General features: G+C 40.2%; 48 protein-coding genes and 1 riboswitch (1 of these 49 running past the window's edge). Of the genes, 25 read left to right on the top strand and 23 right to left on the bottom strand.

Features of this window, described 5'->3' with window-relative positions:
- Positions 1-255 precede the first annotated feature (255 nt).
- Positions 256-2262 (top strand): cation:proton antiporter, encoded by a 2007-nt coding sequence (locus AB4128_RS19330; protein WP_372038664.1) that lies wholly within the window; start codon positions 256-258, stop codon positions 2260-2262.
- 89 nt (positions 2263-2351) lie between these two features.
- Here AB4128_RS19330 and bcp read toward each other — a convergent pair whose 3' ends face one another.
- Both bcp and AB4128_RS19340 read right to left on the bottom strand, forming a co-directional pair.
- Complete coding sequence (gene bcp, locus AB4128_RS19335; RefSeq protein WP_055025875.1) at positions 2352-2822, bottom strand: thioredoxin-dependent thiol peroxidase; 471 nt, start codon at positions 2820-2822, stop codon at positions 2352-2354.
- Positions 2823-2844: 22 nt separating this feature from the next.
- Positions 2845-3372 (bottom strand): glycine cleavage system protein R, encoded by a 528-nt coding sequence (locus tag AB4128_RS19340; RefSeq protein WP_055025876.1) that lies wholly within the window; start codon positions 3370-3372, stop codon positions 2845-2847.
- Between the two features lie 355 nt (positions 3373-3727).
- Here AB4128_RS19340 and dapA point away from each other — a divergent pair, with 355 nt between their 5' ends.
- From dapA to AB4128_RS19365, 5 genes are all read left to right on the top strand, one after another.
- On the top strand, positions 3728-4615 hold the full coding sequence (dapA, locus tag AB4128_RS19345; RefSeq protein ID WP_119968259.1) for a 4-hydroxy-tetrahydrodipicolinate synthase: 888 nt from the start codon (positions 3728-3730) through the stop codon (positions 4613-4615).
- On the top strand, positions 4616-5716 hold the full coding sequence (gene bamC / locus AB4128_RS19350) for an outer membrane protein assembly factor BamC (protein ID WP_055025878.1): 1101 nt from the start codon (positions 4616-4618) through the stop codon (positions 5714-5716).
- A 322-nt stretch (positions 5717-6038) separates the two neighbouring features.
- A complete protein-coding gene (locus AB4128_RS19355) occupies positions 6039-7121 on the top strand; it encodes an efflux RND transporter periplasmic adaptor subunit (RefSeq protein ID WP_119968258.1) in 1083 nt (360 codons plus the stop codon).
- Positions 7118-10210 carry an efflux RND transporter permease subunit gene (locus AB4128_RS19360; RefSeq protein ID WP_055025880.1) on the top strand — a complete coding sequence of 1031 codons (3093 nt, stop codon included), beginning with the start codon at positions 7118-7120 and terminating at the stop codon, positions 10208-10210. The genes AB4128_RS19355 and AB4128_RS19360 overlap by 4 nt, the downstream gene beginning before the upstream one ends.
- A gap of 133 nt (positions 10211-10343) precedes the next feature.
- On the top strand, positions 10344-10679 hold the full coding sequence (locus tag AB4128_RS19365) for a Fis family transcriptional regulator (RefSeq protein WP_372038666.1): 336 nt from the start codon (positions 10344-10346) through the stop codon (positions 10677-10679).
- A 56-nt stretch (positions 10680-10735) separates the two neighbouring features.
- Here AB4128_RS19365 and AB4128_RS19370 read toward each other — a convergent pair whose 3' ends face one another.
- On the bottom strand, positions 10736-11716 hold the full coding sequence (locus AB4128_RS19370; RefSeq protein ID WP_080915573.1) for a DUF1254 domain-containing protein: 981 nt from the start codon (positions 11714-11716) through the stop codon (positions 10736-10738).
- A 353-nt stretch (positions 11717-12069) separates the two neighbouring features.
- A complete protein-coding gene (gene fadE / locus AB4128_RS19375) occupies positions 12070-14517 on the bottom strand; it encodes an acyl-CoA dehydrogenase FadE (RefSeq protein WP_372038667.1) in 2448 nt (815 codons plus the stop codon).
- A gap of 241 nt (positions 14518-14758) precedes the next feature.
- Between fadE and AB4128_RS19380 the strand changes: the two genes are divergently transcribed.
- Positions 14759-15535, top strand: coding sequence for a class II glutamine amidotransferase (locus AB4128_RS19380; RefSeq protein WP_055025884.1), 777 nt, complete (start codon positions 14759-14761; stop codon positions 15533-15535).
- A 193-nt stretch (positions 15536-15728) separates the two neighbouring features.
- On the opposite strand, the gene AB4128_RS19385 is transcribed toward AB4128_RS19380, so the two are convergent.
- The 3 genes from AB4128_RS19385 to AB4128_RS19395 all read right to left on the bottom strand — a co-directional run bounded on the left by AB4128_RS19385 (position 15729) and on the right by AB4128_RS19395 (position 17655).
- Complete coding sequence (locus AB4128_RS19385; RefSeq protein WP_372038668.1) at positions 15729-16511, bottom strand: DUF3108 domain-containing protein; 783 nt, start codon at positions 16509-16511, stop codon at positions 15729-15731.
- 20 nt (positions 16512-16531) lie between these two features.
- On the bottom strand, positions 16532-16876 hold the full coding sequence (locus AB4128_RS19390) for an MGMT family protein (RefSeq protein ID WP_055025886.1): 345 nt from the start codon (positions 16874-16876) through the stop codon (positions 16532-16534).
- 98 nt (positions 16877-16974) lie between these two features.
- On the bottom strand, positions 16975-17655 hold the full coding sequence (locus AB4128_RS19395) for a hemolysin III family protein (RefSeq protein ID WP_372038669.1): 681 nt from the start codon (positions 17653-17655) through the stop codon (positions 16975-16977).
- A gap of 336 nt (positions 17656-17991) precedes the next feature.
- Here AB4128_RS19395 and AB4128_RS19400 point away from each other — a divergent pair, with 336 nt between their 5' ends.
- From AB4128_RS19400 to AB4128_RS19440, 9 genes are all read left to right on the top strand, one after another.
- Positions 17992-19299 carry a hypothetical protein gene (locus AB4128_RS19400; RefSeq protein WP_372038670.1) on the top strand — a complete coding sequence of 436 codons (1308 nt, stop codon included), beginning with the start codon at positions 17992-17994 and terminating at the stop codon, positions 19297-19299.
- A gap of 196 nt (positions 19300-19495) precedes the next feature.
- Positions 19496-19594: riboswitch (TPP riboswitch) on the top strand.
- Between the two features lie 219 nt (positions 19595-19813).
- The gene (gene thiC, locus AB4128_RS19405; protein WP_372038671.1) at positions 19814-21832 is read left to right on the top strand and encodes a phosphomethylpyrimidine synthase ThiC; all 2019 of its coding nucleotides are present in this window, start codon (positions 19814-19816) and stop codon (positions 21830-21832) included.
- A gap of 3 nt (positions 21833-21835) precedes the next feature.
- Complete coding sequence (gene thiD / locus AB4128_RS19410; protein WP_372038672.1) at positions 21836-23518, top strand: bifunctional hydroxymethylpyrimidine kinase/phosphomethylpyrimidine kinase; 1683 nt, start codon at positions 21836-21838, stop codon at positions 23516-23518.
- On the top strand, positions 23511-24395 hold the full coding sequence (locus AB4128_RS19415; protein WP_372038674.1) for a ThiF family adenylyltransferase: 885 nt from the start codon (positions 23511-23513) through the stop codon (positions 24393-24395). The genes thiD and AB4128_RS19415 overlap by 8 nt, the downstream gene beginning before the upstream one ends.
- Positions 24396-24424: 29 nt before the next feature.
- The gene (thiS, locus tag AB4128_RS19420) at positions 24425-24628 is read left to right on the top strand and encodes a sulfur carrier protein ThiS (protein WP_080915581.1); all 204 of its coding nucleotides are present in this window, start codon (positions 24425-24427) and stop codon (positions 24626-24628) included.
- A gap of 1 nt (position 24629) precedes the next feature.
- Entirely contained in the window at positions 24630-25394 is a 765-nt protein-coding gene (locus tag AB4128_RS19425) for a thiazole synthase (RefSeq protein WP_080915582.1), read from the top strand.
- Between the two features lie 71 nt (positions 25395-25465).
- A complete protein-coding gene (thiH, locus tag AB4128_RS19430; protein ID WP_192022606.1) occupies positions 25466-26575 on the top strand; it encodes a 2-iminoacetate synthase ThiH in 1110 nt (369 codons plus the stop codon).
- A 129-nt stretch (positions 26576-26704) separates the two neighbouring features.
- On the top strand, positions 26705-26989 hold the full coding sequence (locus tag AB4128_RS19435; protein ID WP_282166865.1) for a chemotaxis protein: 285 nt from the start codon (positions 26705-26707) through the stop codon (positions 26987-26989).
- A gap of 38 nt (positions 26990-27027) precedes the next feature.
- Positions 27028-28275 carry a putative metalloprotease CJM1_0395 family protein gene (locus AB4128_RS19440; RefSeq protein ID WP_372038675.1) on the top strand — a complete coding sequence of 416 codons (1248 nt, stop codon included), beginning with the start codon at positions 27028-27030 and terminating at the stop codon, positions 28273-28275.
- A gap of 48 nt (positions 28276-28323) precedes the next feature.
- On the opposite strand, the gene AB4128_RS19445 is transcribed toward AB4128_RS19440, so the two are convergent.
- The 8 genes from AB4128_RS19445 to cmoA all read right to left on the bottom strand — a co-directional run bounded on the left by AB4128_RS19445 (position 28324) and on the right by cmoA (position 37217).
- The gene (locus AB4128_RS19445) at positions 28324-29220 is read right to left on the bottom strand and encodes a LysR family transcriptional regulator (RefSeq protein ID WP_372038676.1); all 897 of its coding nucleotides are present in this window, start codon (positions 29218-29220) and stop codon (positions 28324-28326) included.
- 75 nt (positions 29221-29295) lie between these two features.
- Positions 29296-30420 carry a DUF3541 domain-containing protein gene (locus AB4128_RS19450; RefSeq protein WP_372038677.1) on the bottom strand — a complete coding sequence of 375 codons (1125 nt, stop codon included), beginning with the start codon at positions 30418-30420 and terminating at the stop codon, positions 29296-29298.
- On the bottom strand, positions 30398-32188 hold the full coding sequence (locus tag AB4128_RS19455) for a hypothetical protein (protein WP_372038678.1): 1791 nt from the start codon (positions 32186-32188) through the stop codon (positions 30398-30400). Before AB4128_RS19455 ends, AB4128_RS19450 begins: the two co-directional genes overlap by 23 nt.
- Positions 32189-32192: 4 nt before the next feature.
- Positions 32193-33149, bottom strand: coding sequence for an alpha-L-glutamate ligase-like protein (locus tag AB4128_RS19460; protein WP_055025899.1), 957 nt, complete (start codon positions 33147-33149; stop codon positions 32193-32195).
- The gene (locus AB4128_RS19465) at positions 33149-34654 is read right to left on the bottom strand and encodes an inactive transglutaminase family protein (protein WP_372038679.1); all 1506 of its coding nucleotides are present in this window, start codon (positions 34652-34654) and stop codon (positions 33149-33151) included. Before AB4128_RS19465 ends, AB4128_RS19460 begins: the two co-directional genes overlap by 1 nt.
- 8 nt (positions 34655-34662) lie before the next feature.
- Entirely contained in the window at positions 34663-35427 is a 765-nt protein-coding gene (locus AB4128_RS19470; RefSeq protein ID WP_055025901.1) for an ATP-dependent zinc protease, read from the bottom strand.
- 69 nt (positions 35428-35496) lie between these two features.
- A complete protein-coding gene (cmoB, locus tag AB4128_RS19475) occupies positions 35497-36489 on the bottom strand; it encodes a tRNA 5-methoxyuridine(34)/uridine 5-oxyacetic acid(34) synthase CmoB (RefSeq protein WP_055025902.1) in 993 nt (330 codons plus the stop codon).
- Positions 36486-37217, bottom strand: coding sequence for a carboxy-S-adenosyl-L-methionine synthase CmoA (gene cmoA / locus AB4128_RS19480; RefSeq protein WP_055025903.1), 732 nt, complete (start codon positions 37215-37217; stop codon positions 36486-36488). Before cmoA ends, cmoB begins: the two co-directional genes overlap by 4 nt.
- 292 nt (positions 37218-37509) lie before the next feature.
- Here cmoA and AB4128_RS19485 point away from each other — a divergent pair, with 292 nt between their 5' ends.
- From AB4128_RS19485 to AB4128_RS19515, 7 genes are all read left to right on the top strand, one after another.
- Positions 37510-40335, top strand: coding sequence for a diguanylate cyclase domain-containing protein (locus AB4128_RS19485; protein WP_372038680.1), 2826 nt, complete (start codon positions 37510-37512; stop codon positions 40333-40335).
- A gap of 261 nt (positions 40336-40596) precedes the next feature.
- Complete coding sequence (gene aspS / locus AB4128_RS19490; protein WP_372038681.1) at positions 40597-42378, top strand: aspartate--tRNA ligase; 1782 nt, start codon at positions 40597-40599, stop codon at positions 42376-42378.
- A gap of 112 nt (positions 42379-42490) precedes the next feature.
- The gene (locus AB4128_RS19495; RefSeq protein ID WP_055025906.1) at positions 42491-43237 is read left to right on the top strand and encodes a YebC/PmpR family DNA-binding transcriptional regulator; all 747 of its coding nucleotides are present in this window, start codon (positions 42491-42493) and stop codon (positions 43235-43237) included.
- A gap of 23 nt (positions 43238-43260) precedes the next feature.
- The gene (gene ruvC / locus AB4128_RS19500; protein ID WP_080915591.1) at positions 43261-43782 is read left to right on the top strand and encodes a crossover junction endodeoxyribonuclease RuvC; all 522 of its coding nucleotides are present in this window, start codon (positions 43261-43263) and stop codon (positions 43780-43782) included.
- On the top strand, positions 43779-44396 hold the full coding sequence (ruvA, locus tag AB4128_RS19505; RefSeq protein ID WP_055025908.1) for a Holliday junction branch migration protein RuvA: 618 nt from the start codon (positions 43779-43781) through the stop codon (positions 44394-44396). Before ruvC ends, ruvA begins: the two co-directional genes overlap by 4 nt.
- Before the next feature lie 10 nt (positions 44397-44406).
- Entirely contained in the window at positions 44407-45414 is a 1008-nt protein-coding gene (gene ruvB, locus AB4128_RS19510; protein ID WP_055025909.1) for a Holliday junction branch migration DNA helicase RuvB, read from the top strand.
- Between the two features lie 735 nt (positions 45415-46149).
- Entirely contained in the window at positions 46150-48663 is a 2514-nt protein-coding gene (locus AB4128_RS19515) for a TonB-dependent receptor (RefSeq protein WP_282166875.1), read from the top strand.
- 64 nt (positions 48664-48727) lie between these two features.
- Here the strand turns inward: AB4128_RS19515 and gloA are convergent, their stop codons facing one another.
- Positions 48728-49138, bottom strand: a complete 411-nt coding sequence (gloA, locus tag AB4128_RS19520; RefSeq protein WP_372038682.1) for a lactoylglutathione lyase — start codon at positions 49136-49138, stop codon at positions 48728-48730.
- A 350-nt stretch (positions 49139-49488) separates the two neighbouring features.
- On the bottom strand, positions 49489-50439 hold the full coding sequence (locus AB4128_RS19525) for an SDR family oxidoreductase (RefSeq protein WP_372038683.1): 951 nt from the start codon (positions 50437-50439) through the stop codon (positions 49489-49491).
- Positions 50440-50726: 287 nt separating this feature from the next.
- Here AB4128_RS19525 and AB4128_RS19530 point away from each other — a divergent pair, with 287 nt between their 5' ends.
- Entirely contained in the window at positions 50727-51617 is an 891-nt protein-coding gene (locus tag AB4128_RS19530) for an AraC family transcriptional regulator N-terminal domain-containing protein (protein ID WP_372038684.1), read from the top strand.
- Positions 51618-51655: 38 nt separating this feature from the next.
- Entirely contained in the window at positions 51656-52021 is a 366-nt protein-coding gene (locus AB4128_RS19535) for a DUF4345 family protein (RefSeq protein WP_372038685.1), read from the top strand.
- A gap of 273 nt (positions 52022-52294) precedes the next feature.
- Here the strand turns inward: AB4128_RS19535 and AB4128_RS19540 are convergent, their stop codons facing one another.
- The 6 genes from AB4128_RS19540 to rsxC all read right to left on the bottom strand — a co-directional run.
- Positions 52295-53533 (bottom strand): cytochrome C, encoded by a 1239-nt coding sequence (locus AB4128_RS19540; protein ID WP_372038686.1) that lies wholly within the window; start codon positions 53531-53533, stop codon positions 52295-52297.
- 267 nt (positions 53534-53800) lie between these two features.
- Positions 53801-54433 carry an endonuclease III gene (nth, locus tag AB4128_RS19545; RefSeq protein ID WP_055025916.1) on the bottom strand — a complete coding sequence of 211 codons (633 nt, stop codon included), beginning with the start codon at positions 54431-54433 and terminating at the stop codon, positions 53801-53803.
- A 3-nt stretch (positions 54434-54436) separates the two neighbouring features.
- Positions 54437-55132 carry an electron transport complex subunit E gene (locus AB4128_RS19550; protein WP_372038688.1) on the bottom strand — a complete coding sequence of 232 codons (696 nt, stop codon included), beginning with the start codon at positions 55130-55132 and terminating at the stop codon, positions 54437-54439.
- A complete protein-coding gene (rsxG, locus tag AB4128_RS19555; protein WP_119969704.1) occupies positions 55125-55760 on the bottom strand; it encodes an electron transport complex subunit RsxG in 636 nt (211 codons plus the stop codon). Before rsxG ends, AB4128_RS19550 begins: the two co-directional genes overlap by 8 nt.
- Positions 55761-55783: 23 nt before the next feature.
- Positions 55784-56833: an electron transport complex subunit RsxD gene (rsxD, locus tag AB4128_RS19560; protein WP_372038689.1), complete on the bottom strand. Its 1050-nt coding sequence runs from the start codon at positions 56831-56833 to the stop codon at positions 55784-55786.
- 2 nt (positions 56834-56835) lie between these two features.
- Positions 56836-57671 carry the end of an electron transport complex subunit RsxC gene (gene rsxC, locus AB4128_RS19565; protein WP_372038691.1) on the bottom strand. It continues 1852 nt past the right edge of the window, so only the last 836 of its 2688 coding nucleotides appear in the window; the start codon falls outside the window, past its right edge; it ends in the stop codon at positions 56836-56838.

The following is a 57671-nucleotide window of genomic DNA, read 5'->3' on the forward strand; positions in this document are numbered from 1 at the left end:
AGTCCCGTCCGCTCCGCCAAACAGATTAGCCCTTGTCATATGACAAGGGCTTTTTTGTGCCTTCAATTTAACCTACTGAATATACAATATTTATTGCCACTCTTAATACTAGCTCTTCAATGTTAATCAAATTCGATAAAATGCTATCAAACTGTCAATTACTGCTTGCTCTATAATCACATTTAGTATTTTATTAAAGGTATTAGCGTCAACATTTGATGGCATAAGTATTTAGTGTCTTTATAAGGAAATAACATGGTAGAACACATCACAGGCATGCTTGCGTTAATTGGCGTCTTGTCTCTATTGTGTCAATGGTTAGGTTGGAAGTTTCGTTTACCCGCTATTTTACCGCTACTTCTTTGTGGGTTATTACTTGGCCCAGGTCTAGATATATTAAATCCAGATGCCATTTTTGGTGATTTACTTTTCCCTATCATTTCGTTAGGTGTGGCGGTCATTTTATTTGAAGGCGCACTGACGCTCAATTTTAAAGAAATAAAAGATCACGGCAGAATGGTGACCAATTTAGTGACTTTTGGCGCTTTTATTACATGGGCTTGTATTGCACCAGCAGCACATTGGTTATTAGGTTTTGAGTGGCCTATGGCTATGTTGTTTGGCGCATTAGTTGTTGTTACGGGCCCAACAGTGATTGTTCCCATGCTGCGCACCGTACGTCCCAAATCAAACCTTGCCAGCATATTACGTTGGGAAGGTATCGTTATTGATCCTATTGGGGCGATTCTCGCTGTTCTGGTTTATGAGTATATTGCAGTCGCCGCTGCAGCAGATCCTACGACGCATGTTTTGTCAGCTTTAGGAATGACACTTTTACTTGGTTTTGGCATGGGCGCCATTGCGGGCTACCTCATCGGTATTGCGCTAAGAACCAATGTATTTCCCCATTATCTAAAAAATACCGCCGTATTAACCATCATGCTGGGTATGTTTGTTGGATCGAATTTGCTTCAAGAAGAATCGGGGTTATTGACGGTGACGGTCATGGGGATATGGCTTGCCAATATGCGTGGCGTCGACATTGCCGATATTTTAGAGTTTAAAGAAACGCTTACTGTACTGTTGATTTCGGCACTATTTATTTTACTCGCCGCGCGATTAAATTCGACAGCGATGTTGGATCTAGGATGGGGAGGCGTCGGTGTATTATTGGTCGTTTTATTTATTGCTCGTCCGCTGAGTATTTGGATTTCAGGAATTGGGACAAGTTTATCTCGAGCTGATAAATGGTTCTTAAGTTGGGTAGCACCAAGAGGTATTGTGGCAGCTGCCATATCATCACTCTTTGCCATTAAATTGGAGGCCATTGGCGTTAACGGAGCAAGTTCAATCGTACCGTTAGTGTTCTTGATCATTATAGGCACTGTGGTTATTCAAAGTCTTACTGCGAGCCCTTGGGCTAAGTTTTTGGGGGTTAAGGCTGACTCATCTCAGGGATTGCTATTATTTGGCGCATCTAAGTTCTCTCGAGAACTAGCAAAAGTTCTGACTGATAAAAATGTTAAAGTGGTATTGGCTGATAATAACTGGGACAACATTCGCCAAGCAAGAATGGCAAATATTCCGGTGTACTTTGGTAACCCTGCATCAGAACATGCTGAAAACTTTATGGATTTAAGTGGTATCGGCAGAGTGCTAATTCTATCGCCTTATCGACAATTAAACCCATTGGTAAGCTTTCATTTTCAGGATTTATTTGGCGTTAAAAAAGTATACGGCCTAAATAACGCCGAAGGTGGTAGCGCAAGGCACCAATTGTCAGAATCGTATTTAAAACGATTATGTTTATTTGGGGAGTCAGTCTCATATGCTCGCATTGCGAGCTATATGTCAAAAGGCGCAGTAATTAAAGTGACCAACATTACTGAAAACTTCTCCTTGACTCATTTTAGGGAGCGTTACGGTGAAACCGCAATGCCACTGATATATTTAACCAAAGAGCAAAAAGTTAAAATTGTCACAGGTGAAGACACTGACTTACCCGTTGGAATTGAGTTAATTAGCCTGTTGCCACAAGAAGCGCAGGAGCAAGCGATTATTCAACGTAATATAGCCGAAGCAGAAGAACAAGCCAATAAAGCTGCTCAAAAGACCCTTGACTCACAAGAGCAAACAGCAGTGCTTAACAATGAAGAAGCACCAACTGAGCAAACGTTAACTGCAGTTGATTCAGAAGGTGATGCAGAAGCTGACACTACAGTGAATAATGCAATTAATGAAAAGGACGAAACAAAGCAATAGTTTTGTAGATTAAACGTCATTATTACCAACAAAAAAAGCTTCGTCGAAACGAAGCTTTTTTATTGAGGTTTTCACTCGATATCTTAGTGTTATTGCTCAGCTAATACCGAAAGGACCACTTCATGGTGGTTTTTAGTTTTGAACTTGTCGAATACATGGGCAACTTTGCCATCTTGGCCAATCAAGAAGCTTAAACGATGGATACCGTCGTAAATTTTACCCATAAATTTCTTTTCACCCCATACACCAAATGCATCGGCAACAGCGTGGTCTTCATCGCTAAGTAGTGAGAAGTTTAATTCTTGCTTATCATTAAATTTAAGCAGCTTGGCCACGGGGTCTGGACTTAAACCGAAAACCGTAACATTGTGATTAGCTAACTCAGCTTTACTGTCACGTAAGCCTTGTGCCTGTACTGTGCAACCTGGTGTTGATGCTTTTGGGTAAAAATAAACTAATACTGGCCCATTTTTTAATGCATCACTTAACGATACGGTTTCATCAAACTGATTTTGTAAGCTAAATTGCGGTGCTGAATCACCAACGGTTAGGGTATTCATTAATAGTCCTTATTTTGATTACTTATTTTTCACTTGCTTGCATGTGATTGATTGAACAATCTAACGAAAGTTCTGCTGCGAGTTCATGGATACTGTTTTCAAGCTTAACCAGATCAACTTTTTCAGGCACATTGATGGTGAATAAAATTGTCTGAGTGAGATTATCGTCATCAGCGTGAGAACGAACTGCGGCTAAATCCAGTGAGCGGTCGGCAAGAAACTCGGTAATACGCTTCATGGTACCGCGCTGATCTTGCCCATTTACACTAACTTCAATTCGTGAAATGAAATTCTTAGGGGTGTGCTTAGAGGTACGCTTCATTACCATCAATAATTCAAGCTCAACACTTAAACCAGGTAATAGAGTTTCTATCTTAGTGATGGCAGCCCACGAGCCAGAAATCATCATGATTAAGGTGAATTCGTTTCCGAATAAAGCCATGCGGCTATCAACGATGTCACATTCACATTCACTGGCTAAACGGGATAGACGACTGACTAAACCTGGGCGATCAGCACCCATAGCAGTAACGACCAGATAGTTGGTCATGGATTTTCCTCACTTTTTCGATATCATAGAGCGTAAACTAGCGAGCTAACGCAAAGTTTTTTTGCGGGTTGTAATGCTACCATAACTAAAAGAAAACCACATAAGTATGTGTGTATTTGCCTTTAATCTGTTTGAATTATGACTAGTTTAGTGAATATATTTTAATAACTGTTGATTTATAAGGAAATAAAGTTTATTTCTTCTGTAAACAACGTTGATATTTACGTAAATTATTAGCCTATTTTTGGCGAATAGTGAAACGTTTTAGATAAATGCATTTAAGAGCCCCGTTAATGCTTGTCATTAGTAGTAGGCATAAGTAACATAGCGAATCCTGAAACCTTGGGGAATTTAGATGATAAACGGAAGCATCGTTGCCTTAATCACACCAATGAATAGTGATGGCACAGTAGATTACGCGAGTCTTGAAAGGCTGGTAGAGTTTCATATTGACCAAGGCACAGATGCGATTGTCGCCGTTGGGACAACAGGTGAGTCAGCGACTTTACCGATGAAAGAACATGCACAAGTTGTAGCGCAAACGGTTAAGTTTGCTGCAGGACGCATTCCTGTTATTGGCGGAAATGGCGCCAATGCCACTGCCGAAGCTATTGAGCTGACTCAATCTATGGCCGATTCAGGCATCGTAGGCATGTTAGGCGTGACCCCATATTACAATAAGCCAACGCCAAAAGGGCTTATTGCACATTATAAAGCCGTTGCAGCTTGCACAGATATTCCTCAGATTTTATATAATGTACCTGGCAGAACTTCTGTTGATATGTTACCTGAAACCGTCGCTGAATTAGTCTCAGTACCTAATATTATCGGTGTTAAAGAAGCCACTGGCGATTTAACCCGTGTCGCTAAATTGCGTGAATTATGTGGTAATGATTTTAAGCTTTACAGTGGCGATGATGCTACGGCTAGAGATTTCTTATTACTTGGTGGTGATGGGGTCATTTCCGTTGCCAACAATATCGTTCCAAAATCCTTTAAGGCTATGTGCGAAGCTGCACTGGCTGGCGATTTAGCGTTATCAGAAAGTATAAACCAGCCAATGAAAGGTTTATATGAACACTTGTTCTGTGAAGCAAACCCAATTCCTGTGAAATGGGCCGCTCATCAAATGGGTTTAATTAGCCATGGACATATTCGTTTACCTTTAACTGAACTTTCTGAGCAGTTTCATGGTCTGTTGTTAGAAGCGATGAAGCAAGCCCAGATAGAGGTAAACCAATAAATGTTGAAGCAAGTCACCCCAATTCTCGTTATAGCAGCACTATCTGCATGTAGCACTCCGACAGATCGACGTATTGCAAATGGCAATGATGACTTTGTTAATGCCAAAGCTGCGCCGTTATTAATCATACCTGAAGGGCTTAAAACACCAACTTATGGTAAAGAGTATGATATTCCTGAGCCAGGTAGTGAAGTTAATAAAGAACTGGTTGGTAAGCGTTTAGATATTCGTCCTCCATTACTTGTATTGCCGATGTCTGAAGGCACACGTGTGGAAGAGGGCAGCGATAATATTAAAGTTATCGTTGAATCTATCGCAACAACTAAAGACTTAAAACAAGAAGTGTTTGAAAACTTAAAAGGCTTCTTAAATAAGTACGAAGTGCCAATTGAAAAAGAAGATTACGAAGAAGGCGTTATAGAAACAGGCTGGATTGAAAACCGTGAGGTGATTGATTCAAGTTGGTTTGGTGAAGATAAAGTTTACTTATTACGCCAACGCTACCGTTACGATGTAGATGTTAGTCCTCATGGCCGTTCAGGTAGTATGAGCATAGATCTTATCGAACATGAAGAATCTTACGACGGTGAAGATCAAGAAGTATTCTTAAGTGGTGAAGATAAACGTCGCTACACAATAGATATGCTGAATAACTCTATTGCTTACATGAGTATTACTCGTGATAAGCAAATTAAAGCTGACCGTATCGAGCAGAGTCTAGGTATTACTTTAGATTTAGTGGCAGAAACTGAAGATAAAGGTGCTTATTGGATTGCTGAAGCGGATTACAGTAAAACTTGGGACCGTCTACGTATAGTTTTACCAGAGCTTGGTTTTGATATAGTCGATATGAATAATGCTGAAGGCTTATTTTATATCGTGCTTGAAGAAAGCGGAGGATTCTGGAGCTCATTATGGGGTGATGAAAAGTTACCTTTAGAGCGCGGTAATTACCGTGTTGAGCTAGAGCCTACAGAAGATAAACAGCAAACGAAGATTTTTGCTAAAAATGCAGTAGGTGATCCATTATCAAATGAAGTCATCACTGAAGTATACCGAGTACTTAGCGATGCCATGGAAGCTGACCGTAAGGTGAGATAATCACCCATTATTGTTTGTTTTGCTTCACTGACATACATACTTACAAAGAGACACATTTATGTGTCTCTTTTTTTTTATGCTAGAAATGCCAATTGAGTTGGCGAAAACGCTAGGTTTACATGACAGGTTAGGATAATTCACCAAAAGTGAACTTAGATTCAGGTTATTTCGTACTGAAGTTGAATGTTAATTAAATGTGTAATTTGTAAGTAAAGGTAAAACGCCTTGATACCGAGTTACCGCTAGGTAAACTAACGTTTGCCACAAAACTGATACTCGCTAACATCAAACCTCTTTCGATAGAGGGATGAACGGAATAACGATGAAAAAAACAATTATATTACTCGTAGCATTAGCTCTGGCTTGGTTTGGTTATCAATCAACCTTGGCTCCTGAAAAATCTAATCAACGTGTCAAACCTATCCCAAATGTCGTTGTGGCTAAAGTTGCCATGCTTCCTGTCCGTGACGAAGTTGAAGCGATTGGAACAAACAAAGCGTTTGAGTCGATAACCATTACCCCGAAAGTCACTGAGCAGGTCGCGAGCATTAATTTTAATGATGGTGATATTGTTTCTAAAGGTGATTTGTTAGTACAACTAAGAAATCGTGAGCAAGTTGCAAAAGTAAGAGCTGCTGAAGTCAAAGTTACTGATAACCTTCGTGAACTTGACCGTATTAGAAGCCTAGTAACCAGTAAAACGGTTGCTGAGCTTGAAAGAGACAGACTTCAAACATTAATTGACACCACCAGAGCGGAACTTGAACAAGCTAAAGCGGCACTAGAAGACAGAGCCATTCATGCCCCATTTTCTGGGCGCCTTGGTTTAAAGCAAGTGAGCGTAGGTAGTTTAGTTTCTCCCGGCACACAAATAACCACGTTAGATGATGTCAGTAAAATTAAACTCGACTTTTCTGTACCAGAGCGATTTATTCAAGAATTACAGTTAGGCAAGAGTGTTGAAGCAAAAGCGATTGCGTTTCCTGATCGTATTTTCAAAGGCGAAGTCACATCGATAGATAGCCGAGTTAATCCATCAACCCGTGCTGTTATTGTTCGTGCGATTATAGATAACGCAGATTCTGCTTTGTTACCGGGTATGTTGATGAAGGTGAAACTAATCAAGCAAAACCGTGAAACCTTACTATTACCTGAGTCAGCCATTATTCCCATTCAATCAAAGCATTATGTATACATAGTGAATGATGAAAATATTGTTGAACGTAAACAAGTTTCTCTAGGTATTAGAAATCGTGGCTGGGTAGAAATCATTGATGGACTTGTGATTGATGAGCCGGTGATTATTCGCGGCCTATTAAAGGTGAGACCTGGCGATGAGGTAAAAACAGAAGCAGCTGAAGCATTTAACTTTGCTAAGGTCGCCGGAGCGGAGAACGCCGCATGATATTAACTGATATTTCAGTAAAAAGACCGGTATTAGCATCTGTAATTAGTATTTTGATTATCATTTTGGGTTTAGTGTCTTTTGAAAAGCTACCCTTACGAGAATATCCCAATATTGACCCGCCAGTTGTGTCTATTGATACCCGTTATCGTGGTGCGAGTGCCACGGTAGTTGAGAGTCGTATTACCCAACTTATTGAAGATAGGATTAGTGGGGTCGAAGGGATTAAGCATGTTAGCTCAACAAGCCGTGACGGTCGCTCTTCAGTGACGTTAGAGTTCGATGTTGGTCGAGATATTGAAGCTGCAGCTAACGATGTACGTGATCGAATCTCTGGATTGTTAGACAATTTACCTGAAGAAGCCGATCCGCCAGAGGTTGAGAAAGCTAACGGTGGTGATGAAGTGATCATGTGGCTAAACCTTGTCTCTGATCAAATGACAACGTTGCAGCTCACCGATTACGCACGTCGTTATTTAGTTGATCGCTTTTCAGTCGTAGACGGTGTCGCCAATATTCGTTTAGGTGGCGGTAAAGTGTATGCCATGCGAATTTGGATTGATCGCCAAGCATTGGCATCTCGAAACTTGACGGTAGCGGATGTTGAATCCGCGCTTCGCTCAGAAAACGTTGAATTGCCTGCTGGTTCTATTGAATCAAAAGAGCGTCACTTTACAGTGCGAGTTGATAGAAGTTTTAGAACCGAACAGGACTTTGCCAATTTAGTGATTACCCAAGGTGACGATGGTTACTTAGTTAAGTTGGGTGATGTCGCCAAGGTTGCAATCGGCTCTGAAGAAGAGCGTATTATGTTCCGTGGTAACACTGAATCAATGATTGGACTCGGTGTATCTAAGCAGTCAACATCTAACACGTTAGAAGTGGCGCGTGCGGCTAATGCACTAGTTGATGTGATTAATCCAACTCTACCTGCTGGAATGGAAATTAAACGCTCATACGATAGCTCAGTGTTTATCGAAGCTTCAATTAAAGAGGTTTATCAGACACTCTTTATTGCTATGATCTTAGTCATTATCGTGATCTATCTGTTCTTGGGTAGCGTGCGGGCGATGTTAATTCCAGCGCTAACCGTGCCTGTATCGCTCATGGGAACATTTATTGTTCTTTATAGCCTTGGCTACACAATTAATCTGTTAACGCTGTTAGCGATGATCCTTGCGATTGGTATGGTGGTTGATGATGCAATCGTGATGCTTGAAAACATTCACCGCCGTATTGAACTTGGCGACTCACCGTTGAAGGCGGCTTACCTTGGTGGTCGAGAAGTTGCGTTTGCCGTTGTTGCCACTACTCTTGTTTTGATTGCGGTATTTATGCCGATAAGCTTTTTGGACGGTGATTTAGGCAAACTATTTAAAGAGTTTGCTGTGACTATGAGCGCAGCGGTCATATTCTCGAGCTTAGTGGCATTAACCTTAAGCCCAATGATGTGCTCTAAATTATTAAAGCCTGCTGGTGAGAGCTCATGGTTAGTCAAAAAAGTTGATGCCTTAATGGATTATCTGTCATCAATTTATCAGTCAAACCTTAATTCCGCGATTAAGCAGCCGTATTTAATCGGTCTGATTGTGGTCGTTGCCTTTGCTGTCAGTGGTTATTTGCTTAATAAAATTCCACAAGAATTTGCACCAAGTGAAGATAGGGGCTCAATGTTCCTAGTCGTTAACGGCCCTCAAGGTGCAAGCTTTGAGTATATTGAAAAATACATGGATGAAATTGAAGGTAGGTTAATGCCTTTAGTTGAGTCTGGTGATATTAAGCGTCTGTTAATTCGTGCACCAAGGGGCTTTGGAACCGCGGCTGACTTTTCTAACGGCATGGCGATTATTGTTTTAGAAGATTGGTCTGTTAGACGACCTGCGAATGAAATTATTGTCGATATCCGTAGTCGAATTTCTGATTTAGCTGGGGTGAGAGCATTCCCGATCATGAGACAAGCGTTTGGGCGTGGTGTCGGTAAACCTGTGCAATTTGTATTAGGTGGCCCAAGTTACGAAGAGCTTGCACTTTGGCGAGATATGTTATTAGAAAAAGCCTCTGAAAATCAGATGCTCGTTGGACTTGACCATGATTATAAAGAAACCAAACCGCAGTTAAGAGTGGCGATAGATAAAGATCGTGCTGCAGATTTAGGCGTGTCTATTTCACATATTGGTCGTACTTTAGAGTCAATGCTAGGGTCACGTTTGGTGACAACCTTTATGCGTGACGGTGAAGAGTATGATGTCATTATTGAAGGTAATCGCGACAATCAAAATACAGCCTCTGATCTTGAAAATATCTATGTTCGCTCGGATAGAACCAGTGAGTTAGTGCCGTTATCTAACCTAGTTAAGGTCGAAGAATATGCTGATGCAAGTTCGTTAAATCGATATAACCGAATGCGAGCAATCACCATTGAAGCGAATTTAGCGGATGGTTACAGTTTAGGCGAAGCGTTAGATTACTTGAACGATATTGCCCATACTTATCTGCCAGCTGAAGCTGTCATAAGCTACAAAGGACAATCGTTAGATTATCAAAGTTCTGGTAATTCTATGTACTTTGTATTTGTTTTAGCACTCGGTATTGTGTTCCTTGTATTAGCGGCGCAATTTGAAAGCTATGTGCATCCAATGGTGATTATGTTAACTGTGCCATTAGCTACTTTAGGGGCGTTAATCGGTTTATGGTTTACAGGTCAAAGCATCAATATCTACAGTCAGATTGGTATTATTATGCTGGTGGGACTGGCAGCTAAAAATGGTATTTTGATTGTTGAGTTTGCTAACCAATTGCGAGATAAAGGGATTGCTTTTGATGAAGCGATTGTTCAAGCCTCGGCGCAGCGTCTAAGACCTATTTTAATGACGGGTATTACCACAGCTGCAGGCGCAATTCCTTTGGTGTTATCAAGTGGTGCAGGAGCTGAAACTCGTTTTGTGATTGGTGTTGTTGTGCTTTCAGGCATTCTATTAGCAACTTTTTTCACCTTATTGGTGATACCTGTTGCTTATAGTATTTTTGCTCGAAACAGTAGCTCACCTGAAGCAATCGCTAAACTGTTAGATGAAGAATTAAAAAATTAATTAGCCATTTAGCTTTCGGTTTGTTCGGTAAAAGCCAGTTATATAAAACTGGCTTTTTTATTGCTAATTCATAAAGCTAAAAGAAAAGTTACTCGATGATTGTCGGAAAGATTGGCAACGGAGAAGTGATGATATGAAAAAAACAGATAAGAAAATAGAAAAACAAATTATTCAAACACTGACAGAAGTTTGCGATAGGTTACTTGAGCAATATCCAGGTTTTGAATGGCTAACTCATACGGTTAATTTCAATGCATTTCCGACATCATTAAAAGTCGTCTGTATTTTTGAAAATGATGCTCAACTGACGGATTTAGTGTTAAACAAGGAAGATGTTTATATCCAGAATTTGATTATCCATCAATTACAGCAGCAGGGCATTAAGCTGCAAACCAAACAAATTGTGTTTGATAGCGAAACACGTTGTGAGGCGCAGCATAATGGCAATTGGGCAAAGCGATTGAAGTAATTTACTTTGCTTAAATTCAGTTCGCAATAATTAACCTTTTGATTAGGTAATTAACATTAATCTGCCTTTCTAATAAACTGAGTCATGTTGTAGCCATACTCACCATTGCTCACCATGTCACTTGGGCCATAATGGCGCATCAAGACATTGAATTTACCAGTGGTATTTCCTTCTAATACTGGAATATTATTTGGCTGGCCTTTACAACCAAAACGCAAGGTGTAAGTTCCATCTTTATTTTGCTTTGGGTTCATTTCACTTGATATATTGGCTACGTCATTAAACATATATCCGTCACCGTTATAAACAGTCGCTGACCAAAAGTATTTTGCTTCTGGATTGACGAATGTGGTTTCATAACATCCATTAGCGTCAAAATAGGGGCTGGTTTGATAAATGTTATCCATGACCATTGCGCCGCCCCAGCCACCTGCGACTCCAACATAGTTCATGTATGGAGTTTGACCGCTTTCAACATTACTAAAAGCACCAGCTTGGTAATAACCATCACTGAAATCAGCATTCCCTTCTTTTTCAGTTTTTTGGAAAGATGGTTTATCCCAGTTTTTTGTTTTGAATGGCTTTGGTTTCGGCGCCTCTACCACAATATTGTCACGTAATTCACTATCAAGAGTACGGACTATGACGAATGCATGATCTGTCTTAGCGGTTATTAAGTGTCTGCCAGGCCCATATATCATTCGTTGTGTTTCATGGTTTTCATCGACGATTTGTATGGTGACATATTTATCCGTTTTCGGGATGGTGATATAAACCTTCCTGCTAGATAAATCGAAAACAGAAGTTGAATAAGCTGTATCTCTGTTCATTCTGACAACGAATTGCTGTGTCGGATCACTACTTGGAACTGGCATCTTTAAGAACGTGTTTAAGCCACCCGCTTTTTCAATTATCGCAGCAAACCTAAGGTTGGTGTAAGCCTGAGGGAAGTTATCTTGATTGACGATGATAGGGTCAGCGCTCACGCTAGTTGAGGTTAATAGCGCAATAGCAGCAAGTTTGGATACAATTTTCATAGTTCTTCCTTGAGAGTAAGTGATCTGTTTATAATCTAAGCTAACTCATTGGCGCAGTTATAACAAATGACAATTAAGCTAGTGCTAATTGGCTGACGACAAGGGAAATTTGTTTATTTGTAATAGAGTTAATTTAACAGGTGCTGTGAAAGTGCTGCGTCTTTGGGCAGGAAGCTTAATGTTAAGACCATATTTTATCAGGACTAAAAATAATGAATACGACGATTGAATACACTGCATTCGGGTGCAGAATGAATGACTCTATGCACGTTAGAGGGGCATTTTTAGGTATAAAAAAGGGAAAGCAGATGCTTTCCCTTTGGCTTTAATAGACTAAAACAAATTAACTAGCATTACGCTGCTTGTATTTGATTAGCTACGGCAGCAGTTTTTGCTTCAAGTTCTTCTGGGTCGAAATCATCCACATTGATGGTTTTCAAACGCCCAACTTCAGCTCTTTCGAGTAAGGCTACTTCAGCATCGCTTAACACGCCTAGTGCTTTACCTTCTGCGGCAACCTTGTCTAACCACATAAATGGTAGACGTTTGCCAGCTGCTTTACATACCTTGTCATACACTGGCTCAGAAGCCAGAATATCAAGTAAGGTTTGTTCTTGAATGCCCACAACGTTGTGCTCTGAAGGAGTCCAGAATTGGCCTTGACCTAAACGGTCACGACTCGCACATGGCGTTTGCATGATCTTAGAAACTTTATGATCAAGCACATCGCTAGGACGTTTTAATGGGCGACCGAATGGGAAGATAACAGTACGAAGTGCAATGCCAAGACCCATAGGGAAATTATCTAATAAATCATCAAGTGAGCTTTGTAGTTTATACAGTGAATCTTCTACAGCCCATTGAACTAAAGGTAAGTCTTCAGTTAAACGTCCTTCGTCTTCATAACGTTTCAAAGTTGCAGATGCGAGATATAGTTCACTTAACAAATCACCTAATCGAGCAGAAATACGCTCTTTACGTTTCAGGTTACCGCCTAAGGTTGCCATCGCTAAATCAGATAGCAAAGCTAGGTTGGCACTAAAGCGGTTCATATGTTGATAATAACGTTTTGTTTTATCGCTATAAGGTGATTTAGATAGTCGACTTGACGTTAACCCCATCCAAAAGCTTCTAACAAAGTTAGACATAGCAAACCCAATATGACCGAAAATGGCATTATCAAAGTTACTTAATCCTTTTCCTGAAGTGGTATCAAAAGCAGATTCCATTTCAGCTAATACATATGGATGACAACGGATTGCACCTTGACCATAAATGATCATTGAGCGGGTTAAAATGTTTGCACCTTCAACGGTAATGGCAATTGGTGCAGCTTGGTAACCACGGCCTAAATAATTATTGGGGCCGAGACAAACACCTTTACCACCATGAATATCCATAGCGTCAATAACGCACTTTTGCATTCTGTCGGTTAAATGGTATTTAACAATGGCTGAAATAACCGAAGGTTTCTCACCTAAACCAATACCAACAGTCGTTAATGAACTCACAGCATCCATCAGATAAGCGTTACCACCAATGCGTGCCATTGGTTCTTCAATACCTTCAAGCTTACCAATCGGTAATTTAAACTGACGACGAATACGTGCATATGCACCAGTTGCTAACGCAGCAGTTTTAACACCACCTGCAGAATTAGATGGTAGGGTAATACCACGACCTACAGATAGACACTCAACTAGCATGCGCCAGCCTTGACCGGCCATTTCTGGACCACCAATAATAAAACTAAGTGGTACAAATACTTCATTACCGCGTGTTGGACCATTTTGGAACATACAGTTTAGTGGGAAGTGACGACGACCCGTTTCAACGCCTGGAATATCTGTCGGGATTAACGCACAGGTAATACCTAGATCTTCAGTATCACCTAATAGTCCATCTGGATCTCGAAGTTTAAATGCTAAACCCAGAACAGTGGCAACAGGGGCTAGGGTAATGTAGCGTTTGTTCCATGTAAGCTTCATGCCTAACACTTCTTCGCCTTCAAACTCACCTTTACATACAATACCAAAATCAGGAATTGCACCCGCATCACTACCAGCTTCAGGGCTTGTTAATGCAAAACAAGGTACTTCCAGTCCTTTAGCGAGACGAGGTAAGTAATGATCTTGTTGTTCAGGGGTGCCATAGTGCTGTAATAGCTCACCAGGACCTAATGAATTCGGCACGCCGACAGTTGACGCAAGTTCACTGCTCAGACCGGCTAATTTTTGTAATACACGTGATTGTGCGTACGCAGAAAACTCAAGACCACCGTATTTTTTCTTAATGATCATGGCAAAGAAGCCTTCATCTTTAAGGTATTGCCATACATCTTGTGGTAAATCAGCAAGTTCGTGTGAAACTTGATGTTGATTAACCATTTTACAAACGGTCTCAACTGGCCCATTGAGGAAGGCTTGCTCTTCTGCGGTTAACCGTCCTTTAGGGTAGTTATGAAGCTTGTTCCAGTTTGGGTTACCCGCAAACAGATCAGCTTCCCACCAAGTTGTTCCGGCTTCGATGGCTTCTTTTTCAGTAGAAGACATTTCAGGCATGATGCCTTGATAAACTTTAAGTAGTGGACGAGAGATAAAGTTTTGACGAAAAGATTTTATATTCAGTGGTAATGCGAGGGCTAAAAATACTATCCATGTTACACCACCAACAATATCTAATACGCTGCCAATGAACATGACAGCAGCTGCAGCGATTGTTGCCGTTAATAACGACACCCGCATATAAGTTGCGGCGCCAAGAACTGCGATCATGGCGATGATCCAGGTAAGGGTAGTCAAAGTCTTTCTCCTTAAAGCCCTCAAAAAATTGAGCACTTACAAATTAATGATCCTATTCACAGAACTGAACGTGGTCAGACCTGTATCACATAAAATTAAACCTTACTGACCACGATTACAAGTTTTTTCAAACAATTGTTTAAAATATTTTAAGCAATAAATATCCACAAAAAGTTTTTCACTAGGTACAATAGTCATTAGGTAATTTTTTGACTTTTAAAACATTTTTAAGGCGTGTTTCATGTGTGAATTACTAGCGATGAGCGCTAATGTTCCAACTGATATTGTGTTTAGTTTCACAGGTTTAGCTGAAAGAGGTGGGGTGACTGGCCCACATGTTGATGGCTGGGGAATTACTTTTTATGAAGGTAAGGGCAGTCGAACTTTTAAAGATGCTTGCCCAAGTAGCGAGTCGCATATTGCGAAGTTAATTAAATCATACCCTATTAAAAGTGAAATAGTTGTAAGCCATATTCGTCAAGCAAATCGTGGATGTGTTTCTTTAGAAAATACCCATCCTTTTACACGTGAATTATGGGGAAAGTATTGGACTTATGCTCATAATGGTCAGCTTTCAGACTATCAAGATAAGTTTGTTGTTGAACGTTTTCAACCTGTTGGGGATACCGACAGTGAATTAGCTTTTTGTTGGATTATGGAACAGGTGTTAGCTGAATTTGGCCATAAGCAACCAGAAGACATGAAAAAGGTCTTTAGTTTCATTTCTGGGCTTGCTGATGAGATCCGTGCCTTAGGTGTATTTAACATGATTTTAAGTGATGGGGTTGATTTGATGACCTATTGCAGCAACAACTTATGTTATATCACTCGTCGAGCACCATTTGGTAAAGCTACTTTGATTGATACAGACGTCGTAATCGATTTTGATAAAGAAACCACACCGAATGATGTTGTTACTGTTATTGCGACAAGACCACTGACCAATAACGAGCAATGGCATATATTATCGCCAGGCGAATGGAAGTTGTTTAGACAAGGTGAACTACAAGTCTGTTAACAATACTTATGGTTTTATACTGAACCCAAAATAGTCTGCTATATAGGGCGAATGATTTAACAGAGATTGTTTAACAAGAATTGTTTCTAAGAGGCTGTTTTAAGAAATAGCTTTTAAGAGAAAGATTTTAAGAGATAGTTGCTTCAGTGAATATTACTGACGAAAAGCAATTATCTCTTAAGTCAGCATATCCTTATTCCTTAGAATGTACCGTTGGGGCTTCCATTTTTTGTGATTCAAAAAAATGGTAATTGTCTAATTGGATATCCAGTTGTTTACTGCCTTTAGAAAAATGGCTTAATCGAACAGGTAAATAATTTAAATCAGGTGCCATCCAAAAAAACGTTTGTCGCTTTTTACTGTTACGAACCACTTCAATTTTAACCGTTTGATAAGTACCACTATCAATAATGACTTGCTCTTTACCCACAATTTTAAATTCGTAGTCATCAAACTCTTTTTCTTTGACCATATCGTAATGTAATGTTTTAGGGTTTGAGTACATATCCATTCTAAATTGCAGTTGTGCGGTTAATGGATCAAGCACATTTTCTGCGTATTCAAGTTTTTCTCTCTCTTCTTTATATATTGTATGAATGACACCTTGTGACGCTGCAAATGCAGTTTGCTCACTGTAGTCGCTGCCAGTACCCGAGCGTTCACTCATATAGCGAATTGGTTTTATTTTTCCCTCTACTAACTGAAATTCACTTTTAATATTGCGTACATCGGAGAGCATTAACAAACTGACATCACTATCAAAACGATATTCATAATAGCCGTCACTACTTGCTGGTAATTGATAGCGTGCTTTACCTAATTCAATACTGCCATAATAGACTTTGTATTCCGCATTGTGTGGAGTCAATGGCTTCAAAAAGTCTTGATGTAAACTTGTTTCAGCAGGCTCTGCAGCGATTACGGGGCTTGAAAAAGTCATCATACCTGTGAGTATTACTGAACATATCTTAATCAAAATTAGACCTATACATGATGTTAAAAAGGTAAGGACAAAACCAAGGTTGCCATGTCTGGTTTCCACTCAAATTTCGACAATGAAATCTTGCCTTTGTTCACTTCTATTCCTTCTGATCTTAGTCGTTCTTGTTGATTTTGGAAATGAAGGGTATTGAGTTTAAATGAAATTTTGCCTTGACTATTGATGACACGGTGCCAAGGAAGATTAAGATGCTCAGGTGCTTCTTTTAACGCTTTAGATACATATCGGGCACGACCTGGAAGTCCTGCGAGATCGGCCACTTTACCATAGGCTAACACATTACCAGATGGGATCATGTTAACGATAAACCAAATTCGTTGTTTCGGGGATAGTGTGGTCATAACTATGTTCTAGAGCAGTAAAAACAACAGCATAAATCATTCAATTCGTTATAGGAAACCCTGAGATGATTATATTTTTAATACGAAGTAAATGATAATTAAATGACAGTTAAGTAAATACACAAGAAATGCGATAGCGCACCAGCAAGGACAAAGAGATGCCAAATAGCGTGATTGTAAGGAATACGTTTATTTACGTAAAATACCACGCCAACGCTATAAAATGCACCACCTGCAAGGAGCAAATTGAAACCTAAATCTGACATACCTTTTATCAAATCACTCATTACGGTGACACACAACCAGCCCATGATGAGATATAGAATGACTGAAAACGCTTTAAATTTTCCTATAAACAGGGTTTTAAAAATGATGCCCCCTAGCGCTAATAGCCAAATGGATGCTAAAACAATATTGGCTTGTTCACCATCGAGACTAATGAGCATTAAAGGTGTGTATGTACCTGCAATCAAGGTATAAATTGCACAATGGTCCGCCATTTTGAATCGTTTTCGCCAAATTGGACTGGTACTAGAGTGATATAAGGTTGATGCAAGAAACAGCAATACAATACTTAAACCATATATCGCAACACCAAGTAATTCCAAAGTCGTTAACTGCCCATATCCCTTTATTAACATTGCGGAAAATGCTGCGATACCTGCAACAACACCAAGCCCATGAGTGAGACTATTAGCCATTTCTTCAGTAGCACAATAGTCAGCCTGATGACTGCTTGTTTGATTTAATTGTTGTTGCGCTCTTAACTCAATTGACATTGTTGCATACGACCTAGATAAGCGAATAGGAAATTAGAGTAACAGCTTAAATCTGAAAAAACCACCATTTTGGCTTACACGTGTAAGCTTATTTATGGTGTTTATTTTCAGTAGCTTAGATAATTATAAGTAGAAATAGTCGGAAATTCGGATAAGAATTGAACTAAATTTAATCTTTAGTATCTGAGGTTAACTGAGTATGTTAAATGATTTATATAGGTTATTTTATGATTGAATTCATAGGGCTAATATTTCATTAAGCCGTATTCATGCTGCCAGTATATAGAGTAAGTGACCTGCTAAATGTTAACCATCATAATGCGATAGGAAGCGCTAATGAAACAACCTCGAGACAACTCTGTTGAATCTAAAGCACATGTTGATAAAGCTTTTAAAGTAGAGTCTCGTAGTGAAGAGGTTGTGCCAATTGAGTTTAATCAATATGAATTGGCAGTTATCTCGAATAAAGCTGACCCTATTAAGTCGTCTTTGACTCTTGCTCAAGATGAGAACGCGATTGTCACCCCTGTATTACCCCCTGTTATTTCATCTCAACATGAACGTCATAATAAAGCTGTTAATCCAATAAATCATTGGAAAATGGCTCTGATGATCATTGGAATTTCAGCCGTTCACATAGTAGGTTTTTGGTTATTAATGCAAGTCGCAGACAAAACGGTTGATGCATTTGTCGAGGTTGTTGAGTCACAGGAAAATGTGGCAGAAACTCCAAGTAAAAAAGAAATTAACGCCTACTTTATGACGGCAGAGCAGCTAGCCGCAATACAGGCATCTTTGCAGCAAGAAGATGAAACGCCAAAACAAAATACTCAAGATGTTGCCACAGAACTACCAGCGATTGATGAGGCATCAGATAAGCAGCGAGAACATAAAGCTGAAGAAGCATCGATAAAAGAAAATGATTTGCAAAAATCAGCACCTGAGCTAGATGAGAATGCTGCAACTGCCAGTCAAGAAAGAACAATGGCGCCTGAACCAGAAAAAGCACCTGTTGTTGAAGTGACAATGCAACAGATTCAATCACAACAGGACTCTGAACTCAAAGCGGTGGTTAAATTAAGTGATACCGTTAAAGCGAAACCTTCACTGTTACAACAATTTGAGTCAGAACAAGCGTTTAATTGGAATAACGTTGAAAGTATGTACTTGCAAGATATTGAGCAAGTGAATAGCGATAATCATCTTTTTGACAGTGATTTGTTTTCGTCCGAATCAGGGGCAATAGGTATTGGTAGTAATGACAAGCTCGCCATTATTAATCAAGCGAGCCATGACATGTTAAAAAACTTGAATCAGCAATCGCTGGATTTATTAATCGGTAATCAAGCACGCAATGCAACATCAAAAAGTGGTGCAAGTGTGAGTGAAATGACACCGGAGATGGAAGATATTGAACTCATTATTATTGAAGATACTCGTCAAGCAACAACATTTGATCACCGTTTAGATCCGAATCGAATTATGCGTCAAGGTGATACCTGCTATCGTGTTGTTAAACTGCCTACGCAAATAAATCCTCATGCTGAAGGGTTAGGTTATGCAGAGCCCTGTGATAGTGCCAAAATGAAGAAAGCCATTTCAAAGTCAATTGAGAAAAGGTTAGCTAAAATTCGACTTCCCTAAATGATTTATTCGTTTGTTGGAGATTTATTTAAGTTATTTGCTGTCATTAATATTCATTCAACTTATATTTAAATAAGTTAATTTGAAATATATTCAATAGTTTCAGGGTTTTGTATTAACGTAATTTTCGAACATAAGGCAAATTAACTTTATATAAATTCACTTGTAATTTGTTATTTAAGCTGAGTATACTGCTGACATCTTGTCGGAGTGCCTTATGGCTGAGACCGTTTATTCGGGATCCGTTGAACCTGATCAGGTTAAAACCTGCGAAGGAAACAAGCAGTTAATTTGCTCGTTTTTTTGCTTAGCGTGTAAATGATTCGCTTCAAAATAAAGCCGTTTATGCTTTGTTTCTAGCAAATTATTTCTAATGTAAAAGCATAGAAAGTTTACGCTCAAGGAGCATTTTTGAGTAAACTTCATCAGCAAATTACAGAGTTTTTATAACTCGCTCGTCATCAACATCATTCTCCAGACAAGCAACTCTATTTAATTAATTTTGAGGTTGCTAATGTCAAATCGTCGTCAAACCCGTGAACAAGCCCAAGCGTTTATTGATACGCTAAAACCACTACAACATCCTAACTCTGAAAAAATTTATCTGACAGGCTCTCGAGATGATTTGCGAGTCGGCATGCGCCAAATTCATCAAACGGACACCATTATTGGTGGCAATGACGAGAATCCGGTTACAGAGTCAAACCCACCAATAAAAGTTTATGATTGCGCGGGGGCTTATTCAGATCCTGAAGCCAAAATTAATGTCCGTCTAGGTTTAAACAAATTTAGACAAGCATGGATTGAAGAGCGTGAAGATACTGAGCAGCTTAAAGGGGTTAGTTCTAATTTTACTCAGCAAAGATTAGCTGACGATGGGTTAGATCATTTACGTTTCGAGGCTTTAGTGTCTCCTAAACGCGCCAAAACGGGCAAGTGTGTTACACAGATGCATTATGCTCGACAGGGGATTATTACTCCTGAAATGGAATACATCGCGATTCGTGAAAACATGGCTCGGGAGCAGGTTACCTATAAGATCTTAACTCAAAAAGCTCAAGGAGAAGCCTTTGGGGCAAGTATAGGTCAGCCAATAACTGCTGAATTTGTTCGTTCAGAAGTGGCTCGTGGTAGAGCAATTATCCCGCTTAACATCAATCACCCTGAAGCTGAGCCAATGATCATTGGCCGAAATTTTTTGGTTAAAGTGAATGCTAATATTGGCAACTCAGCGGTGACCTCGTCTATTGAAGAAGAAGTAGAAAAACTTGTCTGGTCAACTCGATGGGGCGCCGATACGGTGATGGATTTATCCACTGGTCGTTATATTCATGAAACCCGTGAATGGATCATCCGTAATTCGCCTGTGCCGATTGGAACTGTACCCATTTATCAAGCGCTTGAAAAAGTTAATGGCGTTGCTGAAGATTTAACATGGGAAGTGTTTAGAGATACTTTGATTGAGCAAGCTGAGCAAGGGGTTGATTACTTTACGATTCATGCTGGGGTATTGCTTCGCTATGTGCCAATGACTGCAAAACGACTTACTGGCATTGTTTCTCGTGGTGGTTCGATCATGGCGAAGTGGTGTTTAAGCCATCATAAAGAAAGTTTTTTATACGAGCATTTTAGAGAAATTTGTGAGATTTGTGCCGCATATGACGTGTCACTGTCACTAGGTGATGGCATGCGCCCAGGCAGTATTGCTGATGCCAATGATGAAGCGCAATTTGCAGAATTAGAAACGTTAGGCGAATTGGTTAAAGTGGCATGGGAGTATGATGTTCAAACCATTATCGAAGGTCCTGGGCATGTACCAATGCAGCTCATCAAAGTGAATATGGAAAAACAATTGGCTCACTGTGACGAAGCGCCGTTTTATACTTTAGGCCCTCAAACTACAGATATAGCTCCCGGATATGATCACTTTACGTCAGGTATTGGTGCTGCGCAAATGGCCTGGTATGGCGTTGCAATGCTGTGTTATGTCACGCCTAAAGAGCATTTAGGTCTGCCAAATAAAGAAGACGTTAAACAAGGGTTAATCGCTTATAAAATTGCGGCTCATGCAGCGGATGTTGCCAAGGGGCACCCTGGCGCACAAATTCGTGATAATGCCTTATCTAAAGCCCGTTTTGAGTTTCGTTGGGAAGATCAATATAACCTAGGTTTAGACCCTGATACAGCAAGAGCGTATCACGATGAATCATTGCCACAAGAATCCGCTAAAGTCGCGCACTTTTGCTCAATGTGTGGCCCTAAATTCTGCTCGATGAAAATCACGCAAGAAGTACGAGATTACGCTGCTAAACAAGAACGTGAAGCAGGTAATAACGTGGTTTCTCAAACCATTTCTGTGGTAGATGCAACTGCATTTAGTGCTTCTCAGGTTAATGATCCTCAGCATATTGAAGCGGCAATGGCACAAAAGTCGGCTGAATTTAAAGCCACAGGCTCAGAAATCTATCAACCACTCAATAAGACGAGCGATAAGCTTGAAATGGAATTGGAATCTGAGTCTGTTGAGGGGTGATTCATGGACCAATTTCATCAACAGCGTCAACAACCACTAAGTGCCAAGCCTATCGTGTGGACGATTGCTGGCTCTGATAGTGGTGGAGGCGCTGGTATACAAACCGATTTAGCGACAATTAATGATTTGTCATGCTTTGGCTGCAGTGTTATCACAGCATTGACGGCGCAAAATTCCGTGACTGTTGCGCAGGTTGACGCTGTTTCTCAAGAAATGTTACTCGGCCAGTTAAATGCTTTGGCCGAGGATTTAGCGCCATCAGCAATAAAAATTGGCTTAATTGCCAATCAAAAACAGCTTGAATTAATAGCTCGTTGGATAAAATCATTTAAATGTCGTTCATTGGCCTTTAAGACTATCCCTATTATTTTAGATCCGGTTATGGTCGCAAGCTCTGGAGACAGCCTCAATAGTGAGTCTGAGTTAGATTTTACGCCATTCAAAGGGCTAGTGGATTTGATTACCCCCAATGCCCATGAACTTATAAAGCTAACCCAATCGAATATTGATATTGATGCGCAGCATGGCTTTTATCAAGCGTCATGTTGGTTAAGTGAATACCTAGATTGTCATGTGTTGGCTAAAGGTGGTGATACTCATGGTTGGCAAGGTGATAATGCCATTGATTTATTTGTCTGTGAGGCAGTTTTAGGTGTCAGTGAAGAACACCAATTTCAGCGATATTGGCTAACCGCACCACGAGTATTAACAGCAAATAATCATGGTACTGGTTGCACGCTTTCAAGTGCAATAGCTGCCTTTATGGCCAAAGGTTTTGTTTTGCATGATGCGATTGTCATGGCAAAAGCATATGTTTTAAAAGGCTTAACCTATAGTGTTAGTTATGGGAAAGGCGCAGGACCTGTAGTAAAAACAGGATGGCCAAGTGATATTAGTTATTATCCTAAGATTGCATATTATATCAATAATACATTATTGCTCAATAGCGCGTTAAACCATGATGCACAGGCTAATGAGTTTGTGCGTTTGCAACGTGATATCGGCATTTATCCAGTTGTTGATGACATAGCGATGCTAGCGCAATTACTGCAAGCGAATTGCACGACCGTACAATTACGAATCAAAGCCGACAGTCTTGTTTCTAGCGAGCAGCTTGAGCGAGATATTAAGCAAGCTATTGCATTAGGTAGACAATACAATGCGCAAGTATTTATCAATGATCATTGGCAACTGGCTCTAAAACATAATGCATTCGGAGTGCATTTAGGGCAAGAAGATGCGATTCTCGCTGATTTACCAGCCCTTAAAAGTGCAGGCATTGCATTAGGTCTTTCTAGCCACAGTGTGTTCGAAATTTTATTGGCCAATCAATTAAAACCTTCGTATATCGCACTGGGGCATATCTTTGCCACCACAACCAAAGTGATGCCTTCTAAACCGCAAGGTTTAGAAAAGCTTTCGATTTATGCTGAGTTGTTAAAACATGTTTGTCCAACCGTAGCAATAGGTGGGATCAATGAATCGGTACTCGCACAAATTAAGCACACAGGTGTAGACAGTGCTGCTGTAGTGAGAGCCGTTACAACCGCAAATGAGCCAGCTAGCGCCTATTTAAAGCTGCACAAACAATGGTTAGCACCAGAGTTTAGTCCTCATCGTGCAAGTGATAGCCCTATAGATATAGTCACTCGTAGACCTCAATTAGAAGAGGTGTGCGATGAGTAAGACTTATGGACTGAGTGACCAGCAATTTATGCGTTTTTCTGCGCAAATATTGTTGCCTGAATTTGGCGAGTTGGGACAGCAAACACTGCAAATGAGTAAGGCTGTAGTCATTGGACTCGGTGGCTTAGGTCATGCTGTGGCTCAACAACTCGCTGCTGCAGGTATCGCTGAATTAATATTATTTGATGATGACAAGGTTGAACTTTCTAACTTACCTCGGCAGCTGTTATTTACAGATTCGGATATTGGTAAAGCTAAAGTAACCGTTGCCGCGCAAAAACTATCTTCAGCTTATGAAGACTGCACAATAACAGCCCGCCAAAAACGCTTCACTGAAAAGGATGCTGATGTACTGCAAAGTGTCGATATTATTTTCGATTGTACTGATAACTTCGAGTCTAGATTGCTGAATAATAAAGTCGCGGTTAAGTATCAAATACCTTTAATTAGTGCTGCTATTAGTGGTTACCATGGGCAATTATTGTGTGTTGCGCCGGCTTATGAGCCTTTATCAATAACCGCATCTATTCATGACACGTCACTAGCAAGTTCAACACAAGCTAATTCAATACAAACTAATTCAACACAAACTAAGTCAGCAAAAGCACTGCCAAATATCCGTAGTGGCTGTTTTCAATGTCTGTTCCCAGAAGATACCTTAATGGCTCAAAAGTGTTCTGAACTCGGTGTATTAAATGCAGCAGTGCTTAGTGTCGCATCAATGCAAACACTGATGGGATTGCAATGGCTTAGTGGTGACGATGACGCGAAACAATCATTAATAGGGCTGTTACATCTTTTTGATGCTCGCAGTTTGCAATGGCGTCAAGTTACGCTGAGTCAAGATGCTGAATGTCCCGTTTGTTATACAAGTTAACCTAACTGAGCTAGGTAAGGCTGGAATATATGATTACGATAAAATTTAATGGCTTACAAGAAGAAGTAGGTCATAAGCCGAGTTTGTTGCAGTTAATTGAGTCAAAGGAAATTAATCCTAAAACAGTGGCCTTAGTGCTGAATGAACAAGTAGTACCAAGAAGTCGTTGGGCTCAAATTGAGTGTCAAGATAGCGATAAAATAGATATTTTTTCAGCGGTAGCAGGAGGCTGACATGTTAACTATTGCCGATCACCAATTTGAATCTCGGTTATTTACCGGAACTGGCAAGTTTTCTGATACTGAAACCATGTTAGCTGCATTATCGACTTCGCAATCGCAGCTGGTCACATTAGCCATGAAGCGTATCGATCTCAGCAAGAACTTTGATGACTTACTCACGCCTTTACAAGAAATGGGGGTGAAACTATTGCCTAACACCGCTGGCGCTCGTACAGCGAAAGAAGCCATTTTTGCTGCTGAGTTAGCTAGAGAAATGCTCGGCACTAATTGGGTTAAACTTGAAATTCACCCAGACCCTAAATACCTGATGCCTGATGCCATAGAAACGCTTGCTGCAGCCTCAGTGTTATGTGAAAAAGGCTTTACGGTGTTGCCATATGTTCACGCAGATCCAGTGTTATGTCGTCGACTTGAAGAAGTTGGCTGCGCTGCTGTGATGCCACTGGGCAGCCCAATAGGCAGCAATCAGGGTTTAGCGACAGAACCATTTTTAGAAATCATCATAGAGCAAGCTAATATTCCAGTCGTCATCGATGCTGGGATAGGTGCGCCTTCACAAGCGTGTCGGGCAATGGAAATGGGAGCTGATGCTGTGTTAGTTAACACAGCGATTGCGAGTAGTGCCAATCCTCAACATATGGCGACATGTTTTAAAGATGCTGTTAACACTGGGCGTATGGCTTATCTTGCAGGTCTTGGTAGTGTGACAAAACATGCTGAACATACCAGTCCATTGACACAGTTTTTAGAGAGCTGATCAAACTGAGAAGTTTATATAAACCTTAGAGGTTATTTGATGGACGGTAGATTTTCTATCAGGATGAAACGATGAGTTTTAGTGATTATTTTAAACAATTAGACCTCGATAAGTTGTCCATGCAGTTATATTCCTGCACAGCTAATGATGTTGAGCGTGCACTTGCCGCCCCGCAGCGTGATATCGACCACTTAATGGCACTGTTATCACCAGCGGCATCTGCATATTTAGAGCAAATGGCGCAGCAAGCATATCAGATAACAAGACAACGCTTTGGTGCCAATATTGGTATGTACTTACCTCTATATCTATCTAATTTATGTGCTAACGAATGTGATTATTGCGGCTTTTCAATGAGTAATAAATTGAAAAGAAAAACATTGTCTGATGATGAGTTAATAGCAGAAATTTCGATCATTAAACAACGTGGTTTTGATTCAATCTTATTGGTGTCAGGTGAGCACGAAACCAAAGTAGGAATTGACTATTTTAGCCATGTTTTACCAATAGTTAAGCAACATTTTAGCTATGTTGCTATTGAAGTGCAGCCATTAAAAACAGAAGAGTATCAAGCGCTTGTAGCATTAGGCTTAGATGCTGTTATGGTCTATCAAGAAACGTATCAACCCACAACCTATGCTAAGCATCATACGCGTGGTAAAAAACAAGACTTCGTCTATCGGTTAACGACACCTGAGCGTGTAGCTAGTGCTGGCGTTGATAAAATTGGTCTCGGCGTATTACTTGGTTTGGATGATTGGCGTTTAGATGCACTATTAATGGGGTATCATCTATTGTATTTAGAACGTCGCTTCTGGCGTTCTCGTTATAGTATTTCTCTACCAAGATTAAGACCTTGTACTGGTGGTGTGACCCCGAAAGTTGAGTTAACCGATAAAGGCTTAGTGCAAATGATTTGTGCATTCAGATTATTCAATGCACAACTTGAGATTAGCTTGTCAACACGTGAAGAACCCAGCTTTAGGAACAATTTACTGCCGCTTGGCGTCACCAATATCAGTGCAGGGAGCTCAACAGAGCCTGGCGGGTATCAAAACCCTAATACACAATTGGATCAGTTTGAAATAAGTGATGAGCGTAGCGCCAGTGAAATGGCAAATACTATGCGTACTATAGGCTTAAACCCCGTTTGGAAAGATTGGGAAAAAGCTTGGTGCTAGAAGGTAGATTGATAAACAATATTCTTTGTGCAAGGGAAGAAAATTGAAGCTCGCTCTCACTGTACAAATTGCATATTTTGTTTGATAATTGTTGTTAGTTTGATTGTCTACAAATTAGGGGCAACGAGTATGCAAATACCTTCAGCAATGAGTTCAGGTGTTCAAGGCCTTCAAGGGGCTCAGAATGATCTTGCTCAGGCAACCACCACAGTGGCTAAACCAGAACCGGTTCAAACTTCATCTTCGGCCTATTTAGCTGAAGATACAGTTAGCTTGAGCAGTCAATCAAATTCGTCAGATAAAGTGTCAGCACTAATTGATGCTCAACAAGCGGTTAATCATGGTCAAGCATCTGCAGAGGTCATTAATGTCGCCAATGAAAATGTTGGCACAATTATCGATTTATCTGTTTGATTATGATTAATGCGGTTAGCCACAGTTTGAATCCTAAAATGATTCAAACTGCACAAACTGTCACTCAATATAGCCAATCAGCTATAGCTAGGAATGCTGTAACGCCGTTAACGGCAGTTTCAAATTCCGAAAAGACCTCGACCTCATCAAGCCTGGTTTCAACTCAAGCTTCAAGTCAATCTGCTCAAGTATTAACTCAATCAACAATCCAAGCATCAAGTCCAACAACGCCAACGTTTATTGCACCATCAACACTAGTCGCACCCTCAAAGACTGCACTAGTGACGTCAAGTAAGAGTGAACCTACAGCGTTACATGCGTCTGAAATATCACCTTCTCAAATTCGTCAGATGGACGGTGCCAGCCATGCTGATAAGCTAGCATTTCAAACGATAATTCCTACGGGGGCCTCATCACAGACTGCTATTTCTCAAACTTCATCAGAAAGTAGCGCGACCTACAATTTAAAAACCGGTGCGGTCAATGTTGCGGGGCTAATGGGAGCGAGTGATATCAATCAAGCCGCTACTGTCATGCTAAAGAATGAGAAATCAACGGAACAGGATCCCATCATTAATCCTAATGCTGACACTTCTCAATCTGTGAACTCAGAACAAGCAGTCACAAGTTCTAGCCAGCAAGAGCCGACTGAACAAGAACAATCTGTAGAGAAAGATAAATTAGAAAAGCAAGACCAAGTAGAGCAGGCACAAAAAGAACAAGCTGATCAGGAAAAGGTTCAACAACAAAAAGATGAAGCAATTATCAAGGCACTTGCAGCAAGAGATCTTGAAGTTAAAACTCACGAACAAGCTCATGCTGCAGTCGGTGGCAATTATGCTAACTCTCCTGAATATACCTACGAAAAAGGTCCGGATGGTAAGCGTTATGCAGTAGAAGGTAAGGTAAACATTGATGTCGGCGTGATAGAAGGGGATGCTCAAGCTACGGTTACTAAGATGCAGAAAGTTTACGCTGCAGCAATGGCACCCGTTCAGCCTTCATCAGCAGATTTACAAGTCGCTGCAGAAGCGACTCGAAAATTAAATGAAGCTAAAAAAGAGCTTATAGTCGAGCGACAAGAAAAAGTAATGTCGACAGAGGAAACTCAACATATTAATGACTTAGGTCAGATTTTTAACAATGTTGATGGTGACAGCCTCAATAGTGGACTAGAGCTTGAACAGCTTAATTCCACATTGTCTGATCAATCAAACTTTCAACCAGCCCCTCAATCAGAACGTGAAACCAATACACGTTTATCAGCCATTGATATCGCTGTTTAATCAATTATCTGCAATATGCTACAGCGTTATCGTCTATTTAATAAAAGCCTAAAGTCGAGTAAGCCCATGCTGTTGTAGAATCAGCGATTCCAATAATTGGCTAGCAGGACCTTGTCTATCGCGGTTGGGTACAACCAGTGAAAGTTGGATTTTCCGACTTGAGCTGCCGATTAATGACAATCTATGTAGTGACTTATTAGCAATATCTTCACTGACTAAATAAGCGGGTAACCAACAAAATCCCAACCCATTTTTTAAAATGGTAATGGCCTCATGAAAATTAGTTACCGTCCAGCGTTGTTCTGACTTGAGCCAACCTGTCTCGATGGTTTTTTCTTTCGCAGTATCTTTAATAACGATTTGCAAATGTTGCGCTAATTCTTGATCGTCATTAATCACTGATTGTTGTGCTAATGCGTGTTCAGGAGCGCATACTAATATCATTTCTGATTCACAGATAGATTCTGCAATAAAGCCTTTCGGGGGGACACCACAAATAGCGATATCTGCTTGTTGTTGCGTAATTAACTCATGAGTACCAGAAATGACAGAATCGATAATAGTGACTCGAGTGCCTCGACTATGTGGTAAGAAGGCTTGCAATGCACCGACTAAATAGTGCATCGGATAGATGAGTTCTCGAGCAATGGTTAAATTTGGCTCCCAACCTTGTCCTAAATTACTGGCAAGTAACTCTAAATCATCCACAGTTTGAGTTAAATGACGGGAGCGTCTTAGTAATACTTCGCCTTGCTCAGTTAGGTAGGCTTTTCTGCCTTTAACTTCAAGTAACTGAATACCGAGCTGTGATTGTAATTTAGCGACTGCATGATTAAGTGAAGATTGACTTTTATTCAGTTTTTCAGCTGCTTGCGCGTATCCACCGTAATCCACAACTGATTGTATTATTCGCCATTGTTCTAGGGTGGATTTAGCTCTACTCATTTTTTTCTCTATTTATATTTAACTATTTTATATAAAAATGGCGCGTTGTATAACGCGCCATATAACAAGTTAAGCTTACTTGTTTGGTTTAATCTTCTCTTTTGAAGTGACTTGCACTGGCAAATACTTTTGAGTTGCTTTGATATTTGCTAAGTATGGGCCTTTATGCAGCGTCTTTGGCCAATCTAATAACATCATTGCTAGCACATTTCGATGTTCTCCCATGACCATATCAGGATTTCCTCTTGGTGATGGAATAAGCTGATACTCAGGATTAAACGAAGAGGTTATGTGATCTTGAGTTTTCTTCACCACAGGATGATCTCTCTGGCCTGTAAGTAAGAAACTAATTCCTACTTCGGCAATAATATCGTCAGTGGCGTCAGTTAAAATTCGTTCAATATTGCTATCGAAATAGTCTAAAATCCATTGGAATTCTTTTTGACTCACTTCTTGTTGATAATAGCCGCTTGCAGCAAAAATAAAGTGCGTCATACCGTAGAGTTTGTTTCTAAATTGCTTTTTATCTAATTCAGAATCCTGCTCATTTGGGTAAGTCTCTATAAACGCTTTTTTATATTCTGCGACATAATCGCCAACACTAAGCTGTTTAGCCCAATATACATAGTTTACCAGTTGTGCTGCCCATGCTTTTATCATTGCAGGATCAGTTAATGCTGGCGCTAAATCGTATGATTTTACTGCCTTAACCATTTGCTGATGACAAGGTCCCATAAAGCCTAATTCATCAGTTCTACTTGCATAACGTAATAAAATATCACTGTAGAAAATGAATTCAGGGAAGGGAGCTAGTGCTTTTTTACGAGCTTTAGCACGAGGGCCTTTACCTAACACGCTAATTGCTTGTTGGCTTTGTTCATTGATAAAATTAGGTTTATCTAGGTTACAAGCAAAGAAGTTTTGGCGCTCAGTAATGGTAATAAGATCAATTAATGCAGCATTAGAATACTTCTCATCACCTGTCATTCGATACATTCTTAAACCATAATGCCCTTGAATTCTTGGCGGCAAAGAATACATGTTTTGTTCTAGGTTCACTTGAATTGCACTTCGTACTTGTTCATGTGTGAGCTGGTGATCGTTGGATTCACCAGTTTTAGCGAAACTTGCACCAGAGGTGAGTAACAAAGAAAAACTAGCTAAACAAGCAAATGATTTAATCTTTCGAATTGCCGTCATTTATGGTTCTCCTGATGATGGATGAAATATCAGTGGGTGGCGCTAGTATAATGGCCAATTGCTCGCTGAGAATTAAATTATCTTCATTAACAATAAAAATTTCAAAAACTTGACGCGCTGTTACTGACGATTTACGAGAGTGAATAATGACATTAACAAGTGCTTGATACCATAGCGGTAAATAATACTCGATGCCTTCGTTAGCAATGCCGTTAAAACTATAGGTTAAATCTGCCGCTTCATACCAGTGTGAATTAAAACTATTATAAAAACTGTTGTGTAAACTTGCTGTGTCTAAATGAGGTGTTGAATAGAACTGCATTATTAACTGACTTCTAAACACTCTTAATTGCTGCTGATAAACGCTAGCAGCTTGCTCACGCGCCGAGGCTTGCAAGTGTGGGACGCGCAGTTGTATATATTGGCTTAACCAATGCTGACCAAGTTGATGGTAGTCCGCTGAAGCGCCAAATTTATTGTTTAAGTAAAATTGACTGCCTCTAGCAAGTCCCGATATAGCTTGCGCTATCGCGTCAATGACGTTTAATGCTTGTCTTCTATTTTTGATTTTTTCTCGATAACTGATGCTAACCTGCGCAAATTGATGCCCGATCACAGGGTAACGTATGGTGTGGGTCGCTGTTTTCTCGCCAGGGTGGATAAATAACTCGCCTAATAAACGTTTGTCATGCCAAACACGTATGGTCGTATTTTGATTTGCATTTAACGTGAGATTTTCAGTATCAGTATCAGTATCTTTATCTGTACCGGTAAGGTTTAAATTATTAGTTTGTTGCGAGGGTAGATTATTATCGAGCTTATGAGCATAAGGCTTAATTACGTCGAATGTAACTCCAAAATCACTTAGCACGTCCATGCTTTGTTCGATTAACGTTAACGCTGACGTTGTGCCTTGATATGCTTGATGAGGCAGCGTTGCGAGATGCTGACCAATATTCCATGGAGCTACATTGATGTTGTTTGTTTGAGAATCTAAAAATCTTGTGATTTGTGCAGAGGTTAAATTGCTGTCGTAATATTGCGCTGAGTAAATTGATGGCTTAGCGGCATTAGATGCCATTTTAATTGTTTTAATTGCAGCAAGTGGCGTTTTATTTTTTTCTTTCGCTCTTGTTTGGTAAGCAATCCAAGCACTTTTTCTGCATTGTTCATCAGGTTGTAAAATAAGGTATTTTGCTAAACTGATATCAAAATCTTGCTTATTTCTTTCGTTAGTTTCTACGTTACTCATGTCGAGCGTTTCTTTTGACTTGATTTCCGCTGTCGCTGAGTTAATTGGTTGAGGTAATTCACAGCCAGATTGATTAAATACCATTGAGAGATGTTGGCTTTGTAAGTTTCGCCTAATTGTTGCTTGCGCATTATGGAGTTGCGACTTGAGGTTAATATCTAACTGTGTGGCTTTTAATGTGGCCAGTCTTAACGATAATTTGGCGTAGGTAGGCTCATCATTATCAAGCTTACTGATCAACTTCGTTAAGTTAGGAGAATTGAGCATGGCTTGTAATTCATCAGCAAGATGTAGCTGACACATTAAGATGCTTTCACGTTGATTATCTTGGGCTAAGTCACGATAGTAATTTAACCTATCATTGATGTTATTAAAGCCAAGGGTGAGCTGCTCAAATTGAACAGCTTGAGTTGAAGCACTGGCTTGAGTATCAAGCTGAGATAATGTTGGCTGAAATTGCAAACATTGCTGAATGAAGAGGTTTAAAGGACTGGCAACTGCCGGAGCAGTTGCCATAAGACTAAAAACTAGGATTACTACAAAAGTGTTCTTTTGCATAAGCGACGCGTTCTTCCACTGATAACGTCGGTCCTTTTAGACCTTCGACATGTTTAAGTCTTCCTACAATCCCTTTTCCATTTGCTGTTTGAATAGCAAGTCCGGGACGTGCATTGAGCTCAAGTAATAAAGGCCCACGTTCTTTATCTAATACCATATCGGTACCTAAGTAACCCAGTTCACACATCTCATAAGCGCTTGATGCGGTATGTAACAGTGTGTCCCAATTGGGTACTTGAATTTTTGATAATTCAAAGTTGGTGTCTGGGTGTTTAAGCACTGGTTTATCGAACTGTACAGCATGCAGGCTCTTACCTGTCGCGATATCTAAACCAACGCCAACTGCGCCTTGGTGCAAATTAGCTTTGCCGTCTGAGGCTGCAGTAGAACATCGAAGCATTCCCATGACGGGATAGCCTTTGAAAATAATCAACCGAATATCTGGAACGCCTTCATAACTGAAACCGTCAAAAACCGGATCAAATTGAATTAAGCCTTCAACAATACCGACATCTGGCTTACCGCCTAAGGAGAATAAGCCACTCAATATGTTTGATACATGACGGTAGACTTCATTAGGGGTAACTTCATCACCATTAGGTTTGTAGTAACGTCCATTTTCTACATGGGTAATAACTAAAATCCCTTTACCACCAGATCCTTTAGCGGGTTTGATAACAAAGCCACTTCGTCCTAAAACCATTTGTGGGATTTCATTAATTTTATGTTGTTCTTCAACAACACCAATTAAGTCAGGCACCGCAATATCGTTAGCTAGCGCAAGCTGCTTTGTAATCAATTTATCATCAACACGCTTGTAAAACTTACGTGGATTATATTTGCCAATATAATCGATATTGCGCTTATTCATGTTTAACACGCCATTTCGGCGTAACTCCCAAGGCCAAGCAAAGTTCATTAATTATCTCCAGCCAAAGGCTTAAAGCGTTTAAGCTCTGTTAAGCGATATCCTGTGTATTGTCCCATCACAAGAACTAAGGCTAAAATCACTAAGTGAATACCTAAGAAGTTAAATACCCAATGTTGGATTAGCGTGTTACTCATTGCCAAATAAGCTAAGGTTGCGACAAATAGACTGCCGCCACCTGCCATCATGACTGATTTAGGGCCTTCTTCTTCCCATAAAATCGACATTCTTTCAATCGTCCAAGCAAGAATAATCATCGGGAAGAAGGTAATAGTTAATCCTTCACTAAGCCCAACCTTATAAGAGATAAGGGTAAATAAGCCAATGATGAAAATGACCACAATGATGACGGCCGATATTCGGGATATTAGCAGTAAGTTGAGCTGCGATAAGTAAGAACGAATCATCAAACCAAACGCCACAATTAGCAAGAAGCCGATTAGACCAGTCAATAATGTAGTTTGTATAAAGGCGAGGGCGATTAATACTGGCATAAACGTACCAGACGTTTTAATCCCGATAATGACGCGCAAGAATACGACGACTAACACACCAATAGGAATTAATAGAATGCCCTTAAAGGTGCTTTGCTCTTCAAGTGGTAATTGATACAAAGAGAAGTCTAAGCTATCGGTATTCATCATCATATCGATAGAGGTCGCTAAGGCTGAGCGAGTCTCTTGTAACATTGAGAAGTTAACTTGTGAATTACTCCCCCCAGTTACATCGAGTACTGATAAGCCATTGTGCTGCCAAAGAACCAAGTTTTCAGGACGGCCTTGTTTATTATTTTCAACGTCAAATAATACCCACTCACCATCTTGGTAGACTTGAACATAGGGATTTAATTGTTGACGACGACGCTGATCTTCAAGCATTAAGCCACTAACTTGTTTAGCAGGAACCCCTTTAGATTGCATCATATGTAAAAATAGTTGGGTACGAGTGTTTACCGATAACAATAGGGCGAGATTTTGAGATTGATTACTGTCATTAATCACAGACATAAGCTGCTGCGCGTAAGACAGATTACTGGCGCTTCGTTCCCATACATCATTGATAATTTGTTCAGCTGCACCGCGCTCTGTAACTTGCCAAAGGTATGGTTCAGGAGTCACAGGTTCTTCTTCTGCATCGACTGATAACTGACCCGTAGGCACTAATGTGACGCGGTAGTACAGAGATTGGCGGCCTGAAGCTTCACGTATTGACCACACGGCACGGCGATCTTCACCTTCAGAGATGTTTAAGCCATAACCTGCAGATGTGGCATTTTCAGCAAGCACGTCAAATGCGGGATCTTGTGGTAAAGACAAAGATGCTTCAGCAGGTTTGTCTGTGCCATTGAACATCACTTTGGCTTCAACTGACCAGCTTTGAACTTGTTTGCCCGGAAAAAACGGTACGTTATGCTCAACACTTCGATAAATACTGGTACTAATGCCAAATATAAAAAGTAGGGCGACAAAGATAAAAAACGGTTTACGAGAATGCATTTTAAGTCCTATTGGCTGTTAGTCGCTGCTTGTTGCGGTTTTTTACCGTGAATATAAATTTGGCCGACATCAACAACTGCAATGTCTTTCATAAACTTACGACCAAGCAGTAATGGATATTCAAGGTGGCTTCGGTCGGTTAAGTTTAAATCTGTTTCAGCTGCATATTTGCCAATTTTTAGATGAGCATGGATTACTGGGCGTCTATCGTCTGGCGCATCTGCATCCTGTTTAATACGTACAAATCGCTCAACTTTATGCTCGAATGTATTACCTGGTTGATCTTTTCCATTGGTCATTACATCAAAACGAACCCACTGAACACCGTTTCGCTCAAAAAGAACGATATTTCTGGCATCTAATGATGAAGACTCAGCACCGGTATCAATACGTGTTTCAAATGACGCCTTAAGTTCATCGACATAAACATGTTCAACTTCACCAAGCATGATTTTGTCAGACACTGCAGATTCAGGACATTGCGGAGCTTCACTGAGCTGTGCAAGTGCAGCTGCATCATCATTCATTTTTTTAGATTGTTTTGCTAGTGCATCGGTAATCTGTAATTTTAGATCGTTTACTTCAGCGCTTAAGCTTTGCATCTCGGCGGTAGAGTGGGCGCATTGTGCATTAATGGCTTCAATGATGGCAGTTTGAGACGAAGCTAAATTTGCATTTAACTCATCACTTCCAACTGGCGTGATTTTGTCTTTACTTGCACAACCGGCCATTAAAGTAGCGGTGATTGATAAAACGATTACCTGCTTTAACATGACAATTCCTGTTATTAATACATCTGAATTTATTATTTTTACTATTTGTTATTACTAACCAGTGTAAGGTTAGACTAAATCATGATTGGGTTGATTTTTTATTGCTATGATTGTGGCTCTTTTAGGAGCAGGGTAACCCTCTACTGTTAAGCTCACATCATTAGGGTCAAGATAATCCACTAAAGATTCATTCTTCATCCACTGCGTAGAACGTTGTTCTGCCATGGATGTAATATCTACGTCTACACATCTAATATCGGTAAAGTCGCATTTCTTTAACCATAGCATGAGTGCATCTACAGAGGGTAAAAACCACACGTTATTCATCTTGCCATATCTATCTTCCGGTACGAGAACGGCATTTTCATCACCATCTATGACTAACGTTTCAAGCACAAGTTCGCCACCCATTCTTAATTGGTCGCGTAATTGAAGCAAGTGATCTATCGGTGAACGGCGGTGGTAAAGGACTCCCATTGAAAACACGGTATCAAAGGCGTCGAGTGGAGGTAACTCTTCAATTCCTAGTGGTAATAAATGAACAGGGTGTTCATTACCTGCTAGGCGTTTAACAGCTTCAAACTGGCATAAAAATAGTGGTGAAGGGTCAATACCAACCACACGTTTAGCACCAGCACCAAGCATTCGCCACATATGGTAACCACTGCCACAACCCACATCTAAAACCGTACGGTTTTCAAGTGGTGAAATATGTTCTTTTACTCGGTCCCATTTCCAATCACTTCGCCATTCAGTGTCAATGTCGATACCATGGATTTGAAATGGTCCTTTACGCCAAGGTTGAAATAATCCGAGTAAATTCTTTAGCTTTTCAGCTTGTCCCGTAGTTAATTGCGAGCCATCTCCAATTTGTACACCATTGAAGAGGTCTATTGTAGTTGGCGCTGGGTAATGTAGCTTATTGAGTACTTTTTCCCATTTAGGTAAATTGCCGTGTTTATGTTCACGCTGCCATTTACCTAATATTGCTGGAAGTTCTTCTAACCAATGTTGAAGATTCGAGTCTGCTATTTGCTGATAAAAAGAACTAAAACTAATCACTTTATTGCCACCATAGATGCAAAGTTAAAACATTGAAACCACACTGTCGAATGGCTAAAACCATTATCGGCAAAACGCTGTTGATGCATAGATAAGCTATCAGGGCGCATGACATTTTCTAATGCACTGCGCTTTTGGCTAATTTCTAATTCGCTATATCCATTAGCACGTTTAAAGTCTAAGTGTTGCTCATCCAGTAATGTCTGAATAGTAGCATCTTCAAAGCGTAATTTTTCTGATATGACTAATATACCACCAGGCAATAGTCCTTGATAAATTTTGGCGATGATTGCGTCTCTATCCGTTACAGGTAAAAACTGTAATGTAAAGTTAAGCACCACCATTGATGCGTTTGATATTTCGATGTCTCTTATATCACCACAAATTAATTCGACTTCGGTATCGCTAACGTAGGCTGATAGATTCTCTTGGCAACGAGACACCATTGATTCGCTATTATCAACGGCAATGATACGGCATTGACGCTGCTCAATTTGACGACGAATACTTAGCGTAGCTGAACCTAACGAACTTCCTAAATCGTAAACGTTAGATTTTGGTGTTACGTAACGATTAGCAAAATCACCTATGGTGCTAATGATTTGGGTATAACCAGGAACAGAGCGACGGATCATGTCGTTAAAAACACCTGCTACACGATTATCAAACTGAAAATCTGATATTTGTTCGCTAGCGGAAGCATAAATTGTGTCTTGTTGAGAATTCATCTGCAGTAACTTGAAAAAATCGTAATTTCATTTTAGCTAATCCTAGCAAATAGCAGCAAGTATCCTATTGGTATTTTTTGTATTTTTTTATTTATTTAGCTAATTTTGCATAATTTTTTAATGTAAGAGGTCAAATGGTCGATATAAATCGGTATGATGAACATAAATGTAAAAACTTTTACATTGTTAGCAGAAGTTCTTAATAAATTTTTTACAGAAGGGAATCACTGATAAAGTGGTAAACCTCATTATAAATCATTGTAGAGTTGGGACAATTTACAAAGGAATGCGCTTGAAGTTAATTAGAACATTATTAGTAATAGTACTGGTTATCCCTTTTTTCTTCTTCGTTTCAGCCAATGAAGGCACTTCTTCTGTTGCTGAATCGCTACCAAGTAGTATGACATTATCTATGAGTGAGGATGCTTATCCTTATCAATTTGTCGACGCTAAAGGTAACGCTGCAGGGGTCATGGTCGATTTATGGCGCGAGTGGTCAATAGTCACAGGTACCAAAGTGACATTTAAACCCATGCAATGGCATCAGTCTTTACAAGCCTTAACTGATGAAGATGTTGATTTACATATTGGTATGGCGGTGACAGAAGAGCGACTGCGACAATTCTCCTACGCTGATAACGTTTCGTCACTTCATTCCTATTTATACCTGCATAAAGATATCGCAAATAAAAAATCCATTTCTGAAATTAAGCCTTTTAAAATTGGCATCATTGAAGGCACTTCTCACGAAGCCGATTTATTAGCCATAGAACCTAAATTAACCTTTAAATATTTTAAAACCAAACAAGCGCTATATGATGCTGTGGTAGCAGGTGAGTTATATGCTTTTGCTGCTATACAGGGTTATTACAATGGTATTCCAATCAATTTTGAATTAGCTAATAACTTTCATATTTCATCAAGATTACTGATCAAAGAAATTGATTTGTCTCCTGCAGTAAAGATAAAAAATGCAGCTTGGTTACCTGCGATTAATCAAGGTTTTGAGCAAATACCCACGCAGTTAGTTGATGAAATTGAAAAGCGTTGGTTTGGTTATCGTCGTGAATCAAGTGGTGTTGTCATTGCGATGCAGATGAATGTCGAACCTTTCGTTGATATTGGTTTAGATGGTTTACCCCATGGTTTGTTTGTTGATCTTTGGCGTTTATGGTCTGAAAAAACAGGCATTGCCATTGATTTTATTCCAAGTGATATGAACGGCAGCATCGAGTTGATTAAGCAAGGTCATGCTGATGTGCATATTGGCTACCCGGAAAGCGATCAAATCAATACGGGGCTTAATAGGGCTAATCATATCTATTCTGTAAAAAGTCGATTTTTTAGCTATGAAAAAGAAATAAAAGACATTAGCGAAGTTGATGGAAAGCGTATCGGTTTATTTGCGACATCGCCTTACATCATCGAATTAAGAAAATTAGTTCCTAATGCGCAAATTCGTTATTACGACTCAATCGACCAATTAATAAAGGCCAGTCGCGACGGCGATATTGTTGGATTCGTTGCATCGAGCGCGTATACCTCACACTATTTACTTAACCATAAATCTTGGTCTGAGTTTTATCAGTTTAATGCCGTAGACTTTGATACCAATATTTATAACCTCACAAATCTAGAAGATGTTGAGCTTGCAGAGCGAATTGCCAATGGTTTTAAGCTGATTAGTCAGTATGAAATGGCGAAAATAGAGCAAAAATGGCTACTCAATAAAGCTGATAGGACGTTTTCTACTATTGATAAAAAAATCTATATCAGTAATAAGGAAAAGCAATACTTAGCTTCACTAGGTGCCATTAAGTTAGGTTACTTAACCGAATGGGCTCCAATGGAATATCAAAATGAACTAGGTGAATTTTCTGGTATTAATAAAGATGTCGTCAACATTATTACTCATCAGCTTGGTATCGACATTATTCCAGTTGCGTATCAGAACTGGAGCATGCTCAATCAAGATTTAAAAATGGGGAAAATTCACCTTGTTGGGAGTATGGCTAAAAATAGCCATCGTGAGCCAAACCTTGAATTCACTGAGGGCTATTGGCCGTCACCTTGGGCAATTGCTACTACGTTAACCCAGCAACCATTGTTTAACCTAAGCCAATATAATGGTAAGCGCATTGCTGTGGTTAAAGATTACAATGTGATAAATATTTTAAGGCAGCAATTTCCAGGCCTTGAAATTGTGCAAGTAGAAAGCACGAAAAGTGGCTTGAATGCAGTGTCTTCGGGTCACGTAGACTTGTTCATTGAACAGGTTGTTACACTGGCTTACGCCCTTAATGAAGGGGGCTTTCCTGATTTGAAAATGGCCTTGGTTGCTGATTTAACTGAGCAAAAAAGTCACATTGGTGTCTATCCAAAATTAAAAGAACTGGTACCGATATTAAATCGAGCAATTGAAACCATTGATGAAACTAAACAGCAGCAATTATACCAAGACTGGGTCGCAGTCGATTTACGGTCAGAAGCTGACAAGTACCAAAAGTGGTTCAACATTGTGCTATTTGGTTTACTGATTATCAGTGTGATTACGTTTGTTGTGTTCTTAGGTAATAAGCGCCTTAAACTTGAGATTTCTCGCCGCAAGAATGCCGAAAAGAAAATAAAATTTATTGCAGAACATGATCCTGTGACCAAGTTACCTAATAGAGGATTATTAGATGACCGTTTGGCTTGCGCAATCAATAGCCATCACCGAGAGCAGGTGAAATTTGCGTTGTTATTTATCGATTTAGATAAATTTAAAATGGTGAACGATCAATATGGTCATCATATTGGTGATGCGCTATTGATAGGCATTGCTGACTTGCTTAAGACGGTGGTGAGAAAGTCGGATACCGTGTCGCGATTTGGCGGTGATGAGTTCGTTATCTTACTTAATAAAATTGAAAGTGCTCAATGTGCAGCCAAAGTCGCCGACAACATTTTAAACGTGCTCAGTGAGCCAATTAAGGTGGGAGAGATTTCGTTAACCGCATCTGCAAGTATTGGCATCGCCGTTTATCCAGATGATGGTGATGACCCGATTTCATTGTTACAGTTCGCTGATAAAAAAATGTATACAGTGAAAAAGCAGGGTGGTGATAAACACAGCTAATCGTTGCCATTGGCTCAAAAATGGCCAAAAGCAGCCAAAACATTATTGTTTGCTGCTTTTTTGCACGCTTATGCTGCTAAGTTTTTCCTAAACTCTAGCCAATTGCAGTAAACTGATTGATACTTCCTAGCAAAAATTACGCACTCATTTATTAAACGCTAAATTGGCGTATTATAAGTGCTATAGTTGCCAGCATTATTTTAATATAATGCAAAAATACATTCTTTTAGACACCTATTTCCGAATAAAGGGTAGAGTTAAATGCGCAGTCATTATTGTGGAGACGTCAATAAGTCTCATCTTGGTCAAGAAGTCACCTTAGTCGGTTGGGTTAACCGTAGCCGTGATTTAGGCGGTGTTATATTTTTAGACCTTCGTGACAGAGAAGGGATTGTTCAGGTTGTATACGATCCTGACTTAGAAGATGTGTTCAAGGTGGCCAGCAGTCTACGCGGTGAATTCTGTGTGCAAGTTAAAGGCATAGTACGTGCGCGTCCTGATAGCCAAATCAATGCGCAGATGAAAACTGGGGAAATTGAAGTATTAGGTAAAGACCTAACCATTATCAATACTTCAGCGCCATTACCGCTGAGCATGGATAATCACCAAAACAATAGTGAAGAACAACGCTTAAAATATCGCTACCTAGATTTACGTCGCCCAGAAATGGCTGAACGTTTGGTTTTCCGCTCAAAAGTGACTAGCGCTGTTCGTCGCTTTTTAGATGACAGTGGCTTTTTAGATATTGAAACACCAATATTAACCAAAGCCACACCTGAAGGTGCGCGTGATTATTTAGTACCAAGTCGTACTTATAAAGGTCAGTTCTTTGCTTTGCCTCAGTCTCCACAATTGTTTAAGCAATTGTTAATGATGTCGGGCTTTGATAGATATTACCAAATCGTAAAATGTTTTCGTGATGAAGATTTACGTGCTGATCGTCAGCCTGAATTTACTCAAATTGATATCGAAACGTCATTCATGTCATCTGAGCAAGTGATGGCAAAAACGGAAGAAATGGTTCGCGGTTTATTTAACGATTTACTGAATGTGGATTTGGGTGAATTTCCAAGAATGTCATATGCAGAAGCAATGACACGATATGGTTCAGATAAGCCTGATTTACGTAACCCGCTTGAATTAGTGGACGTCGCTGACGTATTAAAAGACGTTGAATTTGCAGTATTCAGTGGTCCAGCAAATGATGAAGAAGGCCGTGTAGCAGCATTACGTATTCCGACAGGTGCATCACTGTCTCGTAAACAGATTGATAACTACACTAAATATGTCGGCATTTACGGCGCTAAAGGTTTAGCGTGGATGAAAATCAATGATTTAAGTGCTGGGATGGAAGGTATCCAATCGCCTGTGCTTAAATTCTTGAACGAAGACATCGTTAATGAAATTATCGCTCGCACTAATGGACAAACTGGTGACATTATTTTATTTGGTGCAGATAAAGCTAACGTAGTTGCTGAAGCCATGGGCGCATTACGTCTTAAAGCCGGCGAAGACTTTGAGTTGTTAGAAGGTGAATGGCGTCCATTATGGGTTGTCGATTTCCCTATGTTCGAAAAAATAAATGGTGGCTTCCATGCTGTTCACCATCCATTTACCGCACCACGTGGTGTTTCGCCTGAGCAATTAGAATCCGATCCAGCTGGTACTGTTTCTGATGCTTATGACATGGTACTTAATGGTTGCGAATTAGGTGGCGGTTCAGTCCGTATCCACAATGCAGAAATGCAAAGTGCAGTATTCCGCATCTTAGGTATTTCAGACGAAGAAGCAAACGAGAAGTTTGGCTTCTTATTAGAAGCGTTACGTTACGGTACACCACCACATGCTGGTTTAGCCTTTGGTTTAGATCGCATTATTATGTTGATGACCGGAGCAAGCTCAATTCGTGATGTGATGGCATTCCCTAAAACAACAACGGCAGCATGTCCACTAACCAATGCTCCAGGATTTGCCAATCCACAACAACTGGTTGAGTTAGGTGTGAGTGTCATTCCTCAAGAGAAACCTGCTGCTGAAGAGTAAGCTTAATGATTAAGTCGATTTTTTTGTATGTCGACATCAAGCATTAAATGACAAACCGAGGCAATTGCCTCGGTCTGTTTTTATATAGAACAAAATAACTGAAGGAGTCGTAATGGCAGGTCACAGTAAATGGGACAACATTAAACATCGTAAAGCAGCGCAAGATGCAAAACGAGGAAAACTTTTCAGTAAATTTATCCGAGAGTTAACAGTATCGGCACGTGAAGGTGGTTCAGATCCTGATGCAAACCCGAGACTGCGTGCCGCGATTGATAAAGCCTTATCCAATAACATGACCCGTGATACAGTCGAGCGTGCTGTTAAACGTGGGGCTGGTGAGCTGGATGGACAACAACTCGATACCATCATTTATGAAGGTTATGGACCTGGCGGTACTGCAGTGATGGTTGAAACCATGACTGATAATAAAAACCGAACCGTATCAGGTGTGCGTAATGCGTTCAGTAAATCGGGTGGTAACTTAGGTACTGATGGTTCAGTTGCTTATATGTTTACTAAGTCCGGTGTTATTTCTTATGATGCAAATATCGACGAAGATGAATTGATGGATGCTGCATTAGAAGCGGGTGCCGAAGATGTTATCACCCATGACAATGGCGCATTTGATGTCATGACTACGCCGGATGCTTTTGGTGTGGTAAAAGATGCATTAGATGCAGCAGGCTTTGAAGCGATTAATGCTGAAGTGACAATGATTGCAGGAACTAAAGCTGAATTAGATGCTGATACAGCTGCTAAATTTATGCGCTTAATTGATAACCTTGAAGATCATGATGATGTTCAAGAGGTATATCATAATGCTGAAATTTCAGATGAAGTAATGGAGACCTTGGGTTAATACGCTCAAGCAATGGGTAAACCATGACAATTATATTGGGCATTGACCCAGGCTCTAGGATCACAGGTTACGGTGTTATTCAATGCCAAGGTCGCCAACAACGCTATCTTGGTAGTGGCTGTATTCGAACTTCTGCCGATGATTTACCCACAAGACTCAAGCAAGTTTTTGATGGTATAACAGAAATCATTAAACAGTATCAGCCAGATCAATTTGCCATTGAACGTGTGTTTATGGCTAAAAATGCCGATTCAGCACTCAAACTCGGTCAGGCGAGAGGAGTGGCAATTGTTGCTGCTATGAATGCCAACTTACCCGTTGCTGAATACAGTGCAACTCAGATCAAAAGTGCAGTTGTTGGTACTGGACGCGCCCAAAAAGAGCAAGTTCAGCACATGATCCAACAAATTTTCAAATTGCCAGCTGCCCCGCAAGCAGATGCCGCAGATGCATTGGGTGTTGCCGTTTGCCATCATCATACTTTTCAAAGTTTAATTGCAATGGGCGGTAAAGCCCAAAGCCGAACATACGGACGTTATAAATGATAGGAAGATTAAGTGGGTTGGTTGTTGAGAAACAAGCACCGGAAATCGTGTTGGATGTAAATGGTGTAGGTTATGAGTTACAGGTACCTATGACCAGTTTCTATGAGCTCCCTGAGTTAAATCAACAAGCAATGTTATTCACCCACTTTGTGGTGCGTGAAGATGCACAGCTTTTATATGGTTTTATAACTAAGCAAGAGCGGGCGTTATTTAGGTTATTAATTAAAACTAACGGTGTTGGTCCTAAACTCGCCTTAACAATATTGTCTGGTATGACGGCGGCTGAGTTTGTTAATTGTGTCGAACGAGATGATATAGTCACTTTAGTTAAGTTACCTGGAGTCGGTAAAAAAACGGCAGAGCGTTTAGTGGTTGAGATGCGAGATAAGCTTAAAAGCTTACTAGAGGCCTCAGTTGGTTCTGAGCGTGAGTTTGCTTTACAGAGTAACTATAAGCCAGCAGCTGTTGAAAACAATGCAGAAGAAGATGCCATTGCTGCACTTGTTTCTCTAGGCTATAAACCTGCGCAAGCGAGTAAAGCTGTATTAAGTGCATACACTGACGGTATGAGCAGCGAAGTCCTGATTAAGGCTGCATTAAAGTCAATGCTATAAAGAGGCAACAATGATAGAAGCGGATCGTTTAATTCAGCCACAAGAGTTTGAGCAAGAAGTGCATATTGACCGTGCTATGCGGCCGAAAATGCTCGATGATTACACAGGGCAAGATGACACTCGTGCACAGCTTAAAGTATTTATTGAGGCTGCACTGAAACGTGAAGAAGCACTGGATCATATGTTGATTTTCGGCCCTCCAGGTTTAGGTAAAACAACATTGGCCATGATCGTAGCTAATGAAATGGGCGTAAACATCAAATCTACATCAGGCCCTGTACTGGAAAAAGCCGGGGATCTTGCAGCCTTATTGACTAATCTTGAGCATGGCGATGTGTTATTTATTGATGAGATTCATCGATTAAGTCCAGTTGTAGAAGAAATCTTATACCCAGCAATGGAAGATTATCAATTGGACATCATGATTGGAGAGGGGCCTGCGGCTCGTTCAATTAAACTGGATTTACCGCCATTTTCTTTAATTGGTGCGACAACTAGAGCAGGGGCATTAACATCGCCATTAAGAGCGCGTTTCGGTATACCGTTAAGGCTAGAGTTTTATAACGTCAAAGATTTGTGCACCATTGTGACTCGCTCTGCCAAGGTGATGGAGTTACCGATTGATGAAGCAGGCGCTTTTGAAATAGCCAAACGCTCTAGAGGTACCCCTCGAATTGCCAATCGTTTATTAAGACGCGTTAGAGATTACGCTGAAGTTAAACATAATGGTTTTGTTACTGAAGATGTGGCTAAAAAAGCGCTGGACTTACTCGATGTCGATTTAGAGGGCTTTGACTATTTAGACAGAAAGTTATTGTTAGCCATTATTGATAAGTTCATGGGCGGGCCTGTTGGTTTAGACAACCTTGCAGCTGCCATTGGTGAGGACAGAGAAACAATTGAAGATGTATTAGAACCATTTTTGATTCAACAAGGCTTTATTCAACGAACACCTAGAGGTCGTATTGCAACAGATAGAGCTTATCAACACTTTGATATAATAAAACCTGCAGAATAAAGTGTTAACATTTTTAAAAGGGAAAGCATTAGCTTTCCTTTTTTTATGTTTTTATAAAGTGAATAACTATTCAAAAGTTATTCTTATCATTTTTATAACAATTGCTACTGTGTAAAATTCATTCAAAAAATATTTTCCTTCAGTATGTTGTTGCTAATTTGTTATATCTAGGCAGTATATATCTCCAATGTAAAAATATCTTATTGATTGTGCCAATATATCAATTCGTAATCAGTACAACTAACTCAAAATAATTACCCTCCATTGTTAATAATAATGCTGATGAAATAGTCATCATTATTTGATAATCCTTGAATGCTAGTTGTGGCGGTGCTTTCAGCGTTTTCTGAGTAAAACTATCCAGTAGCTGAACCAATTCTGAATTAATTAACGATTCTCCAATCATGGTTCAATATATTTGTGTGATATAGATCACACTTTTGATTAGAAGTAAGTTTTAAAAATGTTATCACGGCACCAGTGATTAATGCTGAATAATTTGCAATAAAATAGTTTTTTATCCTGCTTATTTAAATTGAAGGTGTTTTGGGATGTAGATCACTTATTTTTGATTACAATCGCAGTGCATATTTATTAACAAAAAATGGCTTAAAAGTTACAACTTCGTGGTTTGACGAAATATCTCTGGTTATTCAGTATCTAGGCCAACGCAATTTTAAATATTTATTTATTTGCGTAAACAGAATAAGAAAAGATATCACCAGGGAGCAACAAATGATTAAAAGATCAAAACTATCAAACAGCATAAACGTGGCTTTATTAGCCTCAGTTTCCGCTGCTTCAGCCGTATCGGTAAGTGCTTATGCTGAAGAAGAATCAGCTAACGTAGAAAGAATTGCAGTTACTGGCTCCCGTATTCAACGTCAAGACATGGAAACTGCTTCTCCAGTCACTGTGATTGATGCTGCTGCGATTCGTTCAGAAGGTTTTACAACAGTCGATGAGCTACTTCAGGCTCAAACGTCAATGGCTGGTGCTGCAGTTGGTTCAAGCACCAACAACGGTTCTGACGGTGTTGCTCAAGTCGACCTTCGTGGTATGGGCTCACAACGTACACTAGTATTGCTTAACGGCCGTCGTATGGTTAACTCAGGCTCTGGTGCTGATAGCTCTGTTGATTTGAACGCTATTCCAGTTGCAATGATTGCACGAGTTGAAATACTTAAAGATGGCGCTTCAGCAGTATATGGTTCTGATGCAATTGCTGGTGTAGTTAACATTATTACTAAGAAAGACTTTGAAGGTTTCCAAATAGACGTTCAAGGCGGCATGACTGATAAGAGTGACGGTGAAAACGGCGAAATCAGTGCATTATACGGTTTCAACACTGATACAGGTAACTACACGTTTGGTGCTGCTTACTCTGAGCGTAAAGGTGTTATTCAATCAGATCGTGATTGGACAGATCCAGGTAACAGTTCTACTACACCAAATGGTTCTCTAGATGGCATGGTTAAAGATGCTGATGGTAACTGGGTTGAACGTGAAGAAGGTTACGACTTTACTCAAGACAGTTTCTATCAAACACCAAGCAAACGTTACAGCTTATTTGCAAATATGACGCAAGAGCTAGGCAGTGACATCATCTTAACTGGTGATATTCTTTACACTAAACGTAAATCTAATCAGCAACTAGCTGCACAGCCTGCAATTTTGGCATTAGATGTGTGTGAAGCTGGTGATGATCCAACTAAGTGTTTTGAACTTGATCAAGACATGATTGATGCAGGTATGGCTCCTAATGCTGACGGTCAAATCGACTACCGTAAGCGTATGAATGATGTTGGTCCACGTATTTACAGTCAAGATACTGATACTTGGAGAGTTTCTGCTGGCCTTGAAGGTTCTTTAGATATCAACACCGGTATGAACTGGGATGTATCGTATACCTATGGTAATAACAAAGCAGAGACTGCTGTAGAAAACTCAATTAATGCGACATTAATGGCTGACGCTATTTACGCTGACCAAGATGCTTGGTTAACAGGTCAACCAATGACTGATCAAGCGTTGTTAGACAGTGTTGCATACACTGAAAAAGCAGATGGCGGTAACGAGCAGCATGTATTCTCTGCTGGCCTAAATGGTGAGTTATTTGACTTAGACGCAGGCCCAGTAGCTTTCGCAATTGGTGCTGAATACCGCTACGAAAGCGGCTATTACAATCCTGATCCAATCATCGTCGCTGGTGAAGGTACGGCTGCACAGCAAGACCCAACAGATGGTAACTACAATGTTATCTCTATCTTCCAAGAAGTGAGTGTACCGTTTACTGAAAAACTAACCGGTGAATTCGCATTACGCTTTGATGATTACTCTACTTTCGGTAATGCATCAACTTGGAAAATTGGTTTAACCTACGAAGCGACTGACGACTTAATGATTCGTACCGTAGCTGCGACCGGTTTCCGTGCTCCGAGTGTTAGTGAGCTATACGGTGGTAACTCAGGTTCATATGACTACTTGGAAGATCCATGGGGAAATGAACAGGATGAGCAAATCCTAGTTAACTATACGTCTGATGAAGATCTAGAACCAGAAGAGTCAGAGTCTTACACAGCAGGTTTAGTTTACTCACCTAGCTATGTAGACGGTATGTCGTTAACTCTTGATTATTGGCGCTTTAAAGTTAAAAATGCGATCACACGTTTAGATACACAAAATGGTTTAAATAACTGTTTTGCAGGCGACCAAGCAACTTGTGAGCTATTCAACATTGGTCCGAATGGTGATTTGTCTAACCTAACGAACTCGTTAACTAACGTAGGTTACCAAGACACAAGTGGTATTGATTTCAACTTAGCTTACCGTTTCGACGCGTTAAACTTAGATTGGACAATCAGCAACGATACAACTTACTTGTTGAACTTTGAACAAGATGGCATTGACTACACTAATACTATCGACGGTAACTTCGGCGCATACGCTCAAGTACGTAACAACTTTAGTATTAAAGCAGCTCAAGATGATTGGAGTGTAATGTACTTCAACCGTTATATCGGTGAAATGGATGACTTAAGTGCTGGTACTAAAGTTGATTCAGTGCTTTATCACAACATTTCAGCTAGCTACTTTATCAATGATTCTTGGATGCTAAGTGCTGGTGTTAAAAACTTAACTGATGAAGAACCATCAAGAGTGTCTAACGGTAGTGACGGTGGTACAGTACCAGAGGTTTACGACACAATTGGTCGTACATACTTTGCTGGTGTTACCATGAAGTTCTAATCGAACTTAACATCAAAAAAGCCAGCTAATGCTGGCTTTTTTATTGGTTTTTTTATGAAACGAATTAACCTAAACCTTCACTCATCGCTTTCTTTTGAATTAGTTCGATTTTATAACCATCTGGATCTTCAACAAATGCAATCTCTGTTGTGCCGCCAGCAACGGGACCTGGCGCACGAGTAATTTTTCCGCCAGCAGCTTCAATTGCTTTACAGCGTTCATAAATATCTTCTTCACCAATAGCAAGGTGACCAAAGCCATTACCTAAATCATAGCTATCAGTGCCCCAATTATAAGTTAATTCGATCACCGCTTGACCAGTAGATTCTTCACCAAAACCGACAAAGGCGAGGGTATATTCATATTGGGCATTTTCAGATTTTCTCAGTAATGTCATCCCCATAACCTGGGTATAAAACTCAATACTGTGTTCAAGATTACCGACTCTTATCATGGTGTGGAGCAATTGCGACATAATAAACTCTTTGTAGTTAGTTGTTTTGTTTAGGGTAACAAATTTTAAGCCTGTTAAAAAATTGATTTAGCGTACCATTTTACTGTTTGAGTTCACATAATTACCTCTAAAAGGTAGGAAAACTGTCTAGACACGCTAAAATTAATTTATATTCATTTGGAGACAAGATAATGACAACAGAAATAAAAATGGCTCTTGGTACCTCAGTGGTAATCGTAATTTGTTTTAGTGCTTTCTTTGTTTCAATGTTTTAAGAGCATTATTCAAGTAGCCAAAAAAAACCGCTTAACGCGGTTTTTTTGTGGCTGAATTTCAAGTGAGTGTTAATCTTTGTGAAGAGTTTACTAACGTTATAATTCCCAATTGAAAGCAGTTTGTTGTTCTGATACTGTCCACAGCTTGCTTAAAACAGATGCATCTGTAGCAAAGGATTCAAGCTTACACTCGCCAACAGGGCCAACCCAATTCCACCTTCCTGAAGGCCCATAGTATGCACGTTGCGCAATGGATTGTTCAGTTGCGCACATGACTTCAGGATAAGCACCTTGCTCAGCGGTTTGAACTAAGCCAAGTTTGACCATCATCGACCATGATGCGCGAGTAAACAGGTTTACTTTTTCGTTAATCAGTGAAGTGTTTGACGCACCAGGGTGACAAACATATACCTCAACATGCTTATTCGCGGCGGCGATTTTGTTTTGTAATTCATACGCAAACATCATCTGCGCTAATTTACTATGACAATAAGTTTTGTTTGGATGGTAGTTTTTATCCCAATTCATATCATTAAACTGAATTGTTTTAAGCCCCATCTTATATCCTTCACTTGCAACAACCACAATGCGTCCTTTAGATGCTTCAATTTTGTTAAACAGTAAGCCGCACAGTAAAAAATGACCGTAATGATTTACACCCAACTGACTCTCAAAACCGTCTTTAGTGAATTCTTGCTTAGCAATCTGTGCTATGGCGCCATTACAAATGAGGGCATCTATGTTTGTTACTGTTTCAAGGATGATTTTAGCTGCACCTCGCACAGATTGAAGTTCAGCGAGATCAAGTTTGATAAAACTAACATCGGCTTCTGAGCTAAATTCTTGCTTTAATTTTGCTATCGCAGAAGAGGATTTTTCTGGGTTACGATTAAGCATTATCACTTTAGCGCCTTTAGATAATAGTATTCTAGAAGCTTGAAATCCTGCTCCTGCATTAGCGCCTGTGATGAGATAGGTTTTGCCTAAAAGTGAACCTAACTGTGTTGGTGTCCAGCCCTTAGCACCAAATGGATTGTTGTGTGACATGTGTTTCTCCTAAGGCGATGGCGTGTGCATCGTGAATAGTAAAATGAGTTTCTTGTTCATTAAGGTGTCTATTTAATGAACTGGTGAAACTACTATAACTCTCACTTTTGACGCTAACTAGGCGATATAATCTCTAAAATATGCCTATTTGTATCACCTTGTTGAGTTGGCTGTTTTTCAGTGCTACTTTTGAGTTACATGATAACAAGCAAAACATGGCTTCATTTATTGTAGCTGTGGCAATTAGCAGCTTAGCGATTGTAGCTTGTGCCACTAAGAAGACATTTATGAGTAAATCAGAAATTAAACGATTAATAGAAGCTAAAATCACGCAAGATGGTGTAATTGAGACCGGGATAAAAGGCGTGCAACTGTTTCGTGTGACTGAATCTATGCGCTGTGCACCTGCTGTTTACGAACCTTGCGTCATTGCGATTATTAGTGGTGCTAAACAAGCCATATTAGATGGTAAACATATTATATATGATGAAAATCGTTATATGTGTTGCCCTATATCTATGCCAGTTGAAGCAGGAACCCCAACAGCATCACCTGATAATCCGTTATTAGGAGTGATGATATCACTAGATACAAAAACGATGACTGAACTTAGCATTGAAATGGCAGCGAGTGGGGGGCACAAAAATAAATATAAAACAGGCTCTCAAGGCTTATCTTTAGCGCGTTGGGATGACACGTTTACAGATGCGTTACTGCGTCTGTTACAACTACAAGGTAGTGAACTTGATATTGCGGTTCTGGCTGCAAGCCGACTGAGAGAATTATATTTTGCGGTACTAAAGGGCGATGCAGGCGAAGCTGCGCGAGCCGCATTCGGGGTCGGAAATGAGATAGCACGTTCTATCGAATACCTTTCTTCACGTTTACATGAATCTGTCACGATTGAAGAGATGGCTGAGCAGGTAGGTATGAGCCGCGCAGTGTTACATCGAAAATTTAAGCAAGCAACTGCCATGTCGCCGATTCAATTTGTAAAAACAATGCGGTTAAATACCGCTGCAATGAAAATTGCTACAGGAATGAGTGTAAATGTTGCAGCAATGGCTGTTGGCTATCAAAGTTCTTCGCAATTTAGTCGTGAGTTTAAACGATTGTACGGACAATCACCTAAACAGTGGAGCCAAGCTACAGAGCTACCACAAGGGGCAATAGTGTAATGAGTTTGATGCCTTGCTGCATCTAATCAGGAGTCATGATGGAAGATAGAATACTTATCAGAGGGCTGGGTTTTATACTCCTTTTGATTGGATTAGTGCTGTCAGCTAACCCAGAGTTAGTGAGTAATAAACCCATTCCAAACGATACGTTTAACGCTGTTGAGCGACGGATCTGGTGGGGGTTATTTATTGGTGCAGGGCTTTTGCTTCAGTTTCATTTTCAATTAACGCCATGGCAAGCGACTGTTTCTGCAACACTCACCTCGCTACTCATTGGTTTGTTAATAGCAAGGCTTATTGGCATTGTGCTTGATGGCTCTGTACCTAAGCAATGGGTCAATGTCGCGATAGAACTTGTGATGTTAGTGCCTTTAGTTTGGTGGGCGATTAAAACACGAAGTTAAATAATTTATTGTAGCTGAAATAAATTAGTCACTTAAGTGCATGGAGCGGCAAGGCTAAGTTTATCTCAATGGTCCTATAACGACATAAAATAAGCGTAAACCTAAAGCTATTTTCTGCTAATAATAAGAAGAATAGCTTTCAGGTTTGAAGCTTTTATTTAAGGCTAGTTAGCACCATTAACTTTAGTGCTATTAACTTTAGTGCTATTAACTTTAGTGCTATTAACTTTAGTGCTATTAACATTAATCTCGTTCGCTTTAGCCTTATTCACTTTAGTCTATATTAGCTTGAGTCCAAGTCACTTCGGCTAATTGATTAGTTGCTGTTTGATGAATAATTAGACCATTTTCTCCCATCCTCATGTGCCGTATAAGTCCTGAATAAACCCCATCCTTACTAGGAATTTGCCAGCTTTGCATGGTTTCATTTTTAAGATCAAATCTGACTAGTGTCTCTGGTCTTTTAGCGGATTCATTAAACCAAATTGCATCATTTGCATACTCTATTGCATAAGGATGACTATATTGACCACTAGGCGTATCCCATTGTGTTATTTCCCCTGTTTTAGGGTTATACCTGCCGAGCTTTCCCATGCCTGAATTGACATAAAACACCATATCATCAGGAGTAATTGCGAGACGTCGCGTATGAGTCTGATCACCAGGCAAGCGAATTTCATCTAAAGCCATAGATTGCTTATCTACTTTAATCAGACAGTTTGAGCCATTACATGAGACCCAAGGTGTACCTGTCGAGTCGAGTTTAATGCCATAGGGGCGAGATTTTTTACTTGGCAATGAAACAAGCTTAATGTCGCCATTTATAGGATTTAATTGGCCAATCATATTACTGTGTTGAAGGGTAAACCAAAAAATGCCGTTATCATCGAATACACCAGTATGAGGATCGCGAGCGTTTTTGTCCGGCATGTTAAACACGGTAAACTTTTCTGTTTCGAGGTCTAAATAACCCACAGTGCCATTTTTATTTCCAAGAAACCAAGGCGTTAGATTTTTATCTAAGGATACGCTGTGGGGGAAGGTGCCTTCAGGTAGAGGGTATTCCTTCATTTCACCCGTTTTGGGATCCAGTCGCCCAAGGATATTCCCCCATTGTCCGACCCACCAAATAATGCCATCTTTTCCTTGAATTGGGTCCCTTGCTCGCTGGCCCAGTGTGGGGACTTGCCAGTAGGTAAATTGTAACTCGATGTCACCGTCGACTACTGTCGAAGCACGTTTGTCATTAGGCGGGTTGTTATTGGCAAGATATTCACTAATCTGACTGGCTGAATTAGGATCTAGTTTAACCATGGATGATATAAGTGACTGCCAATGAACTTGTGAATACCCAGCACTGCGATCAATATTGTTAATGCCATGGCAACTCGAGCATAGCTGGTTAACTATTGATGCTTGATCATCACTTAACACCGACGTTGAGCTTAACGTTAATGTAAATAATGCAGTTAATGAAGCTAGCCGCTGTAAATTGCTTTGCTGATGTCCCACTGAAGCCCCCTAATCACATTGATTGAGTATCCACTATGCACCCAAAATGTAACTGTTTATTAAGCCAACATATTCGGTGATGGTTTAAACAATTACTAATTTACACACAGACTGATTATGATGGTCAAGTGATATTAAGTCACAGGTGCGTTATCGAGGGCGTTTGTAATAATCGTTGAGTGGAGATGAGGCTAAGGTAAGGCGCCTTTGAAAAGTTTAAAATACTGTTTGTTCAAAGGCGATATAGTTGAAAGACGTTGGTAAACCTTAGTCTGTTTTATCTTTAAATTCGCATAAATCTTCAATAATGCAACTGCCGCAGCGAGGTTTACGGGCGATACAGGTATATCTTCCATGTAAGATAAACCAATGATGCACATCAACTTTAAATTCAGCAGGTGTCACCTTAAGCATTTTTTCTTCTACTTGGTCGACATTTTTACCCATTGCAAACTTAGTGCGGTTTGCCATTCTGAAAATATGGGTATCAACCGCGATAGTAGGCCAGCCAAAAGCAGTATTTAGTACAACATTAGCGGTTTTACGACCGACACCAGGTAGTGCTTCTAATGCTTCACGGTTCTCTGGCACTTCACCGCCATGAAGGTTTATCAACATTTCACAGGCTTTAATGACATTAATTGCTTTATTATTATAAAGACCGATGGTTTTAATGTAGGTCTTTAATCCTTCAACGCCAAGGTCATAAATTTGTTGGGCTGTATTTGCAACGGGAAAGAGTTTATCAGTGGCTTTGTTAACACTGACATCCGTTGCTTGTGCCGACAAAGTTACAGCAACTAACAATTCAAATGGTGATGAAAAGTTGAGTTCTGTTTCCGGCTTAGGGTTGTTTGCCCGTAAGCGAGTTAAAATTTCATGGCGTTTTTGTTTGTTCATGACTTAGCTAACCTTTGTTATCCGAGCACGTGCAATTGTCTCTGTTTCTTGTTGTGGTTTTCTATTTTCAATTTGCGCGTCGATGACATTTTTTAATGCAATCAATAATCCCATGGCGATAAATGCACCTGGTGGTAACATCGCCAAGAGGAAAGGGCTTTCGACATTAAATACTTGAATGGTTAATGAGCTAGCCCAATCGCCAAGCAAGAGTTCTGCACCATCAAATAATGTGCCTTGACCCAGTAATTCCCGCATTCCACCAAGTACCACTAGAATAACTGTGAAACCCACCCCCATCATGAGTCCGTCAAATGCTGCACTGGTCACATTATTACGTGAAGCAAATGCTTCAGCACGGCCGATAATGACGCAGTTAGTGACAATCAGTGGCAAGAATATACCTAATGAAAGGTACAAACCATAGGCGTAAGCATTGATAAGTAATTGCACGCAGGTGACGAGCGCTGCAATGATCATAACAAATACCGGTATACGAATTTCTTTTGGTACATAGTCCCTTACTAACGAGACTAAGATGTTAGAGCCCACTAATACCAATAGCGTCGCTAAACCGAGTCCTAACGCATTTGTCACAGTGGCAGTGACTGCCAGCAGTGGACATAAGCCTAATAGTTGTACTAAACCTGGGTTATTTTTCCATAAGCCTTGCCAAGCTATTTCACGATAATTAGTCATGTTCACGTCCACAATGATTGACGGTTGATAACAACTCATCACGATGTTGTTCAACAAATTCAAGTGCTTTATTGATAGCGCCTACATAAGCACGAGGAGTAATTGTCGCACCTGTAAATTGGTCAATGTCGCCACCGTCTTTTTTAACTGCCATTGGTTTGGAATTAGAGTCATAAGTCATACCGCTAAAACCAAGAACCCAATCAGATTTTCTAAGTTCAATTTTATCGCCAAGGCCAGGTGTTTCTTGATGAGTTAATGTACGAACACCCAGTAATTCGTTGTCATTACTGATACCAAGAATAATTTTTATATCCCCATTGTAGCCATCTGGAGCCACTGCTTCTATGGCAAGAGCAACTGCTTGTTGATCCATTTTAGCGATATAAACGGGTAATGGCTCATCTGTGCCTAAATATTCAGCATTGGCCACTAGGATACAATCATCAGTAAGTTGATTGTTGTGCATTGAGTTAGGAATGATTTGCTCTAACACACTGACAAGTTGCTTGCGCTGTTGTTCGATAATCGTATCTTTAGTTAGAAAATTAACCGACGCTACAAGGCCTGTACAACACAGCGCAAATAGCCCGAGTAATAATCCATTTTTAGAAATAATTTTTAACATTGATAATCCAGTTAGCTCGCAGGTTAATTACCCGCACGGTGGCCATATGAACGAGGACGAATGTAATAGTCAATAAATGGTGCGCACATGTTGGCCAATAATACGGCAAATGCTACGGCATCAGGGTATCCACCATAAGTGCGTATCACAAAAATTAACACGCCAATTATTGCGCCGAACAGTAATCTGCCTTTCGGACTCGTTGCTGCTGTTACAGGATCTGTAGCGATGAAAAATGCGCATAACATTGTGCCACCAGAAAACAAATGCAGAATCGGGCTTGCATGGGTGTCAGGGTTAAGTAAAAACGCAAAACCTGAACAAATAAAAATACTGAGTAATATTGCACTACTGATATGCCAGCGAATGACCTTGAGCTTCAACATCACCAAGCCACCAAGAAGGTAAGCCATGTTTACCCAAAACCAGCCGATACCTGTCATACCGTCAAATACGTTACGCTGCAGACTTTCTGTACTGGTCATTCCCATAGATAAATCTGTTTTAAACGTATCTAATGGCGTGGCCATCGTGTGTCCATCAACAGTGATTTTGAAGTAATCTAAACTCGCTGGGCTGATTTCAAAAATTTGGCTTAAAGCCGCTGTTATTCCAACATGGTTGGCAGTCAGTTCTGCAGGTGCTACCCAATTGGTCATTTGCAGTGGAAATGAAACAAGCAGCAACACATATGCAGCCATTGCAGGGTTGAAAATATTATTGCCCAGTCCGCCATATAGATGTTTAACGATCACGATGGCAAATAAACAGCCAATCATGGTCATCCACCAAGGCGTTAACGGAGGAATGGCAGCAGCAATAAGTAGTGCGGTAACTAGAGCGCTGTTATCTGATAACGCACTTTTTATCGACTTGTTTCTTAATTTCATCACAGCAGCTTCTGCGGATAATGAAACCAATACGGCAATTAATATTTGCACCAAGGTGCCCATGCCAAAAAAGTAAACTTGCGCTGCAATACCTGGAATTAGGCATAGTGCGACTCTTTGCATCACCTTATTGGTTTGCAAATTGGTACTCACATGGGGTGAAGAAGCAATTTTAAATGCCATGTTTATTCCTTTTCACTGCTCTGTTGATTCGCTAATTTTTTCGCTTTAGCTTTGGCTACAGCAGCGGCGATTCTTGCTTTTTTTACCTCAGCAGCCGATGTTATTGGCTCAATTGAGGTTTGATCAGATTGGGTGTCGCTAATGTCGGTTTCAACTGCTTTTGCTTCACTTTGTAGTGGCTGAGTTGCGCCTTGTGCGAGCTTTTTCGCTTTTGCTTTAGCGACAGCAGCGGCAATTCTTGCTTTTTTCTCATCTGCAGGTGACAAAGTGGCTGTTTCAGGTACCGAATCTGATTGTGTTTCAGGCTTAACGGTAACGGGAGTGTCAATTGCTTGTGTTTGAGCAAGGTGTTCATCATCTTGCTGCGGTTGACCAGCACTTTGACCAGCGCTTTGACCAGCGCTTTGAGCGAGCTTTTTCGCTTTTGCTTTAGCGACAGCAGCGGCAATTTTTGCTTTTTTCTCATCTGCAGGTGACAAAGTGGCTGTTTCAGGTACCGAATCTGATTCTGTTTCTGGGCTAACGGTAACGGGAGTGTCAATTGCTTGTGTTTGAACAAGGTGTTCATCATCTTGCTGCGATTGACCAGCACTTTGACCAGCACTTTGACCAGCACTTTGACCAGCACTTTGAGCCAGCCTTTTCGCTTTTGCTTTAGCGACAGCTGCGGCAATTCTTGCTTTTTTCTCATCTGCAGGAGATAACGACGCTTGCACTGACGATTGCTCGTTAACTGAAGACGATTCTATTGTTTGCTGTTGATCTTCTGATTGAGTTTCAGCTTGTTTAGCCAGTTTTTTAGCTTTAGCTCTAGCTACTGCTGCAGCTATCTGGGCTT

This window comes from Shewanella sp. 10N.286.52.A9 (assembly GCF_041468985.1).
Classification (GTDB): Bacteria; Pseudomonadota; Gammaproteobacteria; order Enterobacterales; family Shewanellaceae; genus Shewanella; species Shewanella japonica.

Bases quoted from the DNA above. Each gene is read 5' to 3' on its own strand.
- AB4128_RS19330 (WP_372038664.1), top strand. From the start codon at position 256: ATGGTAGAACACATCACAGGCATGCTTGCGTTAATTGGCGTCTTGTCT.
- bcp (WP_055025875.1), bottom strand. From the start codon at position 2,822: ATGAATACCCTAACCGTTGGTGATTCAGCACCGCAATTTAGCTTACAA.
- AB4128_RS19340 (WP_055025876.1), bottom strand. From the start codon at position 3,372: ATGACCAACTATCTGGTCGTTACTGCTATGGGTGCTGATCGCCCAGGT.
- dapA (WP_119968259.1), top strand. From the start codon at position 3,728: ATGATAAACGGAAGCATCGTTGCCTTAATCACACCAATGAATAGTGAT.
- bamC (WP_055025878.1), top strand. From the start codon at position 4,616: ATGTTGAAGCAAGTCACCCCAATTCTCGTTATAGCAGCACTATCTGCA.
- AB4128_RS19355 (WP_119968258.1), top strand. From the start codon at position 6,039: ATGAAAAAAACAATTATATTACTCGTAGCATTAGCTCTGGCTTGGTTT.
- AB4128_RS19360 (WP_055025880.1), top strand. From the start codon at position 7,118: ATGATATTAACTGATATTTCAGTAAAAAGACCGGTATTAGCATCTGTA.
- AB4128_RS19365 (WP_372038666.1), top strand. From the start codon at position 10,344: ATGAAAAAAACAGATAAGAAAATAGAAAAACAAATTATTCAAACACTG.
- AB4128_RS19370 (WP_080915573.1), bottom strand. From the start codon at position 11,716: ATGAAAATTGTATCCAAACTTGCTGCTATTGCGCTATTAACCTCAACT.
- AB4128_RS19380 (WP_055025884.1), top strand. From the start codon at position 14,759: ATGTGTGAATTACTAGCGATGAGCGCTAATGTTCCAACTGATATTGTG.
- AB4128_RS19390 (WP_055025886.1), bottom strand. From the start codon at position 16,876: ATGACCACACTATCCCCGAAACAACGAATTTGGTTTATCGTTAACATG.
- AB4128_RS19395 (WP_372038669.1), bottom strand. From the start codon at position 17,655: ATGTCAATTGAGTTAAGAGCGCAACAACAATTAAATCAAACAAGCAGT.
- AB4128_RS19400 (WP_372038670.1), top strand. From the start codon at position 17,992: ATGAAACAACCTCGAGACAACTCTGTTGAATCTAAAGCACATGTTGAT.
- thiC (WP_372038671.1), top strand. From the start codon at position 19,814: ATGTCAAATCGTCGTCAAACCCGTGAACAAGCCCAAGCGTTTATTGAT.
- thiD (WP_372038672.1), top strand. From the start codon at position 21,836: ATGGACCAATTTCATCAACAGCGTCAACAACCACTAAGTGCCAAGCCT.
- AB4128_RS19415 (WP_372038674.1), top strand. From the start codon at position 23,511: ATGAGTAAGACTTATGGACTGAGTGACCAGCAATTTATGCGTTTTTCT.
- thiS (WP_080915581.1), top strand. From the start codon at position 24,425: ATGATTACGATAAAATTTAATGGCTTACAAGAAGAAGTAGGTCATAAG.
- AB4128_RS19425 (WP_080915582.1), top strand. From the start codon at position 24,630: ATGTTAACTATTGCCGATCACCAATTTGAATCTCGGTTATTTACCGGA.
- thiH (WP_192022606.1), top strand. From the start codon at position 25,466: ATGAGTTTTAGTGATTATTTTAAACAATTAGACCTCGATAAGTTGTCC.
- AB4128_RS19435 (WP_282166865.1), top strand. From the start codon at position 26,705: ATGCAAATACCTTCAGCAATGAGTTCAGGTGTTCAAGGCCTTCAAGGG.
- AB4128_RS19440 (WP_372038675.1), top strand. From the start codon at position 27,028: ATGATTCAAACTGCACAAACTGTCACTCAATATAGCCAATCAGCTATA.
- AB4128_RS19445 (WP_372038676.1), bottom strand. From the start codon at position 29,220: ATGAGTAGAGCTAAATCCACCCTAGAACAATGGCGAATAATACAATCA.
- AB4128_RS19450 (WP_372038677.1), bottom strand. From the start codon at position 30,420: ATGACGGCAATTCGAAAGATTAAATCATTTGCTTGTTTAGCTAGTTTT.
- AB4128_RS19455 (WP_372038678.1), bottom strand. From the start codon at position 32,188: ATGGCAACTGCTCCGGCAGTTGCCAGTCCTTTAAACCTCTTCATTCAG.
- AB4128_RS19460 (WP_055025899.1), bottom strand. From the start codon at position 33,149: ATGAACTTTGCTTGGCCTTGGGAGTTACGCCGAAATGGCGTGTTAAAC.
- AB4128_RS19465 (WP_372038679.1), bottom strand. From the start codon at position 34,654: ATGCATTCTCGTAAACCGTTTTTTATCTTTGTCGCCCTACTTTTTATA.
- AB4128_RS19470 (WP_055025901.1), bottom strand. From the start codon at position 35,427: ATGTTAAAGCAGGTAATCGTTTTATCAATCACCGCTACTTTAATGGCC.
- cmoA (WP_055025903.1), bottom strand. From the start codon at position 37,217: ATGAATTCTCAACAAGACACAATTTATGCTTCCGCTAGCGAACAAATA.
- aspS (WP_372038681.1), top strand. From the start codon at position 40,597: ATGCGCAGTCATTATTGTGGAGACGTCAATAAGTCTCATCTTGGTCAA.
- AB4128_RS19495 (WP_055025906.1), top strand. From the start codon at position 42,491: ATGGCAGGTCACAGTAAATGGGACAACATTAAACATCGTAAAGCAGCG.
- ruvC (WP_080915591.1), top strand. From the start codon at position 43,261: ATGACAATTATATTGGGCATTGACCCAGGCTCTAGGATCACAGGTTAC.
- ruvA (WP_055025908.1), top strand. From the start codon at position 43,779: ATGATAGGAAGATTAAGTGGGTTGGTTGTTGAGAAACAAGCACCGGAA.
- ruvB (WP_055025909.1), top strand. From the start codon at position 44,407: ATGATAGAAGCGGATCGTTTAATTCAGCCACAAGAGTTTGAGCAAGAA.
- AB4128_RS19515 (WP_282166875.1), top strand. From the start codon at position 46,150: ATGATTAAAAGATCAAAACTATCAAACAGCATAAACGTGGCTTTATTA.
- gloA (WP_372038682.1), bottom strand. From the start codon at position 49,138: ATGTCGCAATTGCTCCACACCATGATAAGAGTCGGTAATCTTGAACAC.
- AB4128_RS19525 (WP_372038683.1), bottom strand. From the start codon at position 50,439: ATGTCACACAACAATCCATTTGGTGCTAAGGGCTGGACACCAACACAG.
- AB4128_RS19530 (WP_372038684.1), top strand. From the start codon at position 50,727: ATGAGTAAATCAGAAATTAAACGATTAATAGAAGCTAAAATCACGCAA.
- AB4128_RS19535 (WP_372038685.1), top strand. From the start codon at position 51,656: ATGGAAGATAGAATACTTATCAGAGGGCTGGGTTTTATACTCCTTTTG.
- nth (WP_055025916.1), bottom strand. From the start codon at position 54,433: ATGAACAAACAAAAACGCCATGAAATTTTAACTCGCTTACGGGCAAAC.
- AB4128_RS19550 (WP_372038688.1), bottom strand. From the start codon at position 55,132: ATGACTAATTATCGTGAAATAGCTTGGCAAGGCTTATGGAAAAATAAC.
- rsxG (WP_119969704.1), bottom strand. From the start codon at position 55,760: ATGTTAAAAATTATTTCTAAAAATGGATTATTACTCGGGCTATTTGCG.
- rsxD (WP_372038689.1), bottom strand. From the start codon at position 56,833: ATGGCATTTAAAATTGCTTCTTCACCCCATGTGAGTACCAATTTGCAA.